General features: G+C 62.5%; 38 protein-coding genes (2 of these 38 running past the window's edge). 28 read left to right on the top strand and 10 right to left on the bottom strand.

The genetic code is table 11. The annotated features are described in order from the left end of the window. The 13 genes from FIV35_RS06790 to FIV35_RS06730 all read left to right on the top strand — a co-directional run. Positions 1–897: the 3' portion of an amidase gene (locus FIV35_RS06790; protein ID WP_034137129.1), read on the top strand. 435 nt of this gene lie to the left of the window's left edge; 897 of the gene's 1,332 nt are visible here — the last part of the coding sequence; its start codon lies beyond the left edge, outside the window; its stop codon occupies positions 895–897. An 11-nt stretch (positions 898–908) separates the two neighbouring features. Continuing rightward, complete coding sequence (locus tag FIV35_RS06785) at positions 909–1,787, top strand: polysaccharide deacetylase family protein (RefSeq protein ID WP_034096065.1); 879 nt, start codon at positions 909–911, stop codon at positions 1,785–1,787. Positions 1,788–1,810: 23 nt separating this feature from the next. Continuing rightward, positions 1,811–3,151 (top strand): MFS transporter, encoded by a 1,341-nt coding sequence (locus tag FIV35_RS06780; RefSeq protein WP_034137130.1) that lies wholly within the window; start codon positions 1,811–1,813, stop codon positions 3,149–3,151. 10 nt (positions 3,152–3,161) lie between these two features. Continuing rightward, a complete protein-coding gene (locus FIV35_RS06775) occupies positions 3,162–3,923 on the top strand; it encodes an SDR family NAD(P)-dependent oxidoreductase (protein ID WP_034096067.1) in 762 nt (253 codons plus the stop codon). Positions 3,924–4,238: 315 nt separating this feature from the next. Further along, complete coding sequence (locus FIV35_RS06770; protein WP_034137131.1) at positions 4,239–4,988, top strand: SDR family NAD(P)-dependent oxidoreductase; 750 nt, start codon at positions 4,239–4,241, stop codon at positions 4,986–4,988. A gap of 13 nt (positions 4,989–5,001) precedes the next feature. Beyond that, positions 5,002–5,301 (top strand): hypothetical protein, encoded by a 300-nt coding sequence (locus tag FIV35_RS06765; RefSeq protein ID WP_034096069.1) that lies wholly within the window; start codon positions 5,002–5,004, stop codon positions 5,299–5,301. Beyond that, positions 5,298–6,272, top strand: a complete 975-nt coding sequence (locus tag FIV35_RS06760; protein WP_034137132.1) for a CobW family GTP-binding protein — start codon at positions 5,298–5,300, stop codon at positions 6,270–6,272. The genes FIV35_RS06765 and FIV35_RS06760 overlap by 4 nt, the downstream gene beginning before the upstream one ends. Further along, complete coding sequence (locus FIV35_RS06755) at positions 6,269–7,447, top strand: ABC transporter substrate-binding protein (protein WP_034137133.1); 1,179 nt, start codon at positions 6,269–6,271, stop codon at positions 7,445–7,447. The genes FIV35_RS06760 and FIV35_RS06755 overlap by 4 nt, the downstream gene beginning before the upstream one ends. 210 nt (positions 7,448–7,657) lie before the next feature. After that, positions 7,658–9,994 carry a putative bifunctional diguanylate cyclase/phosphodiesterase gene (locus tag FIV35_RS06750; protein ID WP_034137134.1) on the top strand — a complete coding sequence of 779 codons (2,337 nt, stop codon included), beginning with the start codon at positions 7,658–7,660 and terminating at the stop codon, positions 9,992–9,994. Positions 9,995–10,188: 194 nt separating this feature from the next. Then, on the top strand, positions 10,189–10,866 hold the full coding sequence (locus FIV35_RS06745) for a methylamine utilization protein (RefSeq protein WP_034096073.1): 678 nt from the start codon (positions 10,189–10,191) through the stop codon (positions 10,864–10,866). Continuing rightward, the gene (locus FIV35_RS06740; protein ID WP_034137135.1) at positions 10,850–13,201 is read left to right on the top strand and encodes a putative bifunctional diguanylate cyclase/phosphodiesterase; all 2,352 of its coding nucleotides are present in this window, start codon (positions 10,850–10,852) and stop codon (positions 13,199–13,201) included. The genes FIV35_RS06745 and FIV35_RS06740 overlap by 17 nt, the downstream gene beginning before the upstream one ends. A gap of 37 nt (positions 13,202–13,238) precedes the next feature. Next, positions 13,239–14,069, top strand: coding sequence for a DUF3034 family protein (locus tag FIV35_RS06735; protein ID WP_034137136.1), 831 nt, complete (start codon positions 13,239–13,241; stop codon positions 14,067–14,069). After that, positions 14,069–14,488 carry a group I truncated hemoglobin gene (locus FIV35_RS06730; protein ID WP_034137137.1) on the top strand — a complete coding sequence of 140 codons (420 nt, stop codon included), beginning with the start codon at positions 14,069–14,071 and terminating at the stop codon, positions 14,486–14,488. Before FIV35_RS06735 ends, FIV35_RS06730 begins: the two co-directional genes overlap by 1 nt. Before the next feature lie 282 nt (positions 14,489–14,770). Here the strand turns inward: FIV35_RS06730 and FIV35_RS06725 are convergent, their stop codons facing one another. The 3 genes from FIV35_RS06725 to FIV35_RS06715 all read right to left on the bottom strand — a co-directional run bounded on the left by FIV35_RS06725 (position 14,771) and on the right by FIV35_RS06715 (position 19,952). Continuing rightward, complete coding sequence (locus tag FIV35_RS06725) at positions 14,771–17,188, bottom strand: glucose/quinate/shikimate family membrane-bound PQQ-dependent dehydrogenase (protein WP_083377907.1); 2,418 nt, start codon at positions 17,186–17,188, stop codon at positions 14,771–14,773. Positions 17,189–17,417: 229 nt separating this feature from the next. Beyond that, a complete protein-coding gene (locus FIV35_RS06720; protein ID WP_146374954.1) occupies positions 17,418–17,801 on the bottom strand; it encodes a hypothetical protein in 384 nt (127 codons plus the stop codon). Between the two features lie 132 nt (positions 17,802–17,933). Continuing rightward, complete coding sequence (locus FIV35_RS06715) at positions 17,934–19,952, bottom strand: TonB-dependent receptor (RefSeq protein WP_034137138.1); 2,019 nt, start codon at positions 19,950–19,952, stop codon at positions 17,934–17,936. 149 nt (positions 19,953–20,101) lie between these two features. Here FIV35_RS06715 and FIV35_RS06710 point away from each other — a divergent pair, with 149 nt between their 5' ends. Together FIV35_RS06710 and FIV35_RS06705 are read left to right on the top strand one after the other, a co-directional pair. After that, entirely contained in the window at positions 20,102–20,335 is a 234-nt protein-coding gene (locus FIV35_RS06710; protein ID WP_034096082.1) for a VF530 family protein, read from the top strand. A gap of 4 nt (positions 20,336–20,339) precedes the next feature. After that, positions 20,340–20,966 (top strand): Pr6Pr family membrane protein, encoded by a 627-nt coding sequence (locus FIV35_RS06705; protein WP_034137139.1) that lies wholly within the window; start codon positions 20,340–20,342, stop codon positions 20,964–20,966. Between the two features lie 78 nt (positions 20,967–21,044). Here the strand turns inward: FIV35_RS06705 and FIV35_RS06700 are convergent, their stop codons facing one another. Together FIV35_RS06700 and FIV35_RS06695 are read right to left on the bottom strand one after the other, a co-directional pair. After that, positions 21,045–21,812 (bottom strand): siderophore-interacting protein, encoded by a 768-nt coding sequence (locus FIV35_RS06700; RefSeq protein ID WP_034137140.1) that lies wholly within the window; start codon positions 21,810–21,812, stop codon positions 21,045–21,047. Further along, positions 21,809–22,357 (bottom strand): PadR family transcriptional regulator, encoded by a 549-nt coding sequence (locus FIV35_RS06695; protein ID WP_034096085.1) that lies wholly within the window; start codon positions 22,355–22,357, stop codon positions 21,809–21,811. Before FIV35_RS06695 ends, FIV35_RS06700 begins: the two co-directional genes overlap by 4 nt. Positions 22,358–22,880: 523 nt before the next feature. Between FIV35_RS06695 and FIV35_RS06690 the strand changes: the two genes are divergently transcribed. The 8 genes from FIV35_RS06690 (at position 22,881) to FIV35_RS06655 (ending at position 31,785) form a co-directional block, all read left to right on the top strand. Further along, on the top strand, positions 22,881–23,372 hold the full coding sequence (locus tag FIV35_RS06690) for a CS1 type fimbrial major subunit (RefSeq protein WP_034096086.1): 492 nt from the start codon (positions 22,881–22,883) through the stop codon (positions 23,370–23,372). A 115-nt stretch (positions 23,373–23,487) separates the two neighbouring features. Further along, the gene (locus FIV35_RS06685; protein WP_034137467.1) at positions 23,488–26,013 is read left to right on the top strand and encodes a TcfC E-set like domain-containing protein; all 2,526 of its coding nucleotides are present in this window, start codon (positions 23,488–23,490) and stop codon (positions 26,011–26,013) included. Then, positions 25,991–27,271, top strand: a complete 1,281-nt coding sequence (locus tag FIV35_RS06680) for a hypothetical protein (protein WP_231980867.1) — start codon at positions 25,991–25,993, stop codon at positions 27,269–27,271. Before FIV35_RS06685 ends, FIV35_RS06680 begins: the two co-directional genes overlap by 23 nt. After that, on the top strand, positions 27,268–28,503 hold the full coding sequence (locus FIV35_RS06675) for a hypothetical protein (RefSeq protein WP_083377906.1): 1,236 nt from the start codon (positions 27,268–27,270) through the stop codon (positions 28,501–28,503). Before FIV35_RS06680 ends, FIV35_RS06675 begins: the two co-directional genes overlap by 4 nt. After that, positions 28,500–29,729, top strand: coding sequence for a hypothetical protein (locus FIV35_RS06670; RefSeq protein ID WP_034137142.1), 1,230 nt, complete (start codon positions 28,500–28,502; stop codon positions 29,727–29,729). The genes FIV35_RS06675 and FIV35_RS06670 overlap by 4 nt, the downstream gene beginning before the upstream one ends. Before the next feature lie 30 nt (positions 29,730–29,759). After that, positions 29,760–30,506, top strand: a complete 747-nt coding sequence (locus FIV35_RS06665; RefSeq protein WP_052198923.1) for a pilus assembly protein — start codon at positions 29,760–29,762, stop codon at positions 30,504–30,506. Further along, on the top strand, positions 30,503–31,027 hold the full coding sequence (locus FIV35_RS06660; RefSeq protein WP_123480605.1) for a CS1 type fimbrial major subunit: 525 nt from the start codon (positions 30,503–30,505) through the stop codon (positions 31,025–31,027). The genes FIV35_RS06665 and FIV35_RS06660 overlap by 4 nt, the downstream gene beginning before the upstream one ends. Before the next feature lie 20 nt (positions 31,028–31,047). After that, positions 31,048–31,785: a pilus assembly protein gene (locus tag FIV35_RS06655; RefSeq protein WP_034137143.1), complete on the top strand. Its 738-nt coding sequence runs from the start codon at positions 31,048–31,050 to the stop codon at positions 31,783–31,785. A 48-nt stretch (positions 31,786–31,833) separates the two neighbouring features. On the opposite strand, the gene FIV35_RS06650 is transcribed toward FIV35_RS06655, so the two are convergent. The 3 genes from FIV35_RS06650 to FIV35_RS06640 all read right to left on the bottom strand — a co-directional run bounded on the left by FIV35_RS06650 (position 31,834) and on the right by FIV35_RS06640 (position 45,429). Next, positions 31,834–36,909 carry an NEL-type E3 ubiquitin ligase domain-containing protein gene (locus FIV35_RS06650; protein ID WP_034137144.1) on the bottom strand — a complete coding sequence of 1,692 codons (5,076 nt, stop codon included), beginning with the start codon at positions 36,907–36,909 and terminating at the stop codon, positions 31,834–31,836. 175 nt (positions 36,910–37,084) lie between these two features. Then, positions 37,085–42,193: an NEL-type E3 ubiquitin ligase domain-containing protein gene (locus FIV35_RS06645; RefSeq protein WP_083377905.1), complete on the bottom strand. Its 5,109-nt coding sequence runs from the start codon at positions 42,191–42,193 to the stop codon at positions 37,085–37,087. Positions 42,194–42,327: 134 nt separating this feature from the next. Further along, on the bottom strand, positions 42,328–45,429 hold the full coding sequence (locus FIV35_RS06640; RefSeq protein ID WP_034137146.1) for a transglycosylase domain-containing protein: 3,102 nt from the start codon (positions 45,427–45,429) through the stop codon (positions 42,328–42,330). Between the two features lie 174 nt (positions 45,430–45,603). Between FIV35_RS06640 and FIV35_RS06635 the strand changes: the two genes are divergently transcribed. After that, positions 45,604–50,241 (top strand): hypothetical protein, encoded by a 4,638-nt coding sequence (locus tag FIV35_RS06635; RefSeq protein WP_083377904.1) that lies wholly within the window; start codon positions 45,604–45,606, stop codon positions 50,239–50,241. 337 nt (positions 50,242–50,578) lie between these two features. Then, entirely contained in the window at positions 50,579–51,988 is a 1,410-nt protein-coding gene (locus FIV35_RS06630; protein WP_034137147.1) for an amino acid permease, read from the top strand. Positions 51,989–52,030: 42 nt separating this feature from the next. Here FIV35_RS06630 and FIV35_RS06625 read toward each other — a convergent pair whose 3' ends face one another. Then, the gene (locus FIV35_RS06625; RefSeq protein ID WP_034137148.1) at positions 52,031–53,164 is read right to left on the bottom strand and encodes an OpgC family protein; all 1,134 of its coding nucleotides are present in this window, start codon (positions 53,162–53,164) and stop codon (positions 52,031–52,033) included. A 225-nt stretch (positions 53,165–53,389) separates the two neighbouring features. On the opposite strand from FIV35_RS06625, the gene FIV35_RS06620 reads away from it, so the two are divergent. From FIV35_RS06620 to FIV35_RS06610, 3 genes are read left to right on the top strand one after another with little or no spacing between them, the layout of a single operon-like run. Continuing rightward, positions 53,390–53,764, top strand: coding sequence for a GtrA family protein (locus FIV35_RS06620; protein ID WP_034137149.1), 375 nt, complete (start codon positions 53,390–53,392; stop codon positions 53,762–53,764). Further along, positions 53,761–54,726, top strand: a complete 966-nt coding sequence (locus FIV35_RS06615; RefSeq protein ID WP_052198925.1) for a glycosyltransferase family 2 protein — start codon at positions 53,761–53,763, stop codon at positions 54,724–54,726. Before FIV35_RS06620 ends, FIV35_RS06615 begins: the two co-directional genes overlap by 4 nt. Next, positions 54,719–56,269: a glycosyltransferase family 39 protein gene (locus tag FIV35_RS06610; RefSeq protein ID WP_052198926.1), complete on the top strand. Its 1,551-nt coding sequence runs from the start codon at positions 54,719–54,721 to the stop codon at positions 56,267–56,269. The genes FIV35_RS06615 and FIV35_RS06610 overlap by 8 nt, the downstream gene beginning before the upstream one ends. Positions 56,270–56,288: 19 nt before the next feature. On the opposite strand, the gene FIV35_RS06605 is transcribed toward FIV35_RS06610, so the two are convergent. Then, positions 56,289–57,671: the 3' portion of an FMN-binding glutamate synthase family protein gene (locus tag FIV35_RS06605; protein ID WP_034137150.1), read on the bottom strand. 237 nt of this gene lie beyond the right edge of the window; only the last 1,383 of its 1,620 coding nucleotides appear in the window; its start codon lies beyond the right edge, outside the window — the gene reads right to left on this strand; the stop codon is at positions 56,289–56,291.

Below are 57,671 nucleotides of genomic sequence, written 5' to 3'. Positions count from 1 at the left end.
ATCCCCGGTGGTTCGTCGTCCGGTTCGGCGGTGGCCGTCGCCGCTGGAATCGTGCCGATCGCCATGGGCACCGACACCGCCGGCTCGATCCGCATCCCCTCGGCCTTCAATGGCCTGGTGGGGTATCGCAGCAGCAGTCGGCGCTATAACCGCGACGGTGTGTTCCCTTTGGCTCGCACCCTCGACAGTCTCGGCCCGCTGGCGCGTAGCGTGCGCGATGCCCTGACCCTCGACGATATCCTTCACGGCCGCACGCACACCCATACCGCACGCAGTCTAAAGGGTCAGCGGTTTGTGCTGGAGCACAGCGTGCTGAGCCACGTTGAACCGGCCGTAGGCAATAACCTGCTGCGCGCCGTGGAGCAACTCAAGGCCGCCGGTGCGCTGATCGAAAACCGTGAAAGCCCGACTTTCAAAGGCGCACTGGAACTGATCCAGCAACATGGCTGGCTCGGCGCCTTCGAAGCCTTCGCCCTGCACCAAGCCCTGCTCGACAGCGCCGACGCCGCGCAACTCGATCCACGGGTGCGCCGCCGCCTCGAAACCGCGCGCGGGCTGCCCGCCAGCCAGTTGATCGGCCTGATCGAGGCACGCCAACGCCTGCAACTCCAACTGGTCGACGACCTCGACGGCGCGATCCTGATCACGCCCACCGTCGCCCACGTCGCCCCGGCCCTGGCGCCTGTGGAAGCCGAAGACGATCTGTTCGCCACCACCAACCTCGCCACCCTGCGCCTGACCATGCCCGGCAGCCTGCTGGACATGCCCGGCGTGACCTTGCCCAGCGGCCGCGATGCCTTGGGCCTGCCCACCGGGATGCTGCTCAGCGCCCCGATGGGGGAGGACGCGCGCCTGCTGCGCGCCGCGTTGTCCGTCGAATCCGTACTTAACGTTTAAGGAGATACACCATGGCTAAAGACATCCTTTGTGCATTTGGCGTCGACGTTGATGCCGTCGCCGGCTGGCTCGGTTCCTACGGCGGCGAGGACTCGCCGGATGACATCTCTCGCGGCCTGTTCGCCGGCGAAGTCGGCGCGCCGCGCCTGCTCAAACTGTTCGAACGCTACGGCCTGCGCACCACCTGGTTTATCCCCGGCCACTCGATGGAGACGTTCCCCGAGCAGATGAAGGCCGTCGCCGATGCCGGCCACGAAATCGGCGTGCATGGCTACAGCCACGAAAACCCGATTGCGATGACCGCCGAGCAGGAAGAAATCGTCCTCGACAAGTCCATCGAACTGATCACCCAAGTCACCGGCAAACGCCCCACCGGCTACGTTGCGCCGTGGTGGGAATTCAGCAAGGTCACCAACGAGCTGTTGCTGAAAAAAGGCATCAAGTACGACCACAGCCTGATGCATAACGACTTCCACCCCTACTACGTACGCAAGGGCGACAGCTGGACCAAGATCGACTACAGCCAGCACCCCGACACCTGGATGAAACCGCTGGTACGCGGTGAAGAAACCGACTTGGTAGAGATCCCGGCCAACTGGTACCTGGATGACCTGCCGCCGATGATGTTCATCAAGAAAGCCCCCAACAGCCACGGCTTCGTCAACCCGCGTCACCTCGAAGAAATGTGGCGCGACCAGTTCGACTGGGTCTACCGCGAACACGAACACGCGGTGTTCACCATGACCATCCACCCCGACGTATCCGGCCGCCCGCAAGTGCTGCTGATGCTCGAACGCTTGATCGAACACATCCAGAGCCATGCCGGCGTGCGTTTTGTCACGTTCGATGAAATCGCCGACGACTTTATCCGTCGCCAACCGCGTTCCTGACCCCACCCCTTGAGGCGCCACCCATGTCCATCTACAACAAGCTTGACCTGACCGGTTGGAAACCCCGGCAATTGACGTCCCAGGAAGTGCGCTTCGCCACCTGGATCGCGTTTTTCGCCTGGGTGTTTGCGGTGTACGACTTCATTCTGTTCGGCACCTTGCTGCCGGAGATCGGCCGGCACTTCGGCTGGGGTGAAGTGGAGCAAGCCGAGATCGCGACCTGGGTAGCGGTGGGCACCGCCGTGGTCGCCCTGGCCATCGGCCCTATCGTCGACAAACTGGGGCGGCGCAAAGGGATTATTTTCACCGTGGCCGGTTCGGCGCTGTGTTCGGCGCTGACCGCGATCGGCGGGGCGTGGGGCAAGTCGCCGCTGATTCTGATCCGTTCGTTGGGCGGTCTGGGTTATGCCGAAGAAACCGTCAACGCCACCTACCTCACCGAGCTGTATGGCGCGTCGGAAGACCCACGACTGACCAAGCGGCGCGGTTTCATCTACAGCCTGGTGCAGGGCGGCTGGCCGGTAGGGGCACTGATTGCGGCGGGGTTGACCGCCTTGTTGCTGCCGATCATCGGTTGGCAGGGGTGTTTTATCTTCGCGGCGATCCCGGCCATTGTGATTGCAATCATGGCGCGCAAGCTCAAGGAGAGCCCGCAGTTCCAGATCCATCAGCGCATCAGCGAACTGCGTAAAAGTGGCGCGGTGAACGAAGCGCAGAACGTCGCCGCCACCTACGGCGTGGACTACGACGAACACAGCAAGGCCGGGCTCAAAGCCGCGTTCCGTGGCCCGGCACGCCGCGCCACCCTGGTGATCGGCGCCGCGCTGTTGCTCAACTGGGCGGCGATCCAGGTGTTCAGTGTGCTGGGCACGTCGGTGATCGTCAGCGTGCACCACATCTCGTTCGAGAACTCGCTGATCATCCTGGTGCTGTCGAACCTGGTGGGTTACTGCGGCTACCTCAGCCATGGCTGGATGGGCGATAAGATCGGCCGCCGCAATGTGATCGGCCTGGGCTGGATGCTCGGCGGTCTGTCGTTCGCCGGCATGCTGTTCGGCCCGAGCAATATGGCCATGGTGGTGGGCTTGTACAGCCTGGGCCTGTTCTTCCTGATCGGGCCGTACTCGGCGGCGCTGTTCTTTATCAGTGAAAGTTTCCCCACCAGCATTCGCGCCACTGGCGGCGCGATCATCCATGCCATGGGGCCCATCGGTGCGGTGGTCGCAGGCTTTGGTGCCACTCAAGTGCTGTCCGCCGGCAGCGACTGGCAGACCGCGGCGCTGTGGTTCGGTGCGGTGCCGTGCTTCCTGTCCGGTGCGCTGATGTTTGCCGCCCGCCATGTCCGCCCGGAAACCGTGCAGTAAGGAGTATTCGATGAATCGTAAAGTTGCCTTGATTACCGGTGCCGCCAGCGGCATCGGCCAAGCCCTGGCCGTGGCCTATGCGCGCAATGGCGTGACAGTGGTGGGCGGGTATTTTCCGGCTGATCCCCATGACCCGCAGATCACTGTGAGCCTGGTGCAAGAAGCCGGTGGCGTCTGCCTGATGTTGCCGCTGGACGTGGGCGACACCGCCTCGGTGGACGCCTTGGCCGCGCAGGCTGTGCAGCATTTCGGTCGGCTCGACTACGCGGTGGCCAACGCCGGCCTGCTGCGTCGCGCACCGTTGCTGGACATGACCGATGCGCTGTGGGACGAGATGCTCAACGTCGACCTGACTGGCGTCATGCGCACCTTTCGCGCTGCCAGTCGGCATATGAACGAGGGCGGTGCGTTGGTGGCGATTTCGTCGATTGCCGGCGGCGTGTACGGCTGGCAGGACCACAGCCACTACGCCGCCGCCAAGGCTGGAGTGCCGGGGTTGTGCCGTTCGCTGGCGGTGGAACTGGCGCCTCTGGGCATTCGCTGCAATGCGGTGATCCCGGGCCTGATCGAGACGCCGCAGTCCCTGGACGCCAAAAACTCCCTCGGCCCCGAAGGCCTGGCCAAAGCCGCCCGCGCTATTCCGCTGGGCCGGGTAGGGCGCGCCGATGAAGTGGCGTCGCTGGTGCAGTTCTTGACCAGTGATGCGTCCAGCTACCTTACCGGCCAGAGCATCGTCATCGACGGTGGCCTGACCGTACGCTGGCCTGACTGATGGGGGGGAGGGGGCTTGCCCCCGATGGTGGTGCGCCAGATACATCTGTGCTGGCTGAACCACTGCAATCGGGGGCAAGCCCCCTCCCACATTGGAATGTCACTGGCCTGACGGATGTACTCGCTTCAACGGTGGTAGGGGGCAAGCCCTTCCCACATTGGAATGTCACTGGCCTGACGGATGTACTCGCTTCAACTGTGGGAGGGGGCTTGCCCCCCGATGGTGGTGGGTCAGACACAGCTGCCCTGGCTGACCCCCTGCAATCGGGGCAGGCCCCTCTCACATTGGAATTGTGTTTGTTTCTGGAGAATGGATATGCCCCAACTCACTGATCGTCGCGCTGTGATCACCGGTGCCGGCAGCGGCATTGGTGCCGCCATCGCCCGCGCTTATGCGGTTGAAGGCGCGCGTCTGTTATTGGCCGACCGCAACGCCGCCAGCCTCGCCGAAACCGCGATCACCTGCCGCAACCTGGGCGCCGAGGTGGTCGAGTGTGTGGCCGATGTCGGCACGCTAGAAGGCGCTCAGGCCGGGGTCGACCGGTGTGTCGAGCAGTTCGGCGGCATCGATATCCTGGTCAACAACGCCGGCATGCTGACCCAGGCGCGTTGTGTCGATCTGACCCTCGAAATGTGGAACGACATGCTGCGCGTCGACCTCACCAGCGTGTTCGTCGCCAGTCAGCGCGCCCTGCCGCACATGCTGGCGCAGCGCTGGGGGCGGATCATCAATGTGGCCTCGCAACTGGGCATCAAGGGCGGCGCCGAGCTGACTCACTACGCCGCCGCCAAGGCCGGGGTGATCGGCTTCACCAAGTCCCTGGCCCTGGAAGTGGCCAAGGACAATGTGCTGGTCAACGCCATCGCCCCGGGGCCAATCGAAACGCCGTTAGTGGGCGGGATCAGCGAGGCTTGGAAACGCGCCAAAGCCGCCGAGCTGCCCCTGGGTCGCTTCGGCCTGGCCGATGAAGTGGCGCCCACCGCCGTGCTGCTCGCCAGCGAGCCGGGCGGCAATCTGTTTGTCGGCCAGACGCTTGGCCCGAACGCCGGCGACGTCATGCCATGAGCGGGGTATAGCGATGTGTGGACTCTGCGGACTGCTGGGTGAAGACCTGCACTGGAGCGACCCCTTGGGCGATGAGTTGCCAAGGCGCCGGGAACGGCTGCGCCGCATCGCCGCGATCAATCAGGTGCTGGCGGTGTTCCGGCTCAAGGTCGAAGATTTCCAGGGCGCCTCTTATTTACTGATCGGCGCCACCGGCAAACAAGCCCTGGCCAGCGGCCTGGATCAACTCTGGCAAGCGGCCGAAAGCATGCTCGGCCGTGCGTTAGACCCCCTCGATGCGACGCTGTTGGATCACTTGGAGTCCGCCCCATGAGCATGGCCCTGAACGTCATCACCGGCTTCCTCGGCAGCGGCAAAACCACCTTGCTAAAGCGCCTGTTGGAGGGTGAAAGCCTGGGCGACACCGCGTTACTGATTAACGAATTCGGCGATGTGGGCATCGACCATCTGCTGGTGGAAGAAGTGGCCCCGGACACTGTGTTGCTGCCCAGCGGCTGTGTGTGTTGTTCGATTCGCGGCGAGTTGAAAGACGCGCTGCTGGCCCTGTTGCAGCGCCGCGAACGCGGTGAAATTCCGGCGTTCAAGCGCGTGATCCTGGAAACCACCGGCCTGGCCGACCCGGCGCCGATCCTCGCCACACTCAACAACGACGTGCAACTGCGCGGGCGTTTCCATATCGGCCTGGTGATCACCTTGGTGGACGCCAGCCACGCCGCCCTGCAAGAACGCCTGCACCCGGAATGGCTGGCCCAAGTGGCCGCCGCCGACCGCCTGCTGCTGAGCAAAACCGACCTGGCCGGTGATTGCGCCCCGCTGCGTGCGCACTTGCAGGCGCTCAACGCCGGTACGCCGATCCTCGACACCCACGCCATTCACAGCGGCGACCAATTGCTGCTCGGCGAAGGCCTGCGCAGCGCCGAGCCCGCCGATGAAGTGCAACGCTGGCAACTGCATCGATCCACCACCGCCTCCCATGGCGCGGCGCAGGTGTGCTGCCTGACCTTCGAGCAGCCGCTGGACTGGGTAGGGTTCGGGGTGTGGTTGTCGATGCTGCTAAGATGCCACGGCGAACGAATCCTCCGGGTCAAGGGACTGCTCAACGTGAACGCCAGTAACGCCCCCATCGTCATTCATGGCGTGCAGCATTGCCTGCACGCGCCGGTGCATCTGCCTGCGTGGCCGGGCAGCGACCGGCAATCGCGCTTGGTATTTATCCTGCGCGGCCTCGACCCTGCGCTGTTGCGTCGTTCTTTCGAGGTGTTTTCCCGGCGGTTGGCCCGATGATCACACTGCGCGTCCTCGGCACCTCGGTGACATTGCTCGAATGTTTGCGCGTGCGGGCCGAGCAGGAACTTGGCATTCGCCTGGTCTATCAGGTGCACGATGTCGAGCAGGCCCAGCGTATTGCGGTGATGCAGCCCGACAGTTACGACCTTTACGATCAATGGTTTCACAACGTCGACTTCGTCTGGCCGGCGCGGGCGATCCAGCCTATCGATACGCGCCGCATCGCGCTATGGCACGAGATCAACGACTTGCCCAAGCGCGGGCGCCTGAGCCCCAACGACCGCCTGGGCAGTGGCAGCGTGCCCAGCGAGCGGCTGTTCGTGCAGCACGACGGCAGCCTCGGCAGCACCGTGACCGAACGTATCAGCATGCTGCCCCTGACCCACAACGCCGACAGTTTTGCCTACCGCCCCGAGCGTCTGCCCGCAGGCTTTTGCCGGGGCAACGAAAGTTGGGGCTGGCTGCTGGACCCGGCGTGGCGCGCGCGCACCGCACTGCAAAGCGACGCCGCCATTGGCGCACTGGATGCCGCGCTGGCGGTGCAGGGCGCCGGGCTCGCCAGTTTCCGCGACATCGGCAATATGAGCATCGAGGACATCGATGTGCTCGCCGACATCCTGGTGCGCAAGCAGAAGGAGGGGCACTTCGCGGCGTTCTGGTCAGACGACGAAGAAGCCGCGCAACTGATGCTCAGCCCCAGTATCGATATCCAGAGCCTGTGGTCTCCAACCTTGATGCGCCTGCATCGCGCCGGTGTGAAGTACCGCCTGGCGGTGCCGCGCGAAGGCTATCGCGCCTGGTTCGGCGGTTTGTCGTTATCGCGCCATGCCCAGGGCCCGGTGCTGGATGCCGCCTACGCGTACCTCAACTGGTGGCTGTCCGGCTGGCCCGGTGCGGTGATGGCGCGTCAGGGGTATTACATCGGCAACCCGGCCCGCACGCGCGACCATTTGAGCGCCGCCGAGTGGGATTACTGGTACGCCGGCAAGCCCGCCCGTGAAGAACTGCCGGGCAGCGATGGCCTGCCGCTGATCGACCGGGGCGAGGTGCGCGACGGCGGCTCCTATGAACAGCGTATGGGCCACATCGCGGTGTGGAACGCGGTGATGGACGAGCACAACTACCTGGTGCGCCGCTGGGGCGATTTCATGCGCGCGCGAGGGCCGGCCTGACCCGAAAAGCCAAGCCTCTGTCGCCAATAAGCTGACGGTGAAGCCCCCGGTTTTATTGGGTGGACAAGCGCCTGCGCCGAGCTAATCTGCTCAACACAAATACCTGCAATGGACGGGTATTTTTTGACGCCAGGTCAGCTGTCGCAGGGAATGCACATGACAAATGGACGTAGTGGCAGAAACAGACGAACGCTGCCAGAGGGCACGCCGATGACGTGGCGCCATACGTTCCAGACCCGCATTGCCGGCGTATTGGCGTTGCTGCTGTTGGTGGTGGTCGCCGCGACCTACTTTGCGGTGCAGGCCGCCACCAGCCGCGCCGTGGAGAACCAGGCCCGCGCCCAACTGAAAACCGGCAGTCAGGTGTTCGAACGCCTCTTGGACCTGCGGGGCCGGCGCCTGCAATACGGCCTCGACTGGCTGACCGCCGACGGCCCATTCGTAAGCGCGGTGGCCGAGGGCAACTCGGCGTCGATCCTGGATGTGCTGGAGCGTCACGGCAGCGGCATCCGTTCCAGCGAAGTGCTGGTGCTGGGGCTGGACGGCACGGTGATGGTCAGCACCTTGCCGGGGTTTACGCGGGGCCAGGTCTTCCCTTATGCCGAGGCACTGCGTCGGGCCCGGCGCAGTGGCTTGCAGATGTTGATCGTGGCCATGGACCAGCGCCCCTACTTGCTGGTGCAGGACGAAGTCGTCGACACAACGCCCATCGCTCGCGTGGTCATGGGCTTTCCCATGGACACGTTGTTCGCCAATGAACTGCGCTCCATGAGCAACCTGGAGGTGTCGTTCCTCAGCATGCGCAACGGGCATGTCGGCCAATTATTCAGCACCCAGCCCGACGCTTATCAGGCCACGGTGATCAACCTGTTGCGTGGGGCCCGTCCGGACCCCGAGGCGCATATCCATCGGTTCTACGGCGAGCGTGTGCTCAGCCAGGTGCTGACGCTGGCCAATACCGGTGAGGGCGATGACGTGCGGGTGTTGCTGCAAAGCCCGCTGGATCATGCCCTGGAATCCTTTGCGCCGCTGGACCGGCAGTTCCTCGGGATTGCCCTGGCGGTGTTGGTGGTGTCGTTGGCTGGCGCGTTGTTTCTGGCGCGACGCGTGTCGCGGCCGCTCAATGCCTTGGTGGACGCCGCCGGGCGGATCGGCGCCGGTGACTACCGCACCCCGGTGCGGGTACGTGGCCACGATGAGTTCGGCCTGCTGGCCCGCGCCTTCAATGCCATGCAAAGCGGCATCGCCATGCGTGAACGGCAACTGGCCCATAACGCTTTGCACGACCCCCTTACCGGGCTGCCCAATCGCGCCCTGGCCATGGAGCGCTTGGGCAGTGCGATCAGTGCGCGGCGGCCGGTGGCGCTGCTGTACCTGGGCATCGAAAACTACCGCGCAATCAACGAAGGCTTCGGCCCGGAGGGGGTTGAAGACATGTTGCGCGAAGCCAGCCGGTGCCTGTCCATGAGCCTGTTGGCGAGCGACACCGCGGCGCGGGTGTCCGGCAGCGAATTTCTGCTGTTGCTGGAAAATATCGGCATCGACCGCGCCGTGGCCCGCGCCGACCGCCTCTATGCGCTGCTCACCGAGCCTCAACGCATTGGCAACGACGAGCTGCGCCACGAAGTGAGCATCGGCATTGCGGTCTACCCCAATGACGGCCAGCACGTGGAAGAATTGATCAGCCGCGCCGCCATCGCCCGCCACGATGCGGCGATGCTGCCGGGCTATCTGCAGATCTACCAGCAGGACCGCGACCTCGCCCATCAGCGCCAGATCACCCTGATTCGCGACTTGCGCCGTGCCGCCACCGAAGGCGCGTTGCACCTGTGTTACCAGCCCAAACTCGACCTCAAGCACGGCCAGGTGCGCCAGGCCGAAGCCCTGCTGCGCTGGCAGCACCCCAGTCTGGGGTTGGTGTCGCCGGCCGAGTTCATTCCCCTGGCCGAGCGCACCGGCAGCATGGCCAGCCTGACCCACTGGGTGATCGAAGAAGCCATCCGCCAGATCGCCGAATGGGCGCGGCGCGGCCTGTTGATCCAGTTGTCGGTGAATATCTCGGTGGACGACCTGGCCGACGACGACCTGGCGATCCGCGTGACCACTTTGCTTGCCCAGCACGGTGTGCACGCCGAGCAATTGCTGTTCGAAATCACCGAGAGCGCCATCATGCACAACCCTCGCCAGGCCCTTAGCGTGTTGGAGCAACTGCGCGGCTGCGGTATCAGCCTGTCGGTGGATGACTTTGGCACCGGTTATTCCTCCCTCGCCCAACTGCAACGCCTGCCGGTGCAGGAGCTGAAGATCGACCAATCCTTCGTGCGCAACCTCGACAACGAGGGCGGCGACGGCGTGATCGTGCGTTCGACTATCGAGATGAGCCATAACCTGGGGCTCAAAGTGGTGGCCGAAGGGGTGGAGTTCGAACCCAGCCTGAAGCTGCTCAAGCAGTGGAATTGCGACACCGCCCAGGGCTACCTGATCAGCCGGCCGCTCAACGCCATGGCTTTTGAGATGTGGATGCGGCGCGAACGCGCGGCGGTCTAGACACCTTGCAGGTGACTACAGCTTTTTTAGGTATGGTCGATAACTTCTACGGAGCCTGACCGTTTGCACAGTTTTTTACCGACCAACGGTTTAGCGTCCTCCTGTGTTCAATAGTGGCATTTTGCCTTGATTGCGGCATCATGGCCGTAACCGTTCTTTTCCGCCAAGGCTGGCCGCTTTCTACCGGATCTCCCATGGCCCGATGTGTAAACCTGTTATCTCGCATGATGCTGTTGCTGGCGGCGGCAGCGCCCGTCTCGGCGGCCACCCTTGAGGTGTTGGTGCAGCAGGCCGATGGCAGCCCGGTCAGCGATGCGGTTGTGACTTTGCAAGGCCCGGCCGCTGTGGCGGCCGTCGCGCCCAAGGCGGAGATGGACCAACGTGGCCAGCGCTTCGCCCCGCATGTGCTGGCGGTGCATACCGGCACCCAGGTGCGCTTCCCCAATAGCGACAATATTCGCCATCAGGTGTATTCATTTTCGGCCGCCAAGCGTTTCGAACTGCGCCTGTACGAAGGCACGCCGACCGCGCCACTGCTGTTCGACAAACCGGGCGTGGTGGTGCTGGGCTGCAATATCCATGACTGGATGCTCGGCTATATCTATGTCACCGACGATCCTCACTTCGGTGTCAGCGATGCCCAAGGCCGTGTGCGCCTGGAACCATTGGCGCCGGGGGATTACCACGCCACCCTGTGGCACCCGCAACTGGCGGATATGCAGCCGCTGGACGGCGGCACCTTGCATATTCCCGCCGCCGGCCTGAGCCACCGCGTGCAGCTCACCCTGCAACCCGCCTCGGCAGACCTGCCACCGGCGCCGACCGCCTTCGGTGACGCCTTCAATCGAGCTGCCCGTGAAACTGCGCAGTAGTTACCAGGCGCGGGTCGCCACGGTCCTGATCCTGCTGTCGCTGGTGGTGATCGGCGCGCTGTATTTCAGCGTCAAGATGGCCACCCGCCAGGCTGTCCATGGCCAGGCGCTGGCCCAGTTGCAGGTGGGCACGCGGGTGTTCGAGCGTTTGCTGGATGTGCGCGGCCGGCGCCTGGCCGATGGCGTGCAACTGCTGGCGGCCGACTTCGGCTTTCGCGATGCCGTGGCCAGTGGCGATTCGGCGACGATGCGCTCGGTGCTGCTCAACCATGGCAAACGCATCAATGCCAGCGACATGATCTTGCTGGGCATGGACGGCAAAGTCCTGGCCAGCACCGTCGACGAAGTCGCCGAGGGTTCGAGCTTTCGTTACGACCAGGCATTGCGCGAAATGCGCCGCCAGCGCCAGGCCGCGTTGTTGATCGTGCCGCTGCAAGGCACGCCGCACCTGCTGGTGGAAGCGCCGGTGTTGGCGCCGTTGCCGATTGCGCGGGTGGTGATGGGCTTCAGCATGGACACGGCGTTCGCCGATGAACTGCGTTCGTTGAGCAATCTGGAAGTGTCGTTCCTGGCCATCGACCGCCAGCAGCCCGGGACGCTGGTCAGCACCCAACCCCAGGTGCTGCGCGACAGTATCGTCAGTCTGATGCTGGGGGCGTCCACCCATGAGGGCGTGTCCACCACCGAGCATCTGGCACACCGTTTTCTCAGCCAATCGCTGGTGTTGGCCAGCGACGCCGACAGCCAGGTGCTGGCCTTGCTGCAAAGCCCGCTGGATTCGGCAATGCAAGCCTTTGTGCCATTGGATGAAAAGATTCTGGCCATCGCACTGGTTGCGTTGGCGGCGTCGCTGGTCGGCGCATTGCTGCTGGCGCGGGGCGTGTCGCGTCCGGTGCAAGCCTTGGCCCAGGCCGCCGAACGCATTGGCCATGGCGACTACCAGACCCCGGTCATCCTGACCCGCAGCGACGAACTGGGCCGCCTGGCCGTGGCGCTCAACGCGATGCAAAGCGGCATCGCCGAGCGTGAACAGCAACTGGCCCACAACGCGCTGCATGATCGCCTCACCGGTTTGCCCAACCGTGCGCTGGCCATGGAGCGCCTGGGCAGCGCGATTGCCACCCAGCGGCCGATGGCGCTGATTTACCTGGGCATCGACAACCTGCGCGCCGCCAGCGAAACCGCCGGGCCGGACGCCGTGGATGAGTTGTTGCTCAATGTCAGCCGCCGCCTGCAGGCCGTGCTGCGCCCACGGGACACCCTGGCGCATCTGATCGCCGACGAGTTCCTGCTGCTGCTTGACGGCGCCGGTCGTGACGAGGCGGTGGGCCTGGCCGACAAGCTGCAGCAATTGCTATTGCGCCCCCAGCGTATTGCCGGCCACGACCTGGCGCTCGACTGCCGCTTGGGCATCGCGGTGTACCCGGACGATGGCGATTCTGCGCAAAGCCTGCTGGAACGCGCAGCGATTGCCATGAAGGACGCCGCGCAAATGCCCGGTCGCTTGCAGGTGTACGAGCCGGGCCGCGACCTTGCTCATCGTCGCCAGATCACCCTGATCCGCGACCTGCGCCACGCCCCCGGCCAAGGCCAGTTGCTGCTGCACTACCAGCCCAAACTGGATATTCGTCTGGGCCATGTGCGTCAGGCTGAAGCCCTGTTGCGCTGGCAGCATCCGCAGTTCGGCATGGTTTCGCCGGCGGAATTCATCCCTCTGGCCGAGCGTTCGGGCAGCATCCAGTTGCTGACCCAGTGGGTGATCGAAGAGGGCATCCGCCAGTTGTGCGAATGGAACCGCCGAGGCCTGTACCTGCAACTGTCGCTGAACATCTCGGCCGACGATTTGCTTGGCGATGAGCTGGCCCACCGCGTTTCGGCGCTGTTGCGGCGCTACGGGCTGCCGGCCGAACAGCTGGTGTTCGAGATCACCGAAAGCGCGGTGATGCGCGAACCGGAAAAGGCCTTGAAAGTGCTGCACCTGCTGCGCGAGTGCGGCATCAGCCTGTCGGTGGATGACTTTGGCACCGGGTACTCGTCGTTGGCCCACCTCAAGCGCCTGCCGGTGCAAGAGTTGAAGATCGACCAGTCGTTTGTGCGCAACCTGGACGAAACCAGCGAAGACGCAGTGATCGTGCGTTCCACCATCGAGATGAGCCATAACCTTGGCCTCAAGGTGGTCGCCGAGGGGGTCGAGTACGCCCACAGCCTGCGCCTGCTGGAGCGCTGGCAATGCGATACGGCGCAGGGTTACCTGATCAGTCGGCCCTTGAGCGCCGACGCTTTCGAAGCCTGGGTGGCCTTGCCTCTCAGTGCGCAAACTTCGCAGGTGCATTGAGGGCTATGACGTGCGTCTTTCTCTACTGATCGGTTGCATGGCCAGCCTGAGCCTGCCCTCCGCCCTGGCCGATAACGGTCGCCTGATTGCCACTGGCGGCGCCAGCAGCCTGGAAGGCGCGGCGGGCGGCGGCATCACACCGTGGGCGGTGCTCACCGGTTACGGCGAGCAACACGAATGGGGCGCCACGGCGTTTGCCACCACGGTCGACCTGCCGGACTACCGGCTCGATGTCGCCGGGTTGGCGCTGGCCTACGACAACCGCGTGGAAGTCTCTTTCGCTCGGCAACGTTTTGACCTGGGCACCTTGGTACACAAGCTGAACCTGCCCGACGACCACCTCGGCCAGGATGTGCTGGGGGTCAAAGTGCGGCTGTTCGGCGATGTGATCTACGACCGCTTGCCCCAGGTTTCGCTGGGCCTGCAATACAAGCATCAGAACACGTTCGATATTCCGCGCCTGGTCGGCGCCAAGCGTGACAGCGACGTGGAAGGCTACCTGGCCGCCAGCCGCCTGTTCATGGGCGCGGCCTTTGGCTACAACGTGCTGGTCAACGGCGGCCTGCGCTACAGCCGCGCCAATGAAACCGGCCTGCTCGGTTTTGGCGGCGACCGCCGCGACCGCCGCAGCCTGCTCAAGGAAGGCTCGGTGGCGCTGCTGTTCAACCCGCGCTGGGCGCTGGGTGTGGAGTACCGCGAGAAACCCGACAACCTGTCCTTCGCCGGAGAAAGCGACTGGGCGGACGTGTTCCTCGCTTACTTCCCCAGCAAGCATGTGTCGTTTGTGCTGGCGTACGCACGGCTGGGGGAAATCGCCACGTTGGATAACCAGAACGGCACTTACCTGTCCGTCCAGGGGAGTTTCTGATGCGCGTATTGCCCGTGCTACTGCTGGTGCTGCTGAGCGCCTGCGCCCAGCAACCGCCCAAGGACGACAGCCTCTACCGCGACCTCGGCGCCATGCCCGGCATCACCCGCATCGTCGAAGGCATGCTGCTCAACATCGCCCGCGACGAACGCATCGTCGAGCGCTTCCGGCGTATCGACATCCAGCGCCTGCGCAACAAACTGATCGAACAGTTCTGCGTCGAAGCCGGCGGGCCATGCACCTACACCGGCGACAGCATGGCCGAGAGCCACAAAGGCCAGAACGTCAGCCGCAGTGATTTCAACGCGCTGGTGGAGGATCTGATCAAAGCGATGGACAGCGAAGGGATCCCAGTGCCCACACAAAACCGCCTGCTCGCCCGCCTGGCACGCATGCGCGGCGACGTGATCGAGCACTGATCCCAGCGCCAACCCCATTCCAATGTGGGAGGGGGCTTGCCCCCGATGGCTCACGGTATCTACACAAACCTCACAGACTGACCCACAAAAGAACTGCATGTTTTCAACGAAGCAATATAGATACCGATGCTGTGCAATGTGGGAGGGGGCTTGCCCCCGATGGTCGTCGGTATCTACATAAATCTCAAAGGCTGACCCACAACACTGTGGTGGGCAGGGCGAGCCCATGAAAAAGGCGGCTACCCGTAAGGGAAGCCGCCTTTGTCTTATCGCCGGTAACGCTTATTCCGGCAGTTTGAACGCCATCACATAGTCACCCTGCTTGGTGCCCAGGGAGCCGTGACCGCCGGCCATGACCAGCACGTATTGCTTGCCGTCCTTGCCGGTGTAGGTCATCGGGGTGGTTTGGGCGCCGGCTGGCAGGCGGCCTTCCCACAGTTGCTTGCCGTTTTTCACGTCATAGGCGCGCAGGTATTGGTCGAGGGTGCCGCTGAGGAACGCCACACCACCGGCCGTGGTGAAGGTGCCGCCCAGGCTCGGTACGCCCATGGTCAGTGGCACTGGAACCGGCGAGCTGTCACGCACGGTGCCGTTTTTGTGCATCCAGATGGTCTTGTGGGTGGTCAGGTCTACCGCCGCCACATAACCCCACGCCGGCGCCTGGCAGGGCAAGCCCATCGGCGACAGCAAGGCTTCAAGGATCACACCGTACGGTGCGCCTTTGTTCGGCTGCACGCCTTCGGTTTCGCTGACGCGCGGGCCTTGCTTGGCGATGTCGGCGGCCGGGATCAGTTTGGATTTGAACGCCATGTAGCTCGGGTTCACGAAGGCGATCTGACGTACTGGGTCGACGGAAATGCCACCCCAGTCGAACACACCGAAGTTGCCTGGGTACACGATCGAACCCTGCAACGACGGCGGGGTGAACGGACCGTCATAGCGCATGGATTTGAAATCGATACGGCACAGCATCTGGTCGAACGGCGTCACACCCCACATGTCACGCTCTTTGAGCGGCGGTGGCATGAAGTTCAGTTCGGACTTCGGCTGAGTAGGGGAGGTACGGTCGCCCGCGACTGCGCCCTGAGGCACGGCCACTTCGTGGATCGGCACCACCGGCTGGCCGGTTGTACGGTCCAGCACGTAGATGCTGCCCTGTTTGGTCGACGCCATCACCGCCTGCTTCACGCCGGCTTCGGTCTTGATGTCGATCAGCGAAGGCTGGCCGCCAACGTCCATGTCCCACAGGTCATGGTGAGTGAACTGGAAGGTCCACTTCACATGGCCGGTGTCGATGTCCAGGGCGGTCAGGCCCGCGGCGTACTTCTCGGATTCATCGGTACGGTCGCCGCCGTACTGGTCGGGCATCTGGTTGCCCATCGGCAGGTAGAGCATGCCGAGTTTTTCATCCACGGCGAACATGGACCACATGTTCGGCGAGTTACGGGTGTAGGTCTTGCCCTCGGCCAACGGGGTGGTGTCGTCCGGGTTGCCGCTGTCCCAGTTCCACACCAGCTTGCCAGTGTGCACGTCGAACGCACGGATTACACCGCTTAGCTCGTCGACGGAAACGTTGTCGGTCACATGACCACCGATCACCACCAGGTTTTTGGTCACGGCCGGTGGCGAGGTGGAGTAGTAACCGCCTGGGGCGAAGCTACCGATATTGGCACGCAGGTCGACTTGGCCTTTGTCGCCGAAGTCTTCGCACATCTTGCCGGTGTCGGCGTTCAGGGCGATCAGGCGGGTGTCGGCGGTCGGCACGAAGATGCGTTTCGGGCAGGCATTCGGCGCGGCGGCCGGGCTGGCGCTGCCGGTTGGGCTCTGCTCGGAGGCGTAGACGGCGTCGTCGTGATAAGACACGCCACGGCACGTCATGTGCGCCCAGCCCTTGAAGTTCTCGGCACCCTGGCTGCTGATCTTCGGATCGAAGCGCCAGATTTCCTTACCGGTGTCCGGGTCCAGAGCGATGACCTGGCTGTGCGGCGTGCACACGTAGAGCATGCCGTTGACTTTCAGCGGGGTGTTTTCCGCGGTGGTCTCGCCCGGATCGTTAGGGCCAGGGATGTCGCCGGTGCGATAGGTCCACGCCGGCACCAGTTTGTGCGCGTTCTCCGGGGTGATCTGCGCCAGCGGCGAATAGCGATCACCAAAGGCCGAACGGCCGTAGGAATTCCAGTCGCCATCGGCCTGGGCCGGCGCAACGCTGGCCATTCCCGGTACAGCGTCACGGTCCAGTTCGCCGGTCTTGACCATTTCACCGGGGTTGGTGAATTGGCTGGCCAGGGCGGTCGCACCGGCCAGCACCACGGCCACGCTCAGCGCGCCGGTGCCCAGTGGCGCAGGTTGACCACGCAGCAACGGGCGACGAACCCACGGCAGCAACATGACGATGCCCAGGGCGAACAGCAGCGCCAGACGCGGCACCAGTTGCCACCAATCCAGGCCGACTTCCCACAGTGCCCACACGGTGCTGGCGAACAGCACCAGTGCGTACAGGCCCAGTGCCGCGCGGCGGGTGGCCAGCAGCAGAATGCCGGTGAGGGTGATACCGATACCGGCCAGCAGGTAGTACAGCGACCCGCCGAGCGTGGTCAGCTTGATACCGCCGGCCAGCAGGGCCAGGCCCATGATCAGCAGCAAGACGCCGAGCAGCCTGGGCAGCAGGCGGCTTGGGCTCGAAGCACCATCAGTGCTCATAGTGTGTTTCTCCGTGACGTTGGAATAATTGTGTAACCCCGTGCTTCACTCACTGTAGATGACGATTCGGCGCGGGCTTGGTTCAGCGTTATTTCGGTTTTTGTGGGGGATAGCGGGGGTTATCCACCGGCGGGCGATTGAACCCCAGGCGCAGGTCGAGATAAGACAGCGCTGTCTTGGGTGTGGGAGATATTCGGCAAGATGGAATCGACCGCAGGCGTGAAACGTTTCAGTTTGTTGCGGCAAGGATAAAGAGATGACGCGCCGAGAGAAAGCGCAAATCGCAAGATGCATCATTTCCGATTTGGTAACAGTGACAGAACGTCGCTGCATGCACGGCGGTTTCAGCCTTGAATTGAATGGCGAACGAACTGCCCCCGCGCGGGGCAAGCCCGCTCACCACACCGTTGTGGGTCAGCCTGTGAGATCTATGTAGATGCCGATGGCCATCGGGGGCAAGCCCGCTCCCACAGCGTGCAGCACGGGTATCTACATTTTCTTTGCTGAAAAGAAGCGATTCTTTTGTGGTGAGAGAGCTTGCCTCGCGCGGGGCAAGCCCGCTCACCACACCGTTGTGGGTCAGCCTGAGATCTATGTAGATGCCGATGGCCATCGGGGGCAAGCCCCTTCCCACAGCGTGCAACGCGGGTATCTATATTTCTTTGCTGAAAAGAAGCGGCTCTTTTGTGGTGAGCGGGCTTGCCCCGCGCGGGGCCGGCGCCTTCACCACAAGAACCTCGGCTTTTTAAAAGGTCGTACGAATGCCCACCTGCACGCTGCGTCCCGGTGCCGGGGCGATGTCTCGCAGGATCGAGCTGGCATAGCGCACGGTCTGGTTGGTGAGGTTTTCACCGTTCACAAAGGCCAGCCATTGGCTGCCGCCGACGTTGAAGCGGTAGCCGGCACTGGCGCCCAGGGTGGTGTAGCCATCGGTGCCGCTTTCGTTATCCGGTACGCGGCCCTGGCCGGCGGCATGCTCCACGTCGATGCGCGCCTGCCAGCGGTCCAGTTCCCACAGCAGGCCGCTGTTCAAGCGCAATGGCGCAATGCGCGGCAAGGCTTCGCCGGTATCCAGGTTGGTGGCGCGGGTGTAATCGCCTGACAGTTCCAGCGCAAATTTCCCGTAGGCGCCTTCTCCAAGTTTCCAGTGGTCCTGGGCTTCGAAGCCGGCGAATCGCGCACGCACACCGGAGTATTCGTACTCAGGGATGCCGGCCGGGTCTTCTTCACCTTCGTCGTTCAGCGTACGACCGGTGCCCAACAAACCGATGTAATTGGAGAAGTGGCTGTAGAACACACCGAAGCTGCCCTGGTGGGTGCCATTGTCGAAACGCAGCGCCACGTCGCTGGATACGGCTTTTTCTTTGTTCAGATTGGCGTCGCCCAACTCGAATGTGCCGGTAGCGACGTGGGCGCCGTTGGCGTACAGCTCATAAAAGGTCGGTGCCCGCTCGGTGTAGCCCAGGGTTGCGGCCAGGGACCAGATCGGCGTCAGCGTATACACCGCGCCCGACGACAGGCTGCCGGCGGTGAAGTTATTGCTTTGGTCAGCCCCGGCGAAACGCGCGTTGCCCTTGGCGTCCGGGTCGACTTGGGTGTGCTCCAGGCGCCCGCCGAGGCTGAGCTTGAGGCGTTCGGTGGCTTGCAGTTCTTCGAGGATAAACACTGCGCCGGCGGTGGTGTCGGTCTGCGGCACGAAGGCTTCTTCACCCAGGGCCGAGAACTCGTTGCGCGTCACCTGGGCACCGAGCACGCCATCCAGGGGGCCGATTGGCTGATGCCGCGCTTCCACCCGTGCCTCGTAGCCTTCGTTCTTGAACAACGTGCCGGTTTCGCCGCCTTCGATTTCGCGGTGTTCGTAATCGGTGTAGCCCGCGTCGAGTTTCACCGAGGTAAACGGCCCCTGCAGGTTGCGGATCTCCGACGCAAACGCGTAGTGATCCTGCTGCATGCGAATTCGCACGTCCTGTTCAGCGGGCGAACCGTAGTTGCTGTCGTAGTTGCTATAGGACAGCCCGGCGTAACCGTCGTCCCAGGTGTAGGAGCCGCCCACCGCGCCGCCGTCCTGACGCCCGTCGCTGTTACCCAGGCGCCCGTTTTTGCCGGGGCCGTCGTCGCTGTCCGGAGCGTGGCGGCTGCGTGCGCTACCGGGGATTTTCAGGTCATTGAACGACCGCGCGCTGGCGTCCAGATGCAGGGCGAACGTGCCGTTGCCGGCCTCCAGTTTGCCGGCGCTGCTGCGGGTGGTGTCCGCGCCGCCGTAGCGCAGCTCGCCGGCACCGTGGATGCCTTCGATGGCCTCGGTGGGGATGCGGTTATCGAAGGTATTGACCACGCCGCCGATGGCGCTGCCGCCGTACAACAGCGCGGCGGGGCCCCGCACGATCTCGATGCGCTCCACATTGACCGGGTCCAGCGGCACCGCATGGTCGTAAGACAGCGACGACGCATCCAGCGCGCCCACGCCATTGCGCAGCAGGCGAATGCGGTCGCCGTCCTGGCCGCGAATAATCGGTCGGCTGGCGCCCGGGCCGAAGTAGGACGAGGACACCCCCGGCTGTTTGTTCAGGGTTTCACCGAGGCTGCCTTTTTGCTGCAAGGTCAGTTCATCGCCCTCCAGCACGGTGGTGGGCGAGGCCAGTTGTTCACTGCCCAGCGGATTGCCGGTGACCACTTGGGTCGGCAGTTCCAGAGCGTGGGTTTCGGTGCAGATCAACAGAGCGGCGGCCAGTGGAGTCAAGCGCCAGACGGAGGGGAGGGACATCGGACATTCCTTGGAAAAACGGCGAAAAGATTTGAAAGTTATAGTTACAATATAACATCTCTTTTTGCTGGGAACGGGAACTTTTTTACCTGGTCTGACGGGGTGATAAGGTGTGCACCTTTCCGACCCCCTTTTTTCATAGGCCTGGCATGACCGCGACAAGCAACGACCCGCTCCACGGCGTCACCCTGCAACACATCCTCACTACGCTGGTGGAACATTACGAATGGCAAGGCCTGGCCGAGCGCATTGATATCCGCTGCTTCAAGAGCGACCCGAGTATCAAGTCGAGCCTGACCTTCCTGCGCAAAACCCCGTGGGCGCGGGAAAAAGTCGAAGGGCTGTACGTGAAGCTGATGCGCACCAAACGACCGTTGGATTGATCCCATGAAGCGGTATGTGGCAGCAGCGGCACTGGCCGGTTGGGTGGGCCTGGCGATTCAGCAGTACCTGATTTTCTATTCGCGCTGGGAGTCCGGCGCCAGCCTGATGGGCGGGCTGATCAACTTTTTCAGTTTCTTCACCGTGTTGACCAACACCCTGGCGGCGGTGGTGCTCAGTTATGCCCTGGTCAAACGCCCGTCGGCGGCGCAGCGGTTTTTTCTCGCGCCGGCGGTGAGTAGCGGCATCGCGGTGAGCATTGTGGTGGTGGGCGTGGCTTACAACCTGTTGCTGCGACATCTGTGGCAGCCCGAAGGTTTTCAATTCATTGCCGACGAATTGCTGCACGACGTCATGCCCGTGCTGTTTGCGCTGTATTGGTGGCGTTGCGTGCCCAAGGGACAGTTGCGTTTAACCCATATCGGCCTGTGGGTGATTTACCCGCTGGTGTACTTCGGCTACGCGCTGTTGCGGGGGGATTTGCTCGGGCAGTATCAGTACCCGTTCATCGATGTGAGCACCCTGGGTTATCCACAGGTGTTCGTGAATGCCGGCGGCATTCTGGCGGGGTTTGTGCTGATTGCGTTGTTGGTGGTGGGGATGGACAAGTCTTTGCGAGCGCCATCCCTCTGATGCGGGCATGTCAGCCGCTTCATCGTTGGCTGACATGCTGCTATCAGGAGTGGGGCTTCATCCTGTTGGAGCGATGAGTTATGCCTCTTCGCTGCCGTCAGCGCGCCAGTAGCCGACGGCCTTGAGGTACTCCTCGTTTACTCGATGCGTATCGAGCAACACCCGGCGCACCCGCCGCGCCAATTGGGTCTCGGTCGCCACAAAACAGTACAGCGAGCCCTTGGGCAATGTCAGGTTTTGCACGGCTTCCAGCAGGTCATCCTGGCCACGCAGCACCCAGATCACCTCGACATCGGCGTTGCTGTGCAGCGTCTGGCGTTCCGCCGCATCGGCGATTTCGATCACGGCCAATACCTTGCGCCCGACGGGCAGTTCTTCCAGGCGTCGGCCGATGGCCGGCAGCGCGGTTTCGTCGCCGATCAACAGGTAGCTGTCGAACATGTCCGGCACGATCATCGAACCCCGTGGCCCGCCGATGTGCAGGTGCTGGCCGGGCGTAGCCTGTGCGGCCCAAGTGGAGGCGGGGCCATCGCCGTGCAGCACGAAGTCGATGTCCAGTTCGCCGCGTTGCGCGTCATAGCGGCGCGGGGTGTAGTCGCGCATGGCCGGTTGCGGGCCGTCGCCCTTGATGTTGAACGTCGGGCTGTCCAGCGCGGCCTGTTCGGCCGCGTTGCGTGGGAACAGCAACTTGATGTGGTCGTCGCTGCCCAGGCTGATAAAGCCCGCCAGTTCCGGCCCGCCCAAGGTGATGCGGCGCATGCGTGGGGTAATGTCGACCACGCGCAGCACGTCGAGGCGGCGGCGTTTGATCTCGTGGGTGACGCGGTGGATACCTGGCTTATTCATTGAGCTTTCCCGTCAGCGATGGCTTGGGCGGTGCCGTTGAGCAACGCGGCGACCCGCACGATTTCTTCCGGGCTCCAGCGCCCGTGGTGCGAATGCAAGGCATGGCGCAGGTTATGCACCGCCTCGTGGATTTCCGGCGGGCGGTCGTGGCCGCGCAACGAGCGTTTGCTGACGTCCATGCGCAAACGAATGCCATCGAGGGCAACCGCCTGTTCGCTTAAGAAGAGACGACCGGCGTCGGTGATGGTGTAGCGTTTTTTTCCACCTTCGCTGTCGCCGGCGATCAACTCGCTTTCTTCCAGGAACGTCAGCGTGGGGTAGATCACCCCAGGGCTGGGGGTGTAGGCGCCGTCGAACAAGGTTTCGATGCGGCGGATCAAATCGTAGCCGTGGCACGGCTGTTCGGCGATCAGCGCCGGCAGCAGCAATTTCAAATCCCCCGGCGCAAACACCCGTGGGCCGCGCCCGCCGCGTTCGCGGCCGGGGCGTTTGTCGAAGCCGTCGCGGCTGTCACCGTGGTCTCGGTGGTGATGAGGGTCTCTCATGGTCATGCTCTCCTGTCTCATTTAGATACAACTTAAGATATATCTTATGAGTCATGCAAAAACCTCTGACGAACGGTATCGGCGCGCGCAAGCCCTTGCGAGCTGGGCTGCACTGGGTCTGCAACGGCGGCTGATCGGCTGTTTTACTCAGCAAATAAGTAGCGTTTTCAAGTGTCTGATACTAACTTGTTAGTTGGAGTTATTACTCTAAATCAGATAATAATCAGGCCCTGTACGGCATGTAGTATTCGTCTTACAGTCGAGTTGTTAATGCAAGTAGTACGCTGCATTAAGTGATGTAATAAGCGGCTTACAGTTAATATCCATGATATTGAATATCAAGGTTTTCTTCTGTCTTGTCGTGTCGTGATTAACTACTGCTTTAAACGAAAGTACTGGCTTCGCGAAAAGGCGTTTCGAGGGACTATTTACGTGCGTCGCAGGACTCGGTTTTTTCGAGTTGTGCCACGCACGAAACTGAGTTTTTCAACTAACGCTCTTAATGCGATAACAGGTACTTAAAATGCTTAAAAAAACCGCTTTCGTACTGCCACTGATTGCCCTGGCTTTCGGTTCGTCCAGTGTGTTCGCTGTCGGTGAAGCGTCCAGCGTCATCAACATCAAAGCCTCGATCCCGACTAAACAGTTCCACGTTCAACCGCGTGACCCGAACTTTGGTCGTGACGAAGTCATGAACTACAACACCGTGTCCGGTGAGCTGAGTTCCTTGCGCGCCACCTACGACGTGAAAAACACCGAAGGCTCCATCAAAGCCTACATCGAAGGTGGTCCTGCTTCGTTGAGCAACGGCACCGACGCCATCGCTCTGACCAACACCTTCAACGGTGTGGTGCTGACCGGCTCGCCGCTGGAAGTGGTCGATGACGCCAGCTCCACGCCGGGTACTCAGGCTGATCTGGTGATTGCCGCGGCCAAGCCGGCTGACGGTGTTTCCGGGCTGTTCACCACCAACTACACCATCGTGTTCGATCACGAGCCTCGCGTCACTCAGTGAGGCAGGCCCGCTGATCAATAAGCGTCGGCTTATTGGGTAGTGATACCGATCGGCAGGCAGTCATGTCGGTTGATCGGTTCCCTTATTGCAGTTCGAAAATCAGAGTATTCCGTTCATGTTCCCGATGACTCCCATCGCGGCAGCGCTCGCCCTGTTGTTTTGTGCGGGCGCGTTGGCGGCAGATCCCGCCAACGGCACCACACCCCGTAGTTTGCTCTCCCAGGCCAAGGGTTTGCCGGCAGACTTTGAAGAGCATTTTTTTGATGTGCCTCTGGCGGTCAGGGTTGAACTCGATCAGGAGTTTGTTTCTGAAGCGATGGTGGTGCTATCGCGGGATGACCGCCTGACCTTGCTCGAATTCACCGACCACGACGGCAGCGTGATCAAGGACGACGAGCGCGATCGCTGGGCCGACTATCTGAAACAAGGCGTGAAACTGGGAAGCTGCGAAAGTAACTGCCCGGAAAAACTCCTGGCGGTGCACTACAACCTGGAAGGTTCCAAGGTTTCCCTGCTGACCGAGGACGCCGAACGTGACGCCGACGAAGAGCGTTACTACTTCCTACCCACCGGCGGCAGCACCGGCCTGATCGTACGTAACCAATTGAACCTCAGTGGCGGCGAAGGCCAGGACCTGGGCGGGCGCTTCGGCCTGGATGCCAGCAGCAGCCTGGGCCTGTGGAGCCAGACCCTGAACATGCAGTTGTCGCGGCTGGGCGGGCCGGATGACCAGGACCTCAACCACGCCGTTTATTCGCTCTACACCCAGCGCGAGCTGCAAGGCAAGTTCCTGCGTTTGGGCTATTTCACCCCCAACTCCGAAGGTTTGACCCGCCAACTGCGCTCCTTCGGCGCGAGCCCGGACACCGCCATCGGGGTGATGTACGGCAGCTCCGACAGCCTGATGATTAACAACCCCAAGCCTGCCGTGTATCCGATTTACGTCACCGCCAGCCGCCAGGCATCGGTGGAGATTTACCGCAATGGCCTGCTGATCAACACCCAGGCCGTCGGCAGCGGTTTGCAGAGTCTGGACACCCGTGCCTTGCCGGGCGGCATTTATGAAGTGGAAGTGCGCCTGATCGAAGACGGCCAGATCACCAGCACCACACAAGAGTTGGTCTACAAACCCAACAACTGGCGCAACCTCGACGAGCGCTGGCGCTATAACCTGTTTGCCGGCCGGGAAAGCAAACTGCTGAGCAACTACGAAGAGCAGACCAGCGGCGATCCGACCGCCGGGGTCTCGCTGAATTACCTGGCACACCCACGCGTGGTGCTGGGCGTGTCCGGGCGCCAGGTCAAGGACAACATGCAGTACGGCACCTCCATCGATTGGACCCTGGCCAACTACGCCAGCCTGTATGCCAACCTGTACCAGACCGAAAAATACGGCACCGGCGCCGACTTCAACGCCCTCTACAACTACGGTGCCGGCACGGTGGTGTTCAACTACACCCGTAGCTGGCTCGACACCCGCAACACCTACGAAACCCTGCCCGACGGCACGCGCATCCGCCAGCGCGATGTATTCGTCGGCCAGACCAGCAACGCATCGCTGTCCCTCAACCACCGGCTCAGCAACCTGCGTTCGATCAATGGCCGCGTGTCGTACAGCCAAGGCAATACCGATGGCCTGGGCCTGGACTTGGGCTGGACCGAACGCACCCACCTGTTCGGCAACGACGCCAACTGGCGGTTGTCGGTGTTCGACCGGCCGGCGACCGCCAGCACCGGTGACCGGCGCAACCGCGGCGTCGACCTGAGTGTCAGCCTGGCCCTCGGTGCGCCGGGCGAGCAATGGTCCGCCAGCATCGGCACCCGTACCGCCCGTGACGGCACTCGCGACAACAACGCCTCGCTGACCTACCGCAAAGACCTCAAGGATCACGTCCTGCAAAGCGTGTCGGCGACCGCGATCACCGACACTTACGGCGTCGGTCTGTCCGGCATGGCCAGTTTCCAGAACGACGTGGTCACTGGCGACGGCTTCGTCCAGCGTTCTTCGTTCAACAACGAACTGTCCGGCGGCCTGAACCTGGACAGCACCTTCGCCATGGGGCAGCGGGAAATGGTGCTCACCAGCCAGTACCACGGGTCCGGTTCCGGCTTGATCGTGGACGTGGAAACCGACGTGGATGACATCGCCCTGCGCGCCGATGACATGAGCGGCGGCAGCACGGCATTGCGACCGGGGCGTAACTTCATTCCGGTGGCGGCCTACAAAGGCAGCTCGGTCAGCTTCGACTTCGAAGGCAACCATGCGCCGTCGGCCTCGATCCAGCCGCAACGCACCCGCTACCACCTGAACAAGGGCGGGGTGGATTACCGCAAGATCAGCGTGATGCAGACCGTCACCGTGCTCGGGCGCCTGGTCGACCCTCAGGGCAAGCCGCTCAAGGGCCTGCATGTGATCAACCACGCCACCCGTGGCGTCAGCGAAGTCGACGGCTTCTTCTCCCTTGAGATGAACGCCAGCTCGCCCACCCTCGAAGTGCGGCGCAACAACCAGTTGCTCTGCCAATTCCTACTCGATCCTTCCAAGGCCCGTGAGGAAAGCAACGTGCTGATGATCGGCGACTTGCGCTGCACCGCGGATACGTTAGCGGAGGCCTTCAATGGCAGTGGCAAAGCGGGTTAACGGTGTGATTTTGTGCAGAGCAGGACTCAAACGCATCCAGCGTGTGGCGATCGCGCTGGTACTGGGGGTTACAACGCCCTTGTCTTTCGCGGGCGTACTGGAAGTGACGGCAGTGTTCAAACCCGACCCGGCGAACCCTATGGTGAACAAGTTCGTCAACACCTCACCGAACTTGGGGCATTGTCTGTGGCAACCGGCGTTTTGTGAAACATGGGGCTTGGCCAGTTTGCTATCGCCCTTGAGCTTCAGTGCCAATGGGCCCATCGCCGCCGACAATGAAATGCGCCAAGGCGCCATGTTCAGAGTGCCCTCGCAGTTTCGCTCAGTGCAGGTCACGCATGTCAGGACCGGCGAGCAGCAAACGCTGGACATGCGTATTGGTGGCTTGGGTGGATGGCATGAGCTGGGCGGCAATGTCTCGCAAATGACCGGGGCTGGGGGCGCTGCTGGGCATAACTTGATGTGGCGCGGAGGCTGGTGGGCCAGGGATGCTCTGCCGTGCAGGCAAACCAGCGGAACTCAAACAGTCACGTCGACGGGCTCATCGTATTTTTGGCGAATCCCGGAAGGAGATGGAACCTGTGTCAAACAGGCGTTGTTCCGGGTGCCGAACTTGCGCTACACGTCACTGTACCTGGGTTATGAGCTGCGCACGCCGAATCCGCTGAGCATGTCCTCGGGCGATTACGTGGGCAGCCTGACCTATACGGTGGGGCCGGGGATGGATTTCGATATGGGCGACGTCATGATGCCCAACGATAACGTCCTTACCTTCAACTTTACGCTGAGTGTGGAGCACGACCTCAAGGTCGAGGTCCCACCCGGCGGCAACCGCATCGAACTGGTGCCCCAGGGCGGCTGGCAAGCCTGGCTGAATCAGGGGCGCAAACCGGCGCGGCTGTTCCGTGACCAGACCTTCAATATCTCCGCCTCTTCGCGTTTCAAGATGCAGTTGGAATGCGAGCGCGTGATGGGCAATACCTGCGCCTTGCGCAACGCCGACGGCCACCAGGTGCCGCTGGATATCAGCGTCAGCCTACCCTATGGCCTGAACCGCCCCGATGGTTCGGCCGTGAACCGTCAGCCCTTGCTGCTCAGCGGCGCGGGCACCGAGCTGTTCCAGCCTGGCTACTACGTCAATCGCCGCCCCGGCACCCTGCATTTCGAGGTCGCCAAAGAGCATGCCGACAGCATGCTGGCTCAGTGCGGCAGCACTTACTCGGGGCAAGCCACCGTTATTTGGGATTCGGATCTATGAATCGCGCATCACCGTTGAACCTTGCCGTCTTGGTCGGACTGTTGAGCCTAGGAGGGACGGGGACAGCCCAGGCCATATCCGAGAACATCACCGCGCTGTTCAAACCGGACCCTGCCAACCCCATGGTCAACAAGTTCCAGAACACCACGCCGATCAGCTCTATCTGTCAGTCGCATATCCCGACGCAGTGTCAGGCCCTGAATCTGTTCAGCCTTCGCATCCCCGGTTTTGACGCGTTGTCCAACGGCCCGATCCTGGCCAATCACGCCGATGAGCGACAGGGGTTCATGGTGCAGGTGCCGTCGCATTGGCGGAACGTGTTGGTGACGCATACCAAGACCGGAGAAACCGAAACAGTGCAAATGCGCATTGCCGGTTTTGGTGGTCTTTGGCAGGTGCCGCGTCCGCCTGGGGTTTCTGCTTGGGCGCAACCTGGGGTTGGTTGGACACAACAATGGGCAAGGGCGCCGAGCCCATGTATTTCAACCGGTCATTTGAAGGCTGGTTTGCAAACCGCTACCTATTTTTGGATGGTGCCGGAAGGCGCTGGGGTCTGCAGTCGTAAGCCCTCCCAAGAATTGGCCTATATGCGTATCTACCAGATGGAGTACGCCTATGAGCTACGGACCCCCAACCCCTTGGGGATGTCCAGTGGCGAATACACGGGCAGCCTGACCTACACAATGGGGCCTGGTGGTGATTACGATTTCGGCGATGTGCTGATTCCCACGGATAACCAACTGACCTTCAGTATTTTCCTGGAGGTCCAGCACGACCTCAAAATCGAAGTCCCACCCGGCGGCAACCGCATCGAACTGGTGCCCCAGGGCGGCTGGCAAGCCTGGCTGAATCAGGGGCGCAAACCGGCGCGGCTGTTCCGTGACCAGATCTTCAATATCTCCGCGTCTTCGCGTTTCAAGATGCAGTTGGAGTGCGAGCGCGTGATGGGCAACACCTGCGCCTTGCGCAACGCCGACGGCCATCAAGTGCCACTGGATATCAGCGTCAGCCTGCCCTATGGCCTGAACCGCCCCGATGGTTCGGCGGTGAACCGTCAGCCCTTGCTGCTCAGCGGCGCGGGTACCGAGCTGTTCCAGCCTGGCTACTACGTCAATCGCCGCCCCGGCACCCTGCATTTCGAGGTCGCCAAAGAGCATGCCGACAGCATGCTGGCTCAGGGCGGCAGCACTTATTCGGGACAAGCCACTGTTATTTGGGATTCGGATTTATGAGCAGAACATCACGATTGGCGCGTGTCGCGCTGGCCGGCCTGTTGGGCCTTGGCGCTACCGGCACGGCACAGGCGCTGTCCCAGGACATCACCGCCGAATTTGTCCCCGACCCGGCGAACCCGACCAAGAACGAGTTTCGCAACACCACGCCGGTCACTGGCGTGTGCGCCTGGCATATGCCTAACCGCTGCCAGCAGATGGGTATTTTTACCATTCGCACCAACGATTTTGCCGCCAACGCCAACGCGCCTATCGAGGCCCTTCACGAGGATCCGCGCCAAGGCGCAATGTGGAAAGTGCCGTCCGAGTGGCGGGATGTACAGGTGACCCATGCCCGTACCGGCGAAACCGAAACCGTGCAGGTGCGCATTGCCGGGATCGGGCACCGTTGGGATGTGCGCCCCAACACCAGTGCCTGGGCGCGGCCTGGATATTCCTGGCAAGGGCAGTGGTCAACTGCGCCGAGCCCTTGCCAGAGCACCGGGTTTCTCACCGGCAACAACACCCTGGCTCTGTTCTTCTGGCTGGTGCCGGAGGGAGCGGGGGTGTGCAGCCGATTCCCCGGCACCACGATCACCCGGTTTTGGTACAGCACCTTCGAGTTCGCCTACGCGCTGCGAACCCCGAACCCGTTGGGCATGTCGTCAGGGGAATACGTTGGCAACATCACCTACACCATGGGGCCGCATCAGGACTTCGATTTCGGCGACGTGGTGATCCCCAGCGACAACCAGTTGACCCTCAATTTCAGTCTGGATGTGCTGCACACCTTACAGGTCGAAGTGCCCCCCGGCGGCAACCGCATCGAACTGGTGCCCCAGGGCGGCTGGCAAGCCTGGCTGAATCAGGGGCGCAAACCGGCGCGGCTGTTCCGTGACCAGACCTTCAATATCTCCGCGTCTTCGCGTTTCAAGATGCAGTTGGAGTGCGAGCGCGTGATGGGCAACACCTGCGCCTTGCGCAACGCCGACGGCCACCAGGTGCCGCTGGATATCAGCGTCAGCCTGCCCTATGGCCTGAACCGCCCCGATGGTTCGGCGGTGAACCGCCAGCCCCTGTTGCTCAGCGGCGCGGGCACCCAACTGTTCCAGCCTGGGCACTACGTGAATCGCCGACCCGGCACCCTGCATTTCGAGGTTGGCCGAGAGCACACCGACAACATGCTGAGCCAGGGCGGCAGCACCTATTCGGGGATGGCCACGGTGATCTGGGATTCGGACCTGTAAACGACGTCACACGTGTTATTGGAGAGCGTTATGTGGAGCAAATATGTGTGGGCCTTGTGGTTGCTGTGCGGCCTGCCGCTGGGGGCGCAGGCCGGGCCCAGCCTGAATGTCGGGGTGTTTTACGACTACCTGGACGGTGACAAGAGCACCTACCTCAAGCGCGTGTTCAACAGCGGCGACAGCACGGCGTTCGTCAGGGTCCAGGTGCTGGAGATCCTTTACAACGCCGACGGCACCTCCGAAGAGGTGGAAGTCAAACCCGCCACCGACGCAAGTTTGCGCGATGGCCTGATGGCCAGCCCCACGCGCTTGATCGTGCCGGCCAATGGCATGCAGGGCACGCGTCTGCTGTACCTGGGCGAGCGGGAAAAAGAGCGTTATTTCCGCGTGCGCTTCGTGCCGGTGATGCCGGAAAAGGACGACGAGTTCGCTCTCTCGGAAGAAGAACGCGAAGCCTATAAAGGCGCTTTGTCTGCCGGGGTAACGGTATTGGCGGGCTATGGCACGGTGTTTTTCGTGCGGCCTAAGGAAGCGCGTTTCCAGACCGGCGTTGACGACAGCGCCGGCCATTACCGCCTGAACAACGCGGGCAACAGTGTGGTGGTGGTCGACGAATTCAAGGACTGCTCCGCTGCTGATCCCAAGGACTGCCAGCCGACCACCAAGAACCACATTCTGCCCGGTCGCACGTTTGGTTTTGACAAGCAAAAGGGGCGGACCTACCGCTTCACCCTGATCGAAGGCAGCGACAAGAAACCTTATGAGGTCAAAGGATGAGAGTCAGTAAACGCACCCATCGTGGGTGGAAACGAGGCGGTCCGGCCCTGCTGGGCCTGGTGCTGCTCACTGGTGGCGCGGTGTTCAGCCCTGCGGCACAGGCGGTTCGTGAAGTGCAAGTGTTCGATGTGTCGGTGACCATCCCCACCCAGGATTTTTACGTGTTGCCGATCACGCCCGGTTTTCTGGAGCGCGAACAACAGATGATCTGGGACCTGGTGCCGGGGCGCCTGCGGCCCTTGCGGGAACACTTCGACGTCAAGAGTTCCGCCGGCGGCATCAATGCGCGCCTGGGTGCGTTGCCCACCCTGTTCAACGGCGGGCGTACCTACATCGACCTGAGCGTCACGTTCAACGGCCAAGTGCTGAGCCTGGAGGACACCCTGGTGGTGCCCCAGGACGAAGCGCGCCAGGGCAAGCGCGTGCTACTGGATATCTCGGCCGTCGAGCCGCCGGATGGGTTTACCCCGGGTGACTACTACGGCAGCGTCGAGCTGCTGTTCGATGCGGTGAGGCCATGATGGTGTGCAAAGGAGCGGTTATGAAGCGTGTATGTGCGGGGCTGGGCCTGTTGCTGTGTGCCCTGAGTGCCCAGGCGGGGCCGAGTATCAATGTCGGGGATTTCTACGATTATCTGCGCGGCGATAAAAGCACCTACCTCAAGCGGGTCTTCAACGGCGGCACCAAGACCGCTTTCGTCAAGGTCAACATCACCGAAATGCTCTACAAGCCCGACGGCACTTACGACGAAGTCCCGCTCAAGACCGAGGCCGACGGCAGTGTGCGCAACGGCCTGATCGCCAGCCCGGCGCGCTTGATCGTGCCGGCCGGCGGTGTGCAGAGCACGCGCTTGTTGTTTATGGGCGAGCGTGACAAGGAGCGCTACTTCCGCGTGCGTTACTTGCCGGTGGCGCCGGAGAAAGACGATGAGTTCCAGGTCAGCGATGAAGAACGCGAAGCCTATAAAAACACCCTGGCCGGTGGCGTGCAGGTGATGGCTGGCTATGGCACGGTATTTTTCGTTCGTCCCAAGGACAGCCGCTTCGACACGAAGATCGAGAACGGTGGGCAGCGCTACGTCATGCGCAATGCCGGCAACACCGTGGTACTGGTCGATGAGTTCAAGGACTGTGCGGGCCATGACAGTACCGACTGCGCGCCAACCACCAAGAACCATATCTTCCCCGGCCGCACCTTCAGCTTCGACAAGAAGGCAGGGCGCGTCTACCGCTTCTATCTGTGGGAAGGCGATGCGCAACGCAGGATCGAAGTGCGCTGACGGACCCCGGCAGGCGCGCGCCCGTGCACGCCTGCCGGGGCTTGCGGCTCAACGCTTCGGCGCTCGATTGCGCCAGTCGCCGGCGTCGCGCAAAGCATTGCGCGTCTGTTCGCGCATCCACGCCAGGGCGTCATAGCCCAGCGTTTCTTCCAGGCGCTCGCAGGCGGCCAGAAGCGCGGCGTCATCGCCTTGCAACTGCCCATCGGTAATACCCAATAGGGCCGCCAAATCCTGCATCTGCTGTAGGGCCTCGGCCGTCGGTGCCCTGCGCCATTGTTCATGCAAGTCTTGCAGCTCATACAACTGCCCGTGACGCGCTTTGAGCCTTTGCTGATGCTGCGCGTGGCGTTCGGGATAGCGCTGCTCCAGCCAGCCGCGCCAGTGTGGGTCCAGCAGCATGCGGTTGACCAGGCCGTCGCCTTCGCCCAGTTCCAGCACCTGGCGGTACGCGCTGTCGATCTGCGCCTCGCTCACGTTGGCCGTCAGGCGGTAGATCATATGGTCCGCGATCCACGGCAAGTCCAGGCGCTGCGCCAACGCAGTCTGGTAGGCCAGGTACACCTCTACTTCATCCACCTCGCCAGGCAGGTTGTCGACGATTTCGCTGCGCAGCCGCAGGCCCTGGCCGCCCTGGGAGAGCGGCGCCAGGCGCTGGCGGATGTCGGCCCGCGCCACGTCGTTGAGCTGCCGCAACCGCGCAATGCCCCGGCACAACACGGCCAGACGCTGCTCGTGAACCTCGGGCGAGGGGGCATAGCGTTCGATCTGATGGACCAACACCTCCACGCCCAGCTCGTTGAATATCTGCGTGCCGGCATCGGCGCAGTTGGCTGGGTAACTGGCCATCTCGAACAGTTTCAGGCGCAGGGCAGTGTCGGCGTCCGCCGCTTCCAGCAGCTCCCAGACCTGTTGCGTCAAGGTGCGGTGGTTGGCGGTGTAACGCTGTTCGTCTTCGGCGCTCTGGAATTCGTCGGGTGCTTCAAGCGCTTTGATCACTTCAAAGAAGCCTTGGGAGCCATGCTCGTGTTCCAGCCGACTCCACAGCGTGCGCGCGGCGTCCTGAGCGGTGGGGTCCAGGTAGGCCAGCCAGGGTTCACTCTCGCCGCGCGGCTCGTAGCTGCGGTCTGCGTCCAGGCCCACGGATTCGCGGTAGGCCCTGAAGCGCTCGCGACTCACCGCCCCCAGACGTGAGCGATCCAGGCGCGTGCGGGCAACCACCAGGGCGGCAGGGCTGCCCAATTCGACCTCGGGCACCTCGGTAATGGCTGTGTCTTGCAGGTTGAGCAGCCAGTGCGGCGGCCGGGGCACATCGAACACCCCGTCCGGCCAGCGTTCGATGGGCGTGCGGCTCAGGTCCAGTTCGTGCAGGTCGCGCATGCGCCCGATATCCGGCACTTGGCGGGTCGGGGTGTGGTTGAGTTTCAGGCGGCGCAGGTAACGCAGGTTTTTCAGGCGGGTGACATCCCGCGCGCGTAATTGCAGCAGGGTGTGCGACAGGTCGAGGTTTTCCAGATGGCGCAGGTCCACCAGGGTATCCGGCAGGTGGGTCAGGGGGTTGTGGGTCAGATCGAGGGTGCGCAACGAGGGGAAGCGCGCGAGAAAATCGGCATGCGCTGCCTTGAAGCGGGTTCTGGCCAGGTTGAGCCCGACCACATGGCCGAAATCGGCTTGCAGCGTCGGCAACGCGTCCGGTAATACCAGGCCGCTGAGGTCCAGCACTGAACCGCGATGTTCGACCCGGACGCGTACCTGGTCGTCCCAGCATTCGAGGATTCTGGCGCTGATAAATGCGCGCAACTCGCGCTCCACGCTCAGGCTATGGGCGCCTGGCTGCAGTGCCCAACGCGACAGCTCGCCGTTCAGACGAATACGTTCGATGACCAGGGTGTTGATCGTTTCGCCAAGGGCCTGCGGCCCGACGGTGTCCATGTAGGTCTGGATACGTTCTTCACTTTGGTAGGGGAACAGGGTTTTCAGAGCCTCCCGATGCAGGTCCGCGCTCGGCTGCGTTGGCCCGCGAGCGGTTCTTTTCGGCATCGGTGTGCCCAGCAGGGCCAGGGTCTCCCGATTCGCGCGAGCGCGTGTCGGCGGCTCGGCCAAGGCGATACGGCGTTCGGCCAGGGGTTCCAGGGTTTGCATCAGCCAGCCGCGCAGCGCGGTGCCCTGGCCGGTGCTGTAGCCCAAAGCGTGCCGGGTGGGATCGGGCAGGGCCCGGAGGATCGACTCGTACAGCGTGTCCGGGCCGTGCAGATGCTTTAACTGATCGTCGAGCACTTCATAGCCATGGTTGCCCTTGCGGATCAGCGTGCGACGCACCTGGGCGTCCATGGGGCCCGCCTCGCAGCGCAACGGCCCATCGGCCGTGCGTTCGCGAACTTGCAGGTGCAGGTCGGCGAAGGCATCGCTGTGATGCTTGAGGGTGTTGAGCACCATGCGTTCGCTGTCCGGGGTTTGCTGCCAGGGAAAATAGAAACCCTCGTAGGCATGGGTGGTGCGGGCGACGAAATCCAGTTCGCCGGCGAGGTTTTTCAGGCGCAGCGGCACGCGCTGGTGCTCATCCATCACCCGCAGTTCGTCGCTGTTGGCGCTGCTGAGTAGCGCGTCGATGGCGTGGCTCTCCAAACGCGGGAAGTGCTCACGCAACAGGCGCGTGCGCGGCTCGTCGGACAGCTCGCGCAAACGGTGCATATAGGGGCCAATGTCGGGCGCCTGCTGGCTGACGTAATCGGCCAGCAGGTTGCGCAGGTGTTGGAGCCGTTGGGGTTTCGGCAGATGTTGGCCCAGCAGCGCCTCGGTCTGGGGTTCATCGAGAAATGCCAGAACCCGCTCCGGCAGTGTGCCAGACATCACTTGTGCCAGGCTCATCTTCAGAGTGTCGGCGGGCGCGGCGTCGGGATTGCCGTAGTGGTGAGAGGCGCCGGTGAGGTCGGCGCGTAGATACACCTGCAAGGTTTTATTCGCCGGCCAGCCGGGCAGTTCGGTAACCGTCTGCTCGAACCACGCCGAGGCCGGGTCCAGTGGCTGCCCGACGCGAATGCTGTCGCTGGAGCGGCTGGCACTGGCATAGGCGTCGAAGCGGTTGAGGGTGTCTTCCAGCAGGGGCGGCAGCGGCTGGTCGTGGTGGTAGATGCCGCGCAGCAGGTCGTCGTCGCAACCGCTGATGCGGCGGATACGCTCCAGTTGTGTATCGCTCAAACCTTCTACCGGTCGCCCGAGGCGACGCAGCAAGGTTGAACGGTCCCAGGTCTGGGGGTGTTCCGCCTCGTGCAGCACGATGCCGTCGCGCTTGAGCTGCACCCTGGGTTGATAGGCGTCGGGTCGGCGCGGATGCACGATGCGATGTTCGTCGCGCTCGGCGTCATAGCGCACCCGAAAGTGCTCGCCATCGCGTCTGAGCAGTGCTTGCCCCTGGTGCCGGTGCAGCCCTGACGGCTCGGCGCGGGCTTGCGCCGGCAGTTGCAGTGAGGGATCGGCATAAGGGCTGATCTGCGGGTTCCACAAGCGCGTGCGACCGTCGGGCAGTTGCACGGCTTTGAGGCCCTCTACAAAGGCCGACAGCTTCAGGTGCAACGGTTGCGCGACCTGCGCACCGGCGGCGAACGTGCCGAGCTGCAGCAGGTTCTGCGCCACCCCAAACATATGCTCCACGGCCTCCCGCGCCTGGCCCTCGGCCCAGTCCACGATGCCTTCGAAGACCTCGTCGGTCAGTTGATAAGCGGTGTACGCGAGCATCAGTTCACCCAGCCCGGGTATGAAAGGCGTGAGGATTTGCACCGCGACATTCAGGAGGTCGGAAAAGATTTTTTCCAGATTGTCCCACCATGCCCAACGCGCCATGCGATCGACGCGATGGGTCGAGACGGCGAGGCTTTGGGCATCGTTGACGATCTTGTTCAAGCGCACCCGATACAAGTAGTTCCACAGGTCGTTTTGCGTGGAGACGGTCGAGCGGTTCTGGTAGTCGTGCTCGAAGCGTTGCACGTTGAATTGCAGATGCGGGTGCTCGACCGGCGTGTCTTTCCAGCTGGGCTGGCTGTCGGTGCGCGCTTTGTGGTGCCACTGCACGCGGCTCAGGCGCGCATTGAGGTTGGCGAAGAAATACCCGCGTTGGTCGTGGGCGACGAAACGGCTGAAAAAGGCCTGATAGTGCTCGACGTCGCGCAGTTGGCGGGTCAGTTCAACCATGAAGGCCTGAGGTGAAGGGTAGTGCTTGAGCGGGTGTTCGGGGTCGTCCGGCACATAGGCGATCACCTGGGTCAGCGGCGTGGGCGGCGATGGCGGGCTATGCAGCAGGATGATGCCGGTGAGCCGCGTGTTCATCATGTCCAGGGTGTGGCAATGCAGCGGCTGGCCCTCCCACTCGACGGCGGGTTGGCCGGCGGCCAGGGCCAGCAACGGTGCCAGGGCGTTGCGCGGAATATCGCCCTTGTGCGCGGCCAGTTGCGCGGCCGCGCTCAAGCCGCTTTTCTGCTGGGCAAGTACGTGCTGGCGCACGCGATAGGCGACGCTGCGCTGCTCGAAGCCCAGGGCTCTCTTGAGCTGGGCCTGATACTGCGCGCCGATATCCAGCCGGCGACACAGTTGTTTGAACCCCTCGACAGTCAGCGCCGCGCCGCTGACCTTGTGGGTGAAGCTCAGACTGCGTTGTTGCCCCCGTGCGTCGGGGCGCGAGAGAAACGCGTAATCGACAAACTGCTCGTTGTCGGCAAAGTTGTGCAGCGCCGCGTCCAGCAACGACACGGTGCGACTGGTGACACCCTGGGTCACGTCAATCACCCACCAGGCCTGGGTGGCGCTGACATAGGTGCGCAGAAAGGTATTTTTCACATCGATGTCGCCGTAATCCTGGGCCAGCGCCGTGCGCAGTTTGGCCTCGGCGTAGGCGTAGACATCGTTCAAGTCTTGAAACTGCCCATCCAACGCATTGAGGTTTTGCCAGTGCGCGTCCACTGCCTGCTTGAGGGGGCGCGGTAGCGATGTGGGAGGGATCGGGTGGCGGCGTGCAGCGTGGTGTAAAGCTTTGAAGCGTTGTGGATGGGTAGCGGTCAGCCAGGGCGGAAGCGCAGTGTTGATGAAGTCGTAATGCAGCCCTTTAAAGGCTTGGGTAAAGGGGATGTCAGCCATGCAATGAATCCTGGAAATCAGCTCATGAGGCATTCGAGTCTAATGAGGGCAGGGGGCGAGAATAAGCGCGAATACCGGGTTGGATACCCCGACGGGATGGCGTTTGATTTCGAAATTATCCATCTCGAAAATAGCCGGCTACCGCCCCTCGCCACTGTCGAGGGGCGGGGACGCTTCAGGATGTTTGCGCTGCGATTTCTAAGGCCTGGCGGGTCAGGCGGCGTGCCAGATCTCGGTAGTCGCGCTGGATATGCTCGTAGAAGGTATTCACCGTCGCGTCGGACAGCGGCTGCTCCTCAAGCACCTCGGCCTGCGCAAGGTTCAACGTGTCGGCCAGGCTGACCAGCTGCGTGCGCAGCGTAGCCTTGCGCTCGACGCTCACGGACGGGCTCACCCACTCGCGGTGCGCTTCCAGCAAGTCCTCCAGTTGGCTGCCGGCCTCGGCACGTTGTTCCAAGGCTTGGTTGAACGACTCAACGTATTTTTCTTGCAGGTACTCGTTCCAGAACGGTTGCTCAAGCATGCCGTCGACCAGACCGTTACCGCGCTCCTGATGGGCAATGTAGCGAGCGGCGCGGCTGAGGTGGGTTTCCGTGACCCTGGCGGTGTTGCGGTAGACCATATGTTCGGACAGCCACGGCAGGTCGAGTCGCGCCTTGAGCCCGGTCTGGTAGGCCAGGTACACCTGCACGTCGTCCACCTGGTTATCTCCACTGCCGAAGGCTTGTCCCAGCCCTCCTTGGCTGATCGGGTCGGTGCGATATTTGATTTCGGCACGCGCGCGCTCGTTGACCTGATCCAGGCGCCAGGATTGTTTGGCCAACGTCGCCAGGCGGCTCTCGCGGCTGGCCAGGCCTGCGGCGCTTTGGTCTTTGAGGATGTTTTCCAACAGCGTCTCGACACCGATGCGGTTGAAGATCTGCGCACCGGCATCGGCGCAATTGGCGGGCGCGCCGGCCAGGCTGAATATGCGCTCGCGGAACTGGGGGTTCTCGTCCACGGCAAACAGCACCTGCCATACGCGTATGGACAGGTCTTCCCGGCCCTGGCGGAACAACCGCGCATCCTCCTGGGTTTGAAAGCGCTCCGGCGGTTGCAGCAGATGGAGCACGTCGAACAAGCCCTGGGAACCGTGCTCTTTTTCGACCTCGTCCCAGACCTCCTTGGCCGTTTCCAGATCCTCGCCTTCCAGGCCGCTTGTCCAGTAGTCCCGGTTGGCTTTATCGCCGACCGGGCGGGTGCGATAGGGGTCGATGCCTTGGGCGCGGCGATAGCTGACAAAACGGTCTTCGTCGAGTCGTTCGAGCTTGGTACGGTCCAGCCAACTGTTGGCCACGATGCGCGCCGCCGACGAATCCGAGGCGAACTCAGGCACGGTGCGCACGTTGGTGTTGCTCAAGTCCAGTTCCGGCGTGACCCGTTTCGGGCTGTCCAGCCCCGCCGGCCAGGCGCTGATACTGGTTCGCCGCAACACCATGCGGCGCAGCTCAGGCAAGTGGCTGAGGTCCGGAGCCACGCGCAGCTGCGTATTGCCTTCCAGGTTCAACGAGCGCAGAAGCTGGCAGCGTTCAAGGATCGCGTAGTCGCTGGGGCGCCAGGCGATGGGGTTATTGCTCAGGTTCAGTTTGGCCAGGAACTTGATATTGGGCAGCTGTGACGGCAGGCCGGCGAGGTTGTTGTCGGACAGGTCAAGGCTGCGCAGATTGGGGAAATTGTCGAGGAAGTCGGTGTCCCGATCCCCCAGGCGTGTGCCGCTGACATTCAAGCGCGTGACATGGCTGAAGTCCGCCCGCAGAGGCTCCAGGCTGGCGATATAGCGCCCCAGGGTCAGTTCGCTCAGGTCCAGCCGCGTACCGCCGGAGCGTGCCTGCGCAGGCAGCAGGCGTTGATAGGCGCCTTGTTCCCAGCAGTTTTTTAGTTCCTTGATGATGTGGCCGCGCATCAGCATTTCGTTGGCCACCAGCGTGGCGCTGGCCTTGGTCAGGCTGGGCTTCTGCTTGCGGAAGTTCTCCAGCTCTGTGTCCAGCACCGCGCGGTCGATTTCCAGGGTGTTGAGCAGTTGCTCCGCTTCCGGGGTTTTCAGGTGCGGTGTCACTTCTTCGATCTGCTCGGTGCTCAAACTTGGGCATAACCTGACCAGGGTTTCCTTGAGCGTCGGCGGTTGTGGCGGTTCGCGCCGAAACAGGCGGCGAAAGGCGTCGAACATGGGCTTTTGCAACAGCGACTGGGCGGCGCGCTCATCCACCTGACGCCGTGTGGGGGCTTGCAGCAGCGTGCGACGGTTGCTCAAGGGTTCCAGTTGTTCTTTGAGCCAGGCTTTGAAAATCGCGCCCTGGCCGGCCACATAGTCGATCTTGCCCGGCGGTAGCAGCCAGATCAGGGCTTCGTACAAGCTGAACTGCGGTTGCGGCGCAGCGCTGCTCATATCGTGGATCTGGTACTGCCCAGGGCCTGTGTGCAGCAGGATTTTCCTCGTGGCGGCCTCGGCGGCGCCGACCTGGCAGCGCACCTGGCCCTGGGCGGTCTGTTCGTGAATGGCGATGCTTAAGTCGCTCAGTGCGTCGGTGTGCTGGCGCAGGATATTGAGCACCATGCGTTCGGTGTCCGGGGTCAGCAACGCGTCATCGTAGAGCCCCTCGCTTGCGTGGCTGGCGCGCACTTCGTTGGCCAGCGCCCTTGCCAGGTTTTTCAGGCGCAGAGGGATCTGCCGCTGCGTGTTCAGCGTTTCCAACTCATCGGGCGAGGTGCGCAGCAACAGATTGGCCACCAGGTTTTTCGGCAACTGCGGGAACTGTTGTTGAATCAGCTCGCCAGGGGCGGTTTCGGCCACTTCCGTGGTGCTGTAGAGATGGTTGAACACGGCGGTTTTTTCCCGCGCCACTTTATCCGCCAGTAACCCGCGCAGGGCCTGGATGCGCGCGGCAGACGTAGGCCCGACCGGGGCGGGCAACAGGCCGGCGAACTCGCTGTCGCTCAAGAACGTAGCGAGGCGTTCGGGCAATTGGCCGGCGCTTACCTCGCGATGGCTGATGTTCAAGGTGTCGGCATCGCTGGCTGTGGCTGCGCCGTAGGTGAGGGCGTGCCCGCTCAAATCATCGTTGATAAACACGGCGATGGCCTTGTTCGGCGGCCAACCGGGTAGCTCGCTGGTGGTTTGCGCGGCCCAGTTGTCCGGTAGCTTGGCGGCGGTGCCGGCGCGCACCTGGGCCGGTGCGCGGTCGACCTGCGCCCGCAGCCTTATTCGCCTGAGGCTGTCGACCAACAGCGGCGGCGGGCTGTCGCGGTCGGCGTACATCATGCGCAAGTCTGCATCGCGGGTGGCGCTGGTCTCGCAGGCCTGTTCCAGCTGGGTCGCGTCGAACCCTTGCACCACCGGGCCAAGGCGGCTGCGCAGCCTGTGGCTGTCCCAGGTCAGCGGGTCCTCGCCTTCGTGATACCACGCGCCGTGCTCGTTATGAACGAGCTTGGGGGCGTAGGCCTCGGCGCGGCTGGGGTGTTTGATGCGATAGGTGCCGCTGGCTTCATCCTGCTCGACGACATAGTGCTGACCCTCCAGGCGCAGGACTTTCTGCTCGCGGTGCCCATGCAGTCCGAGGGCATCGGGCTGTGCGTCGGCCGGCAACTGCAACGCGGGGCGGGCGTAGGGCGCCAGATCCGGGTTCCACAAGCGCGGTCGGTCGCCCACCTGCACGGGTTGCAAACCGTCGATAAACGGCGAGCGCTTGAACGCACCCACCACTTTGCCGCCGATGGCGAAGGCGGCCACTTGTACCAGGTCGTTGGTGACGGTGAGCAGGTGTTCGCCGGCCTCTCTGAATTGGCCTTCGCTCAAATCCACTGCGCCTTCGACCGCATCATAGGTGAGTTGGAACACGGTGTAGGCCAGCATCAGTTCGCCCAGGTAAGGCACGAACGGCGTGACCACCATCAGAGCGACATTGAAAATATCCGATAACAGGCGGGTGAAGTTATCCCACCAGGCCCAGCGCGCGTGGGTGTCGGCGTCGGCGGTGGAGACCGCAATGGCGCGCCCGTCGTTGAGGATCTTGTTGAGCGACTGCTGGTAGAGAAATTGCCACAGGTCGCCCCTGATCGGGGTCGCGGAAAACTGTAGGCGGGGGGCGGTCAGTGGCGTTTCGCGCCAGCTGGGGCGAGGGTCCAAGGGGCTGTACTGATGCCATTGGACGCGGCACAGCCGCTGGCTCAGGTTGGCAAAAAAATGCCCGCGTTGAGTGTGATCGACAAACTGGCTGAAGAACTGCTGGTAGGTCTGTTGCTGGCGCGACGGGATCGGCGCGTTGGTTTGCAGTTTGCGCGTCAGGTCCTGCATGAAGGCGAGGCTGGAGTCGTATTCTTTGACCGGGCTTTCGGGGTCATGGGGGATATAGGCGATCAACTTCGAGGTGCTGGATACCCGCTCCAGGTCCGCGGCGATCAGCAGAATGCCGCTCAATGACACGTCCAGAATGCTCAATTGATAGAACTGCATCACGCCACGATCACCGCGCAACGTGCGCATCAGCAGGTGGAAGCCGGCCATGCTCAAGTCGGCGGGCTGTTGCGCGACAGTGGGGATGCTGGCCAAGTGAGCGGCGACCTTGAGGGCAGCTTTTTGGCTGGCGATCACCTGGTGCTGCAATTCGGTCCGCGCCGCCGTGGCTTCAGGCAGCAGGCGCTCGTTCAAGTAGCGTTGGTAGTGGGCGCCGAGGTCCAGCTCACGGCACAGGGCCTTGAACTGTTGGATCGACATCGTAGTGTCCAACGGCAGCACGGCGAAGTGGCCGCGATAGTCGGGTTGAGTGATATAGCAAGAGTTGATATCAAATGTTTCGCGTTTGGCGAAGTTATGCAGGGCGGCATCCAGTAATGAAACTTTGCGGGTGGTCACGCCGTTGGAAAAATCAATGACGTACCACGGCGTTGCAACCGGAATATATAAATAAAGAAACGTGGTCTGCACATTCAGGTCGAGGCCGTATTTATCCTGGATGGCTTTTTTCAAGCGCGGTTCGGCGAAGGCGTAGACATCCTGGATATCGCTTAACAGCCGGTCCACTTGGTTCTGCGTGCGCCAGCCGTCGGCATTGGCCTCCTGCAGGGCTTGATGCTGCGCCGAGGTCAGGCCGGCGAGCCCGGCCGGCCGCGTCAGAGTGGCGGTGTTCAGTTGGCCGAGCCTTGCCGGCGTGCTGGAGGTGATCCAGTCTGGAATGGTTTTTTTGATCAACCCGTAGTGCGGGCCTTTATAGGTGCTGCGCGTAGTTTCAGGTGGAAGAAGTTCGGGCATGAACAAAGACTCTTTAATGGGTTCGAGTCGCTAGTTTCATGCTTTGAGAATTGCCGTAAAAGTTCAAAATGCTGAAGCTTATTAATCCATTGAGTGTGAAGTTAATGGGTTATTTGAATGCAAGTTATAGATAACTAACGCCCGTTGTCGGGGGCTTGGCACAGGGTCTGTTCGCCGGGTTGCAAATAGGGCGTCAACAGCGGCGCCATGCCTTTGAGCACCTGCACCGGCAATGCCGAGGTGAAGGTGAAATTCTGCGCCGAACTGCCGGGTACGAACGCGGTGAGAGTGCCGAAATGATGCTCACCGATATAGAACACGAAGGTGGCCGTGCGGTTGATCGATTTGGAACTGAGCACCCGCCCGCCGGCACCGATGGCCTCAATGCGATTGTCGCCGGTGCCAGTCTTGCCGCCCATGATCAACGGCGTGCCGTCGCTGAGTTTGAAACTGCCGGACACGCGTTTGGCGGTGCCGGCATCCACCACCTGCGACAGGGCTTCGCGCAACGCTGTGGCCACTTCGCTGGGCATCACGCGCTTGGCTTTGTCGGGGTTATTGATCAGGTGCGTTTCATAGGGGGTGCCGGCGGCAAAGTGCAGGCTGTCGATGCGCAGGGTCGGCTCGCGCACGCCGTCGTTGAGGATGATCCCCACCAGTTCGGCCAGCGCCGCCGGGCGATCACCGGAACTGCCGATGGCCGTGGCCAGCGACGGCACCAAGTGATCGAAGGGGTAGCCGACTTTTTTCCAGCGCTCATGAATATCCAGGAAGGCCTCGACCTCCAGCATGGTGCGAATGCGGCTGTCGCGCGCGCTCTTGTGCCGGCTCTTGAACAGCCAGCCGTAGACTTCCTGGCGTTCGTGCTCGCTGGCGGCCACGGCCTGGGCAAAGGTCGCGTCAGGGTGGTTGAGCAGGTAGCCGAGCAGCCACAGGTCCAACGGGTGGACTTTGGCGATATAGCCTTGGTCCGGCAAGTCGTAGGCACCGGGGCCGTAGTCGGTGTAGAGCTTGACCAGGCGTTCGTCGCTGAGTGTTGTGGCGGTGCCGGACGGGGTCAGGTGCGCTCGTACAAACCGGTTGAAACTCGCCTGGCTGGCCTGGGGCAACAGGTAGCGGTGTACGGCGGCCAGGCGGATCGCGGTGGGGTGGAGGCTGTCCAGAAACGTATCGAGGCGCGCTTGGGTGTCTTTGTTGCGGTACTTCTTCCAGAAACGCAACAGGTAGGTGGTGCCCTCGCGGTCAGCGAACTGGGCCAGGTATTCCTGGCGACGCGGGTCGCTGTCGTCTTTGAGCAACGCGGCGCTGTTGCCGGGGGCCTGGTAGGTGCTGTAGCGCACCAGGTCGCGCATCAAACGGATGAAGGGCAGGTTGATCGACTCGCGCAGGGACTCGCGCAAGGTCGGGTTGCGCCCGTTGTCCTCAGCGCGAAAGTTATGAAAACGATGCAGGCCGCCACCGGTGAAAAAACGTTCGCCGGGGCTGGCCGAGTACTGCCGGTCGAGGGCCGCACTGAGCATTTTCGGCAGGCTTGGATCGGTGTTTTGTGCCAGGTAATCCAGGGCCCAGCGCGATAGGCGATCCTGCTCGTCCACCGGCACTTTCTTCAAGGCGGCGGGCGTCTGGCCGGCATAGCGGTCATGCAACTCGCTGATGATTTGCAGGTAGGTGGTGAGCACTCGCAGCTTGGCGGTGGAGCCCAGTTCCAGTTTGCTGCCTTCGTTGATGTCGAAGGGTTGGTCGGTGCTGTCGGTCTGCACCCGCACCCGGGCACCGTCGGCGGTCATCTCATAGAGGTTGAAGCTGTAGCGCACTTGCGCGGTGCTGGCGGAGGTCAGCAGGCGCGGCCCCAGCAGGCCCAATTGCGCGGCGAAGGCCGGGTCCGCCAGGCGCTTGAGGTAGTCGGTGGCCTGGGTTTGCAGGTCGCTTTGCAAGGTACTGGTGGCGGCCAGGTCCAGGCGGTCAAGGTCGTAGAGCGGGCGATTGAGCAATGCCGCGAGGCGGCTGCGGGCGACACTGATGCCTTTGTTGGTGTCGATCGGTTGGATCGTCGGTTGTTGCAGCCAATCGCGATAATGCACCTTGCTGGCCAGGGCCGCGTCGGCCAGGGCCGCGTCGATCACCTGGTTTTGTGCGAGCAGGCGGATATGGCTGTCGGTCAGGCTGGCCAGTTCGTCGTGGCCTCGGGTCAGGTAAAACGACGGGCGCCGCTGGGCGATCATCAGCGACAGCACCTCGCGCAGCGCCAGGCCACGTTGGCCGAGCAGGTCCGGCTCGTGGCCGGCGAGCAGGGCGTTTGTTCGGTTGAAATCGGCGCCGAACCAGACCCGCAGGCCTTCGGCCAACCCATGCACTTCGCCGTGACCGGGCACGGCGGACAGCGGCACGCTGTTGAGGTAGTCACGCACGATGCGCTGGCGCGCCTGCAAGGTCTGCGGGCCGTCCTGATAGGCGCGCACGCTGGCGGAAATCATCTGGCGGATCTTCTCGCTGCCCGACAACGTCAGGCCATCCGGCGAGTGGCGGTATTTTTCCAACTGCGTGGCCAGGGTACTGCCGCCGGCGGTCTGGCCGGGCAGGTGCAATACCTTCGCCACTTGCGACCAGGCGGCCTTGGCGAAGCGTGGCCAATCCACCGCCGGGTTGGCCAGCGGCTGGTCGGCGGCGAGTAGATCGCGGTTCTCGATAAACAGCAGGCTGTTGACCACCACCGGTGGAATCGCGCCAAAATCCCGATAGGCCTGCTGTGGGTACATGAAGGTGTACAGCGGCGTGGCGCGGCAATCGCTGATGGTCAGCCCGGCTTGGATTTTTTCCGCGTAGGGCACGAACAGGTCGTGCTCGGTGTAGGCCATCAGCGCCGCAGAGAACCGGGCCTGGCGCTGGATCAGGTAGTCGCGTTTGAGCAGGCGCGGTAGAAACTCATCCAACGCGCTGTAACCCAGGCGTTTATCGAACGGGCCGTCGCCGGGATAGACGATGGCGTCGCTGGGGCCGGGTTGCACGTCGTAGGTCAAGGTCTGCGCCAGGCGACTGAAGGTGCGGGCCTGCCAATGGGAGGTGAGCATCTCGCGGCGCGCCGCCACGCCGGCAATGACGCTGCCGATCAACAGCAACAGCCAGAACATCCTCCAGGCGTAGCGGGGTTTGCGCGGCTTTTCGGGCAATGGCGGTTCAACCGCACTGTCGGTGGCAACCGCAGCGGGAGGTGAATCGGTGTGCCATAACGCGCCCATAGTCGATTGATCCATTCACGCAGATTGATCGGACTTGACTCAAGCTTAGTCGCTGATTGGCGTTGGCAAGGAATTTGTCGCCGCCATAACCGGTTACCGCTGGCAGCCCAGACGGCCGCGCTAGCGTGCGGGTTTGATCGGACCGATCCCCGCGTCCGGCACAAGAAAGTCAGCATGCCTCAGTCGACAGGTTCAACCTCCGCGCGTCACGACCATATTGAACAGATCGTCACCGTTTTTTCCGATGTTCCAACCCTGCACGAGGTGGCGGTGACCCAGGTGCAGGCCCTGCTGGATACGCATTACCCCGCGCTTAATTACCTGGCCCGGCGGGTGGCCATCGGCACGCCGTTGCGCGCCGACCAGCATCACTACAGCCCCTTGCCCGATGAAGTGCTGTTGCGCCTGGCCAGTGCCGCGCCGGTGCGCTACGTGGAAGGGCATCATCAGGTGGCGTTGCTCCAGCGCGAGAACTATGTGCCGGGCGGGCCGTCGCTGGCCGACATGGAGCGATGGGTCAATCAGTTGGGGCCGCGTCTGCTGGAGGCCTGGCTGGCGCGTCTGGGCGATTGGTGGCGCGACACGGTACCGGTGCAAACCACGCGCTGGGCCTACTTGTCCGCCAGCCTGCTGGCCTTGTTGTACGACTGTGACCCGCCGGCCGGCATGGATGAACAGGCGTTCGAACGGATATTCCCGCGCGAGCGGCTGCGCCCGATCCGACCCGATGCGCAATGGAGCGTGCAGCAAGAAGCACTGAGCGTGTGCACGGTGCAGGTGCGGCGCCAGGGCAGTACGCAAGCGCCGCGCATGCTGCCGGTGCTGGTGCTCGACCATGCCCCGAGCGGCGCGCAAGCGCGTACGTTGCTGTTGTTCAGCCCAGCCACTGGGATTCATCCTCTGGACAGCCTGGACGCTATCGCAGCCCTGATCCCCGATTACCTCAGTCAGGACCTGGCAGGGACGGCGGTGGAGTGGTTTATCGAACAACCGCCGGCGGACCCCTTCGATCTGCTGGCCGCGTGTTATGCCGAGCGCCAACGGCTCGACGTGCTGGCCATCGACCCCACGGTGCCGCGCACGCCGCGCCAGTACCAGCAGATGCTGGACTACGTGACCGATCCGCGCCGCTGGTTCGAGACGGTGCTGACGCCGATCCAGCAACGCTTGCAGGACGCGCTGCCGCTGTGGCTGGTGCACGCCTCGGCGGACGACAGCCTGGCCTACGCCCGTGGCTTGCAGGCCCTCGCCGAGCAGCAGGCGCGTGCCGCCGGGCAAGGGTTTCTCGACGGTATCCCACCGATTCGCGCCTTTGCCGCCGAGGCCCTGAAGCGGTGCCTGGCCAAGCAACCCTTGGCTAAAGACCTGAACCCGGACGACATCGAGTTGACCTTCAACCTGGTCACAGCGGCCATGTTGCCGGGCGGTTACCCCAGTGGCGATGTGCAGCGGGTCAGCCTGAGCCTGACGGAACTGGCCCTGGAGAACCTCAGGGGCTTTCCCCATGCGCCGTCCCAGATCACCCTCAAGGGCCGCGCCGCGGCGACTTGGTTGAGCGCTTCGCTGTTGCTGGCCTGCGTCACCGAGGTGGACATCGGCCAGTCCTACCCGGACCTGCTCAAGCAAAAGCTCATCAGCGATCCCCCCGAACGCGCACGGCGCGAAGCCCTGTTTACTGGGCAATTGCGCGCGCAGCTGCCATTGCTGGCCTTGCAGATGAAACTCAAGGGGGAGGGCGGGTTGACCCAGGCAGGTGCGCGCTTGGTAGCCACGGCAGTAGCGTCGGCTGCGGATGAGCAGGCGGCGATCTGGCCTTTGGCGTTCAAAGCATCGCCCACGGCCGCCGAGGATCCTGTGCTCAGCCACTTTGTGATCGGCGCGCGCAATAGCGAGCAGGGGCCGCATCTGCTCTATCGCCCGTTGTTCACGCCGAGTCTGCGCGAGTTCGAATCCCCTCGGGCGCTGTTGCAGGCGATCCAGGCGCCGGGCGAGTTGCAGGACAGCGTGCTGGCCTGGATCGCCCCGAGCCGTCAGGCGGTGTATGCCAACGGTGGGTTTCTGGAACCGCATATCCGTCACTTTCATCAGGGCGATGAATTCAGCGTGCCCGCCCGGCCCGCGCCCGCTCAACTGAGCAAACAGGTGCAAAGCAGCGACCCACTGCCCCGACTGTTTGCTGCCACCGCCGAAGCGTTGGTGAGCCTGGCCGACGCCGAATCAGTGTCGAACGCCGAGCAGCGCTGGGCGACGATCAAGGCCGGTGGCTGGTTGCTGTTCAGCAGTGCGTTGCCGTTTCTGCGTGGCCCGGCGTTGCTGGCGGGCTGGATGGTGCAGGTGCTGGACAGCGTGCAGCGCGATGTGGCCGCCTCGACCCCCGCCGACCCCGTCGCCCAAGTCGAGGGCGCGATGGACCTGCTGAGCAATCTGGTGATGGTCCTGGCCTATCGCGCCTCGCCCCACGAGCGGCCGGCGACGCTCGATCTGCGCCATCCGGTGTTTGCGCGCACCCGAGCTAGGCTGTCATCGCCTTCGCCTACGGTGACGCGCAGTGCCGCCACGCTGCCCACCCATGCGCCGTACCGCTGGAGCAGCGCCCGCGATACGTTGACGCCGTTTATGCGCGAACGTCTGGAGGGGATGAGCCTGCGCGCCGTGCAACAGCCCTGGCCGCTCGCGTTGCCGGGCGCCGAAACCGCGGGTCGGCTCAAGGGCCTGTTGCAGGACACCCGTTCGGCTCCGCCGCAATGGCAGGCGGTGGTACGCGGCCATGTTTATCGAGTGCGGCTGGTCGGTGACAGTGTGCAAGTCACCGACGCCGCCGGCACGGCCAGCGGCCCCTGGCTCAAACCGCTGGAGGGCGGCGGCTGGGATGTGGACCTGCGCCTGCGCCTGCGCGGTGGCCAGGCCGACACCCCGGCGGCGCCCGCCAGCACCGAAGCGCGCCGCCAACAACTGGAGCAGGATTTACGTCAGTACGCCCAACGCCGCGAAACCGCTGACCGTGCTATCGGCGTGGCGCGCAGCCTGAAAACCAGCCACGCCGGGCACATCACCGAACAACAGCGAATCGCCGCCGATGCCCGCTACCTGCACGAGTTACAGAACAAACTGGAGGCTTCTCGCCTTGAACTCCAATGCCTTAAAGACCTGCAAGCCCTACGCCCGCGCCCCGCTTACGAGCGCGAGTTGAGCACGCTGCTCGAAGGCCAGATCCTCAACCTGCGCCAGTTGCTGCAATACGCTCGGGAAGCGACCGCCGCGCTGCATGCCAGGCTGGTGCCGGCGCTGGAACTGGTGCAAGCCGAGAGTGAAGCGGAAGCATTGTCGGATATCAACCTAGAGGCGCATCGCAACATCGTCGAAGGCATGCGCCTGTTGGCCGACCAAAACCAGAACGCGATTGTCTGGCGCAGCCTGGAAATCGACACCCTGGACGCGCTGGAGCGAGTGCCCAAATACGGGCGCGACAAAGCCCAGGCGTTCAAACAGAGTGAGGCGGCTACGCCGACGGTGCTGGAGTTGCAGTCGTTGCAAGTGTCCGCGTTGTGGGCGGTCGCGCTCAACAGCGAGGGGCCGAGGCTGGACGATGATTTTTTCCAAAGCCTGGACGACACCGTACAACGTGCCCGTTGGGCCAGCGGCTCCCAGGCGCAGCTCGATGAGCTGGCGTCGCACAACCCGGAGTTGCGCGTCGAATTGCTGGAGAGCTTCGATCGCGTGTATGCCCAGACCGACGACCGCATCGAGTTCTGGCGCGCCATGGAACCGGACAAGTTCCACCTGGGCTACCTGGACAAACTGCAACAACTGTTCGCCCAATTGCACCTTCAGGTACAACGCGAGTTGGCCGCGACTTTGGAGCCGGCGCCTGTCACCCGGCCCGCGTCCCGTGTGCGGCAGAAGAAAATAATCCGCACGCGCAACCAGGACCTGTACGTGGCGCGGGTGACAGTCACCAGCGATGAGCAGCCGATTGAAATCGCCGAGGTCACCGACGCTCAGAACGAAGTGATTGCTTCGTTTACCCAGGCCACCGACGGCATCTGGGAGCCGCTCAACAAAACGCCGGTGCAGCGCACGACGTCGTTGCCCAACCTGGCGCGCTTGATCGAACAAGGCCAGGCCCTGCGCGCGCCGGTGGAAAAGGCCATCGCCGAAGTGTTGAAAATGGCGCGCAACGCCAACGAACCGCAGTCCCTGCAAGACATCCTGGAGCAGCGCGCCGACAAGTTACGCCGCTGCGCCGATGCCATTCAGCAGCGCCTGTTGCTCAGCGAGCCGGATCGTTTGGCGGCCACGCAAAGAGCCCGGGCGCGCACCGAAACCGACGAGCTGCGAGCCGCTGCCAGTCGTTTGTCCGAGCAAGGCTTGCAGGCGCGCTTGACCGCTATCAAGGCGCGCCCGCCGACCCAGGCCGGGTTGGACGTGTTGGTGGGGCATCGCGAAGCCAAGGTGTATCGCCAGGGCGAGCGCGTGGCGTTGGCGGGGCGCTCGGACGACTGGCTGCAAAGCTATGTGGTGATCGACGAACAGAGCCGACAGCCCTGGTGCTACGGGCATTTTCACTACGGCCGCCAGACCGGGCCGGACGATCATTTCAGCGCCGCGCACCTCAAGACTCCGGAACAGCACCGGTTGGGCAAACAGGCGCAGATCGAGGCCCAGGCCCAGGCATTTGCCAGGATGAAGGCCGGGCAGAGCGGACGCGTCAGCCAGACCCTGGAGATCCATCGCGGCGAAATCAACCTGCGCATGGCCCGCAAGCTGTTCTTCGATGCGCCCGCCTGGCCTGAGGGCAAACCCTCGATCTAGAGCGCTCGCCCCCCGCGCCTACGACCAGAGTAGGGGCATGACGCTGCACCTTGGCTGTGCAATACTCGCCGCCGTTTCCACGGCAGAACGCCACGTCAGGCAGTTAATGCCCCTCCGCATAAGCGGCTTTTGCCGCGAGTTCTCGCCAAATTTTGTCGTTTATTGAGTGAAAAGCCCTGTTGGGAGCTTTTTATACTGCACGCCCGCTGATCTGACGGTTGTTCTGTCAGACGGTTCTGCCCACGAGGCAGGCCGGTTATTCAGGCGCCCGCGCTTATCCGCGCTAACGTCCATGACTCGGTGGATCAATCCAATAACAAAATGAGGTTGTATCCCTATGCCCTCTGGCAACCACCTGCCCCATGGCGAGACCGCTCAAGGCGGCCCGCTCAAACGCGAACTGGGTGAACGGCATATCCGCCTGATGGCCCTGGGCGCCTGTATCGGCGTCGGCCTGTTCCTCGGTTCGGCCAAGGCCATCGAAATGGCCGGCCCGGCCATCATGCTCTCCTACATCATCGGCGGTCTGGCGATCCTGGTGATCATGCGCGCCCTCGGCGAGATGGCCGTGCACAACCCGGTAGCCGGCTCGTTCAGCCGCTATGCCCAGGATTACCTCGGGCCGTTAGCGGGCTTTCTGACCGGCTGGAACTACTGGTTTCTGTGGCTGGTGACCTGCGTCGCCGAGATCACCGCCGTGGCGGTGTACATGGGCGTCTGGTTCCCCGATGTGCCGCGCTGGATCTGGGCCCTGGCGGCCCTGGTGAGCATGGGCACCATCAACCTGATCGCGGTCAAGGCGTTCGGTGAGTTCGAGTTCTGGTTCGCCCTGATCAAGATCGTCACCATCATCGCCATGGTCATCGGTGGCGTCGGCATCATTGCCTTCGGCTTCGGCAATGACGGTGTGGCGCTGGGGATTTCCAACCTCTGGGCCCACGGCGGGTTTATGCCCAACGGCATGACCGGCGTGCTGATGTCCCTGCAAATGGTGATGTTCGCCTACCTGGGCGTGGAAATGATCGGCCTCACCGCCGGTGAAGCACGCAACCCGCAAAAGACCATCCCCAACGCCATCGGCTCGGTGTTCTGGCGCATCCTGCTGTTCTACGTCGGGGCGTTGTTCGTGATTCTGTCGATCTACCCGTGGAATGAAATCGGCACCCAGGGCAGCCCGTTTGTGATGACCTTCGAGCGTCTTGGCATCAAGACGGCGGCGGGCATTATCAACTTCGTGGTGATCACGGCCGCCCTGTCTTCCTGCAACGGCGGCATCTTCAGCACCGGGCGCATGCTCTACAGCCTTGCGCAGAACGGCCAGGCACCGGCGACCTTCGCCACCACTTCAAGCAACGGCGTGCCGCGCAAGGCACTGCTGCTGTCGATCGCCGCGTTGCTGTTGGGCGTACTGCTCAACTACCTGGTACCGGAAAAAGTCTTTGTGTGGGTGACGTCCATCGCCACCTTCGGTGCGATCTGGACCTGGGTGATGATCCTGCTGGCGCAGCTCAAATTCCGTAAGAGCCTGAGCCCGGCCGAACGCAAAAACCTGAAATACCGCATGTGGCTGTACCCGGTCAGTTCCTACCTGGCCCTGGCGTTCCTGGTGCTGGTGGTGGGCCTGATGGCGTACTTCCCGGACACCCGCGTGGCGCTGTATATCGGCCCGGCGTTCCTGGTGCTGCTGACGGTACTGTTTTATGTGTTCAAGCTGCAGCCGACCCAAGCGGCGGCGCGGTCGGCTTGACCGCCTGAACCGGCGACCGCGCAAAGCGGTCGCCGGTTTGCGTCAGCGGCTGGCGCCCAAGGGCGCCGGCCGTGGCGCGCTCAAACGCTGATTGAATTCCAGCCAGGCCGCCAGCGCCGCCATCAACAGCAACCCCAGCAACGCACTGAAGATCTGCATCGGCCAGGCATCGTTGACTTGGGCGTTGAGCATGTCCGCCAATGGCGCCAGCAATACCCCCAGGCAAAACACTTCCAGCGAATGACGCCCCATGCGGCAGCACTGCTGGGCCGGCCAGTTCTGTGTCCAGCCGTGGGTGGGCAACAGCTTGGCGGTGACATAGGCCAACGCCAGAAAATGCAGCAGGCGCACCGGCGACAAGTCGGTCTTGCTGATCGGGTACAACCACTCGTTGAGCAGCGTCGGCATCAGCGCATCGTGAATCTGCGGCCAGCGCCACGACAAGGTAATCACTGCCGCCAGCAAGCTGTACGCCGCCGCGACCATAAACACGGGCTGGCGCGACAATGCTCGCGGATCGGGCGTGTGGGGCCGGCGAGCATGGATCGACGCGGCGCCGCCGAGCACGAACAGCAGTTGCCAGGTCACCGGGTTGAAGTACCACACACCGTCGGCAATCGCCGCCAGGTTCCAACCCAGTTTTGGCGCCAGCAGGTACACCGTCAGCGACACGGCCACCACCGCCAGCGGCACACGCACCAACGCCGGCAGCACCAGCGGCAGCCCAAGTAACAGCACGATATACAGCGGCAGTGGGTCCATCAGATTGGGTTTGAAGCGCAGCAATAACTCGTCGGTCAGCGCCTGCTGCGGGTTGGTGATGAAGTGCGTCAGGCCCATTTCCTGTACCAGGTCGCGGGTTTCCACATGGCTGTTGGCGAAGAACACGATGCCCATCAGCATCGCCAGCAGGAAGATATGCACCACATACAGCACCCAGGCCCGGCGCAGGATTTTCAGGCAGGCCATGCCATAGCCCTCGCGCTCCATCACCTTGCTGTAGGCCAGCACCGAGGCATAACCGGCGAGGAACACAAAGACCTCGGCCGCGTCGCTGAAACCGATGTTGCGCAGGGTGATCTGGCCGAGGGGATTGTGGGGGACGTGATCCCAGAAAATGAAGATCAACGCCAGGCCCCGAAAAAAATCGATGCGTGGGTCGCGTCCGTTCAGCATGGCAGCGGGCTCTTGAACAAAAAGGATGGAATAAGGACAGGTCGACGAGGCTGATGTCGTACGCCGCCTGTCGGGCGCGCGCAGGTTGGCGGTATTTGTAAGCAATTGCAAAGCCTGGGTATTACTGAATGTCTCAATTGTTTGCGTGCGCCACCTGTTAATTCTGACAGTAGACGGGCCACGGCCTTCGTGGCTTGCTGGGCCGAGTCGCAAACGAGCAACGACATGGCCAGGCTATGGAAAGGCTTCTTGAGCTATTCAGTGATTGGCGCCGCCAATACGGTGATCCACTGGCAGCTGTTCTTCATTTTCAGGACTGCGTTTGGTCTGACCCAGACGCTGAGCAATTTCCTGGCCTTTTGCCTCGCGGCAAGCTTTTCCTTCTACGTGAATGCTGTCTTCACTTTTGCTATGCCGGCGTCGTTGCCGCGTTACGCGCTGTTCATGCTGTGCATGGGCGCCTTGAGCCTGGGCGTGGGCGCCTTGGCGGACCGCTGGAACGCACCGGGGATCGTGACCGTGATGGTGTTTTCTTTGGTAAGCCTGGTGTGCGGTTTCTTGCTGTCACGCTGGGTCGTGTTTCGCGAGCGTGATCGATGAGGCTCTCGCTGGTGGTGCCGCTGTTCAATGAAGAGCAAGCCGTGCAGCTGTTCTATCGTACGGTGCGACAACAGCCAGCCCTGGCTGCCTACACGGTCGAGATCCTATTGATCAACGATGGCAGCACCGACCGCACCGCCGAGTACGCCAAGGCGCTGGCCTTGGGCGACCGCGATGTGGTGCTGATCAACTTTTCCCGCAACTTCGGCAAGGAAGCCGCCCTGTTCGCTGGGTTGGAATACGCGTCGGGTGACGCCGTGATCCCCATGGATGTCGACCTGCAAGACCCCATCGAGGTGGTGCCGCAACTGCTCGCCGAATGGCAAAAAGGCGCCGATGTGGTGCTGGCTAAACGTCGCAACCGCTCCAGCGATGGCTACCTCAAACGCCACAGTGCGTCGATGTTCTATCACCTGCTCAACCGCATCGCCTACACCCACATCGAAGAAAACGTCGGCGACTTCCGCTTGATGGACCGCAAGGTGGTGGACGTGATCAAAGCCTTGCCCGAGCAACAGCTGTTCATGAAAGGCGTGCTGTCCTGGGCCGGTTTCACCGTGGCCATCGTCGAGTACGACCGTGCGCCGCGCGCTGTCGGCCAAAGCAAGTTCAACGCCTGGAAACTGTGGAACCTGGCAATGGATGGCATCACGTCGTTCAGCACCTTGCCGTTGCGGCTGTGGAGTTATATCGGCGGGTGTATTTCGCTGCTGGCGCTGGTGTATGCCGGGTGGTTGGTGCTGGATAAATGGCTGTTTGGCAACCCGGTGCCAGGGTATCCGTCGTTGATGACGGCGATTTTGTTTTTGGGCGGGGTGCAACTGATTGGGATTGGGATTCTGGGCGAGTATGTGGGGCGGATATATATGGAGGCCAAGCATCGGCCGAAGTACGTGATTGCCAGTCAATTCGGCGTGAGAGAACAGCCGGAAAATACCGTGCAAGGAGGCAAGCATGTTTAGCGATTATTTAAAAAACAAGCATAAAACGATCGTGCTCGGTGGCTGTATCCTGCTAGTCGGCGCCTGGGTGAGGCTGCACGATATTGATAAGTCAGGTATCTGGACCGATGAAGCATTTAGTCTGATCCTCAGTGCCAAATCACTCCCCGATATCCTGTATCACACGGCGCGTGATGTTCATCCGCCACTGTTTTATTTGATATTGCACGGGTGGATGCTTCTCTTTGGCGACGGTGTTCATACTGCGCGTCTACTGAGTGTGATATTCGGCATTGTCAATGTGGTACTGGCCATGTGGTTGATGCGTTTACTGGCCGGCTGGCGGGCGATGATGCTGGGCGGCCTGCTGGTTGCCCTGTTGCCGATGGCCGTGCGCTACAGCCAGGAAGTACGCATGTATGTGCTATATGCCACATTTATGCTTGGGGCAATGATCGCTTTAGTAATGTGGCTTGAACAACCGCACCGGCGACGGTGGCTGATCGCTTATTGCCTGCTGATGGTGGCTGGGCTTTATACGCACTATTTCACCGTAACATGTGCTTTCGCGCATTGGTTGTACCTGGCGTTTTTGACGAGTACGCAACCTAAAGGGGAGCGTTGTCTTATGAGGCCTTCGTGGTGGGTCGCCAATGCTGCCATCGCGCTGATGTTTATCCCTTGGTTGCCTAGCCTTATACAACAAATGAAGTATTCAGGCTTTGACTGGATACCCGCGTCGGAAATCAAAACAATTTTCGGCGTATTTTGGCAGTTCCTCAATGCTAATGAAGGCACAGGGTATGCGCCCGTCACCTTCTATAGCTTGGCAGTGCTGTTAATGCTCATGTCTGTTTTCATTGTTATTGAAGGCAACAGGCTGGGGAAAAAGTACGCGTTGTTGGTAACGATGGCGTGGGGACCGATAGGGTTGATTATCGTCGTTTCAATCTTCAAGCCGCTCTTTGTCTACCGTTACTTCCAAATGTGTGCCTTTGCCTACTCGATGATTGCGGCTGCGGTGCTGGACCGGTTGTTAGAACGCTCATATGTTGTTTTTTTAACAGTACTGGCGTTGGTGGCCTATATACAGATTGATGGGCTGTCTGTCGTATACGCAAAAAATCCGCAAAACCTGCAGGAGTTCAACCAGTTCAATCGCCTGGCGAGCGAGGTGAAGTCGCACTCTGTTTCGCAAGATGGCCTGCTGGTACTGAATTTTTTCTTGCAGCTACCGATGGTTTATTACTTTAAAGGTGACACGCTCCCGATGTATTACACGCCGTTGAACAGTGATGGAACGTCTAGCCGCCCCGATGGCTACCAGGTGTGGACACTCTTCAACGAACACGCGGATCGAGTCTACGTGGAACGGTTGGAGTCGCTCACCACGGGCTCAGGCAGAGTCTGGTTGATGGATGGGGTGTGGGGCGGGAGCTCAACCCACAAGCTCCCCGATCACTGGCAATTGTTGCAGACGCTTACGGTGGGTGCAGCCAAGGCCGAACTCTTTGTCATCCGTCGACAGGATGCACCCGTGCAAAAAACGGCAGGCAGCCCTTAGCGGGCTCACCGTGGAGGGCTCAGGCAGCCTCAGCTTCTAGCGGCTCAAAACTATCCGCTCGCGCCATCTGCCACATGCGCGAATAGAACTCGCCATTCACTTCGCCGGTGAGCAACTCGCCAGGCTTGAGGAACACATGCAACTGCGAGAACAACTTGATCTCCGTCGCCGACATGCGCCGCACCAGGTGTTTGGCCGACAGCTGCGAGGGGTGATCCAGCCCCGCCGCCGCGAGCATTTCGGCCAGGGCCTTGAGGGTGTTGCGGTGGAAGTTGAATACGCGCTGGGCCTTGTCCGGTACTACCAGAGCACGTTGGCGCAACGGGTCCTGGGTGGCGACGCCGGTCGGGCACTTATTGGTGTGACAGCTTTGGGACTGGATGCAACCGATGGCGAACATAAAGCCGCGCGCCGAGTTGGCCCAGTCGGCGCCGATGGCCAGCACGCTGGCGATATCGAACGCGCTGACGATTTTGCCGCTGGCGCCGATTTTGATTTTGTCGCGCAGGTTCAGGCCCACCAGCGTGTTGTGCACGAACAGCAAACCTTCGCGCAGCGGCACACCGATATGGTCGGTGAACTCCACAGGTGCGGCGCCGGTGCCGCCTTCCTTGCCGTCGACCACGATAAAGTCCGGGAGGATGCCGGTTTCCAGCATGGCTTTGGCGATGCCCATGAATTCCCATGGGTGGCCCAGGCAAAACTTGAAGCCCACCGGTTTGCCGCCGGACAGTTCACGCAATTGGGCGATGAACTGCATCAGCTCGATCGGCGTGGAAAACGCACTGTGGCGTGACGGCGAGATGCAGTCCTCGCCCATCTGGATACCGCGGGTGTCGGCAATTTCCTGGGTGACTTTGTGTTTAGGCAGGATGCCGCCATGGCCGGGTTTGGCGCCCTGGCTCATCTTGATTTCGATCATGCGCACCTGGGGGTTCTGCGCCTGCACGGCGAAGCGCTCCGGGTCGAAACGGCCGTCGCTGGTGCGGCAACCGAAGTAGCCGCTGCCCAGTTCCCAGGTCAGGTCGCCGCCGTGTTCGCGGTGGTAAGGGCTGATACTGCCTTCGCCGGTGTCATGGGCGAAATTACCGAGCTTGGCGCCCTGGTTCAGCGCGCGGATTGCGTTGGCGCTCAACGAGCCAAAGCTCATCGCCGAGATATTGAATACCGACGCCGAATACGGCTGTGTGCATTGCGGGCCGCCGACCATCACACGGAACGCGCTGGGGTCGCTCAAGGGAGCGGGGCGCATGGAGTGGCCGATAAATTCGAAGCCGGACTGGTACACATCGATCAAGGTGCCGAAGGGTTTGTCGGCGGTCTCGTTCTTGGCCCGCGAGTACACCAGCGAACGCTGGGCGCGGGAGAAGGGCAGGGCGTCGCTGTCGGACTCCAGCAGGTA

The organism is Pseudomonas rhodesiae, from assembly GCF_007858255.1.
Taxonomy (GTDB): domain Bacteria; phylum Pseudomonadota; class Gammaproteobacteria; order Pseudomonadales; family Pseudomonadaceae; genus Aquipseudomonas; species Aquipseudomonas rhodesiae.
This window is presented reverse-complemented; position numbering and strand designations above follow the sequence as displayed.

Bases quoted from the DNA above. Each gene is read 5' to 3' on its own strand.
- FIV35_RS06780 (WP_034137130.1), top strand. From the start codon at position 1,811: ATGTCCATCTACAACAAGCTTGACCTGACCGGTTGGAAACCCCGGCAA.
- FIV35_RS06730 (WP_034137137.1), top strand. From the start codon at position 14,069: ATGCGCGTATTGCCCGTGCTACTGCTGGTGCTGCTGAGCGCCTGCGCC.
- FIV35_RS06665 (WP_052198923.1), top strand. From the start codon at position 29,760: ATGTGGAGCAAATATGTGTGGGCCTTGTGGTTGCTGTGCGGCCTGCCG.
- FIV35_RS06775 (WP_034096067.1), top strand. From the start codon at position 3,162: ATGAATCGTAAAGTTGCCTTGATTACCGGTGCCGCCAGCGGCATCGGC.
- FIV35_RS06725 (WP_083377907.1), bottom strand. From the start codon at position 17,188: ATGAGCACTGATGGTGCTTCGAGCCCAAGCCGCCTGCTGCCCAGGCTG.
- FIV35_RS06650 (WP_034137144.1), bottom strand. From the start codon at position 36,909: ATGGCTGACATCCCCTTTACCCAAGCCTTTAAAGGGCTGCATTACGAC.
- FIV35_RS06610 (WP_052198926.1), top strand. From the start codon at position 54,719: ATGTTTAGCGATTATTTAAAAAACAAGCATAAAACGATCGTGCTCGGT.
- FIV35_RS06720 (WP_146374954.1), bottom strand. From the start codon at position 17,801: ATGGCCATCGGCATCTACATAGATCTCAGGCTGACCCACAACGGTGTG.
- FIV35_RS06710 (WP_034096082.1), top strand. From the start codon at position 20,102: ATGACCGCGACAAGCAACGACCCGCTCCACGGCGTCACCCTGCAACAC.
- FIV35_RS06735 (WP_034137136.1), top strand. From the start codon at position 13,239: ATGGCCAGCCTGAGCCTGCCCTCCGCCCTGGCCGATAACGGTCGCCTG.
- FIV35_RS06750 (WP_034137134.1), top strand. From the start codon at position 7,658: ATGACGTGGCGCCATACGTTCCAGACCCGCATTGCCGGCGTATTGGCG.
- FIV35_RS06760 (WP_034137132.1), top strand. From the start codon at position 5,298: ATGAGCATGGCCCTGAACGTCATCACCGGCTTCCTCGGCAGCGGCAAA.
- FIV35_RS06680 (WP_231980867.1), top strand. From the start codon at position 25,991: ATGGCAGTGGCAAAGCGGGTTAACGGTGTGATTTTGTGCAGAGCAGGA.
- FIV35_RS06635 (WP_083377904.1), top strand. From the start codon at position 45,604: ATGCCTCAGTCGACAGGTTCAACCTCCGCGCGTCACGACCATATTGAA.
- FIV35_RS06685 (WP_034137467.1), top strand. From the start codon at position 23,488: ATGTTCCCGATGACTCCCATCGCGGCAGCGCTCGCCCTGTTGTTTTGT.
- FIV35_RS06615 (WP_052198925.1), top strand. From the start codon at position 53,761: ATGAGGCTCTCGCTGGTGGTGCCGCTGTTCAATGAAGAGCAAGCCGTG.
- FIV35_RS06755 (WP_034137133.1), top strand. From the start codon at position 6,269: ATGATCACACTGCGCGTCCTCGGCACCTCGGTGACATTGCTCGAATGT.
- FIV35_RS06695 (WP_034096085.1), bottom strand. From the start codon at position 22,357: ATGAGAGACCCTCATCACCACCGAGACCACGGTGACAGCCGCGACGGC.
- FIV35_RS06630 (WP_034137147.1), top strand. From the start codon at position 50,579: ATGCCCTCTGGCAACCACCTGCCCCATGGCGAGACCGCTCAAGGCGGC.
- FIV35_RS06675 (WP_083377906.1), top strand. From the start codon at position 27,268: ATGAATCGCGCATCACCGTTGAACCTTGCCGTCTTGGTCGGACTGTTG.
- FIV35_RS06770 (WP_034137131.1), top strand. From the start codon at position 4,239: ATGCCCCAACTCACTGATCGTCGCGCTGTGATCACCGGTGCCGGCAGC.
- FIV35_RS06785 (WP_034096065.1), top strand. From the start codon at position 909: ATGGCTAAAGACATCCTTTGTGCATTTGGCGTCGACGTTGATGCCGTC.
- FIV35_RS06700 (WP_034137140.1), bottom strand. From the start codon at position 21,812: ATGAATAAGCCAGGTATCCACCGCGTCACCCACGAGATCAAACGCCGC.
- FIV35_RS06690 (WP_034096086.1), top strand. From the start codon at position 22,881: ATGCTTAAAAAAACCGCTTTCGTACTGCCACTGATTGCCCTGGCTTTC.
- FIV35_RS06640 (WP_034137146.1), bottom strand. From the start codon at position 45,429: ATGGGCGCGTTATGGCACACCGATTCACCTCCCGCTGCGGTTGCCACC.
- FIV35_RS06625 (WP_034137148.1), bottom strand. From the start codon at position 53,164: ATGCTGAACGGACGCGACCCACGCATCGATTTTTTTCGGGGCCTGGCG.
- FIV35_RS06705 (WP_034137139.1), top strand. From the start codon at position 20,340: ATGAAGCGGTATGTGGCAGCAGCGGCACTGGCCGGTTGGGTGGGCCTG.
- FIV35_RS06715 (WP_034137138.1), bottom strand. From the start codon at position 19,952: ATGTCCCTCCCCTCCGTCTGGCGCTTGACTCCACTGGCCGCCGCTCTG.
- FIV35_RS06765 (WP_034096069.1), top strand. From the start codon at position 5,002: ATGTGTGGACTCTGCGGACTGCTGGGTGAAGACCTGCACTGGAGCGAC.
- FIV35_RS06655 (WP_034137143.1), top strand. From the start codon at position 31,048: ATGAAGCGTGTATGTGCGGGGCTGGGCCTGTTGCTGTGTGCCCTGAGT.
- FIV35_RS06660 (WP_123480605.1), top strand. From the start codon at position 30,503: ATGAGAGTCAGTAAACGCACCCATCGTGGGTGGAAACGAGGCGGTCCG.
- FIV35_RS06645 (WP_083377905.1), bottom strand. From the start codon at position 42,193: ATGCCCGAACTTCTTCCACCTGAAACTACGCGCAGCACCTATAAAGGC.
- FIV35_RS06620 (WP_034137149.1), top strand. From the start codon at position 53,390: ATGGCCAGGCTATGGAAAGGCTTCTTGAGCTATTCAGTGATTGGCGCC.
- FIV35_RS06745 (WP_034096073.1), top strand. From the start codon at position 10,189: ATGGCCCGATGTGTAAACCTGTTATCTCGCATGATGCTGTTGCTGGCG.
- FIV35_RS06670 (WP_034137142.1), top strand. From the start codon at position 28,500: ATGAGCAGAACATCACGATTGGCGCGTGTCGCGCTGGCCGGCCTGTTG.